The sequence below is a fragment of the Azospirillum baldaniorum genome (assembly GCF_003119195.2).
Taxonomy (GTDB): domain Bacteria; phylum Pseudomonadota; class Alphaproteobacteria; order Azospirillales; family Azospirillaceae; genus Azospirillum; species Azospirillum baldaniorum.
The window spans coordinates 115,344-173,014 of sequence record NZ_CP022256.1; the positions used below are offsets into that span (position 1 = coordinate 115,344).

Here is a 57,671-nt window from a genome sequence, read left to right on the forward strand (position 1 = left end):
GGACGCCACGCCGGGCACGGTGGCCAGCACCTTCTTCGGGGTGGCCAACAGCGCGTCCGGACGGCAATTCCTTCAGGAGGCCTCGGCCTATTCGGGACCGGTGCAGAACCTGCAATGGCAGCTGATCGGCAGCAACGACGGCGAGGCGATCGTCGGCGGCGCCGGCAACGACTTCATCAACGGCCTCGGCGGCATGGACGCGATCGATGGCGGGGCTGGGGACGACGTGCTCGATGGCGGCACGGGGTCGAACTTCCTGACCGGCGGGGCCGGGCACGACACCTTCTTCCTGGACGGGCGCAGCGGCGATCCCGTCTGGTCGACCGTGACCGACCTGGAGGCCGGGGAACTCATCACCGTCTGGGGCTGGCAGCCGGGCCAATCGACCCTGACCTGGGAGGACTGGCAGGGGGCCGGCGGGTTCGAAGGGGCGACGGCTCACATCGACCTGGATGGAAATGGCCGGATCGACGCGAGCGTGACCTTGAGCGGTCACGCCGTCTCGTCGCTGTCCACGATGCCCGGGGTCGTCGGGGACACCGCTTATCTGGGCATCCGGCTGTTCGGGTAGGGCGCCGACGCCCTGTGGCGCTCCCTTCCTTTCCTGCAATGCGGCTTTACAACACCGGAGCGGCGTGCCAACGTCCGCGCCGTGGCGCGAGCCGTGAAACGATCCAAGGTTGTTGCAGCGCCCCATCGGCGACGTACACCGCAGAATGCAGACGCTGATTCGCCAGCCTGATTCCTGTTTCTTTCACATGTGCCGCTCCATTCATTGTGCGTCCGTGAATGAAGAAGGCAAAGGCGGTCGTGAGTCGTAAAAATATTGCGATCATCGCAAGTGTTCTGATTGTGGTTGTCTTTTCGCTGGTGTCGATGTTCGTGTTTCTCGGCGGCGAGGGGCGGGGGCTTCTGCAGTTCCACGTCTTGCCGGCGGAGAGATGGGGCATTCCCGCCGACCTCGAGAAAAGGGGCTTCGAGCCGCTGCTGACGGTGCCCGGCCACAGCGGCTGGGACGGGCAGTTCCACTTCTACATCGCGAACGATCTGCTCCTTCAGAAGGACACGGCCCAGCACATTGACGCGCCGACCTACCGTTACCAGCGGATCGGCTTGCCGTTGCTGGCACGCGGCCTCGCCTTCCTGACCCTCGGCGACTGGGTGAGCCCGCTCGTCTATTGGGGCACGAGCGTCCTCCTCGTGGCGGCCGGCACCGCCGCCTTCGCTTGGCTGCTGGCGTCCGTGGGTCTTTCGCCCTGGCTGTCGCTCGTCTGGGCGCTGTCTGGCGGCGTCCAGGTCACGATGCTCAGCGGGCTGCCGGACGCCGCGGCCGACGCGCTGTTCCTGATCGCCCTGGCCTGCCTCTGCGCACGCCGCCTGTGGGCCTACGCCCTGGCGGGCACGCTGGCCGTGCTGACCCGCGAGACCTTCGTCGTGGCGGCGGCGGGGCTGTTCCTGTTCCAGGCCGCGACCGCCTGGCGGGCCGGGCGGCTGTTCAGCCGGAGCGGGATCCTGGGGCTGGTGCCGATGGCGCTTCCCGGGGTGGTGGCGATCCTCTGGCAGGTTTCCATCCTCCTCCGCTTCGGGGAGCTTCCCTCCCAGGCACCCGGCGTCGCCGGAGGGCTGTTCAATTTTCCGCTCCAGGGGTGGTTCGAAACGCTCGTCGGCACCTACCGCGGGACGCATCCCTTCGCGGGGGCCTCGGTGCCCAGCAGCGAGTTCTGGCTCCAGCCCATGCATGGCGTCCTGATCATCACGGCCGTGACCGCCTGCGTCGCGTTGCTGCGGACGAAGCGCCACCAGCCGGCCATGGGGATCGTTGCGGCGGCGGCCCTCCCCTTCGCGCTCCTCGCGACGATGCTCGGCATCGGCGTGACGGCCTTCTGGACCGGCTATCTGAAGGCCACCTCCTTCCTGTTCGTGCCGGTCCTCCTGTCCTTCGCCCTGCTTCCGCGATGGGGGGCGGCGGTGTTGGGAAGCGTGATCACCCTGATGCTGGCGCTGCATCAGGTTGCCTTCTGGAATCGCAACCTGAGCGACGCGACCATCGGCGCCAACCAATACACCAACATCGAATTCCTGCTCAACCGACCGCCCTCCAGCTTTCCCGAGCGGCTGGACTGCCTTGGCGAGTACCGCTCCAACCTCCGGCTCGTGGGCATCGAGCCGTTCGAACGGCGCGCCTTCTTCCGGGCGGCCTTGGGCCGTTCGGCGCGTTACAAACTGCGGATCAACGTGACGAACGTGACCTCCCGGCCCTGGCGCTACGCGCAGGGCGACGGCTCCGTCTATCTCACCGGTCGGTGGGTGGACCCCGTCACGAGGGAACTGGTGAGCTTCCCCCGCCCGTCGCAGATCGGCGAAGAGCTGAAGCCCGGCGAGAGCCGCGAGTTGCCGCTGATCGTCGACGTGCCCGCTAACGCCCCGCGGGCCGACCTGATCATCACGATGATCCAGGTCGGATGCGCCTGGTTCTCCGAAGCGGGCGACCCCGGCGCCATCCGGATAACCCTGCGGTGACAACCCGCCACCGTTTCCTTGCGGTGCTCGGCAAATCCCTTGCCCGGTGCCGCGGCGGCCGGTAAACCTGTCGCCGCCATGGGGCGGCGGTCGTGACACCGGTGGTTGAAGCCGGGAGCTGGCATGGCCCGGCACGAAAAGACGACCAGCACGGGAAACGGATCGGATGGAACGTCCGCAAGACACCGAAGACTTTCATCGCGCCGCGCGATCGCTTCTGGAAGCGTCCGCGCGGGTCGGGTCCAATCCCCTCTACGTCCAGGGAGCCGGCGGCAACACGTCGCTGAAGATGGGTGACGTGCTGCGGGTGAAGGCCTCCGGAACCCGGCTGGCCGACGCGCTGGTCTCGGACGTGTTCGTGGACGTCAGCCTGTCGCGGGTCCGCCAGGGTGTGCGCGACGGCGCCGCCGATCCGGTGGCCGGGGCCGCCCTCGGCGCCGGCGGGCTGCGCCCGTCCATCGAGACGACGCTCCACGCGCTGATGCCGCATCCGGTGGTCTTCCACGTCCATTGCGTGAACACGCTCGCCTGGGCCGTCCAGCCCGCCGCGGCAGCGGCGCTCGTCGCGCGGCTGGACGGGCTGGCCTGGGCGATGGTCCCCTACTGCAAGCCTGGCCTGGACCTGACGCGGGCGGTCGCGGCCGCGGTCGCGGAACGGCCCGCCGATGCGCCGGCGGATGTGGTGATCCTGGCCAACCATGGCCTGATCGTCGGCGGCGCCGACTGCGCGGCGGTGGAAGCCCTGCTCGACGAGGTGGCCGGCCGGCTGCGGGTCGCCCCCCGTCCCGCCGGGAACCCCGACCGGGCACGACTGGAGGAAATCGCCGCAGGCAGCGGTTACCGCCCGACCCGCCGGGACGAGGCGCACGGGCTGGCCCTGTCGCCGGCCGCGGTGCGGATCGCGGCGTCCGGCTCGCTCTATCCCGACCATGTCGTCTTTCTCGGCCCAGGGGTGGCGGTCGCCGAGGACCGCGCCGCGCTGGACCGCGTGGTGTCGGCCAGCGGCGCCCTTCCCTTCCGTCCCGTGGTGCTGGTCCCCGGCGCCGGCGTCCTGGTGCCCGAAGGGCTCGGCGAGGCCGGCGAGGAAATGGTCGCCGCCCTCGCCATGGTCGTTGCCCGGATTCCCGACGGCGCCGGCGTGTCCTGCCTTTCCGCCGCCGACGAGCAGGCCCTCCTGAACTGGGACGCGGAAAAGTACCGCCAGTCGCTCCAGACCTCGCAAACCCTCCAGCCACGCTGAACCGCCATGCAGATCGTCATTCCCATGTCCGGCTTCGGCGAGCGTTTCCGCCGCGCCGGCTACACGGTTCCGAAGCCGCTGATCGAGGTCGACGGCAAGCCGATCATCGAGCATGTCGTCGGGCTGTTCCCCGGCGCCACGTCCGTCTTCTTCATCGTCAACCGGGATCACCTGGACGAGCCGGCCTACCGCCTGCGCGAGACGCTGGAGCGGATCGCCCCGTCGGGCCGGATCCTGCCGATCGATCCGCACAAGCTGGGGCCGATCAACGCCGTCCTCCAGGTGGCCGACGCCATCGACATGGACGCGCCGACCATCGTCAATTATTGCGACTTCACCTGCCTGTGGGACTTCGACGCCTTCCAGGCGCACGCGCGGGAGACCGGCTGCGACGGCAGCGTCATCGGTTACACCGGCTTCCACCCGCACATGCTGGGGTCGACCAACTACGCCTACGTCCGCAGCGAGGGCATCTGGGCGCGCGACATCCAGGAGAAGAAGCCTTTCACCGACCGGCCGATGGACGAGTTCGCGTCCAGCGGCACCTATTATTTCCGCACCGGCGCGGTGATGCGCGAGTGCTTCGAAGAGACCATGCGCCGCGGGCTGATGGTCAACGGCGAATATTATGTCAGCATGGCCTACAAGCCGCTGCTGGACGCCGGACGCCCGGTCACCGTGTTCCCGGTCGAGCATTTCATGCAGTGGGGCACGCCCCAGGATCTGCAGGAATACCGGTGGTTCTCCGACGCCTTCCGCCGCCAGGGCACGCCGGAGGCCGCGATCGCCCCCCGCCACGCCGGCACGGTCATGGTGCCGATGGCCGGGGCCGGTTCCCGCTTCGCGGCCCGCGGCTACACGCTGCCGAAGCCGCTGGTGCCGGTGTCCGGACGGCCGATGGTCGAACAGGCCGTGCGCGACCTGCCGGACGCCGACCGGCGGCTGTTCGTCCTGCGCCGCGACATGCCCGGCGCCGAGGCCTGCGCCGACGCCCTGCGGTCGGCCTTCGGCAACGCGGAGATCACCATGATCGACGCGCTGACCGACGGGCAGGCGCGCACCTGCCTGCTGGGGCTGGACGGCGTCGACCTCGACCGGCCGCTGACCATCGGCGCCTGCGACAACGGCGTTCTCTATGACGCGGCGGCCTTCTCCGCCCTGATGGACGATCCGGAGACCGACGTGATCGTGTGGGGAGCCTGCGGCTATCCAGGCGCCTTGCGGGCGCCACAAATGTACGGCTGGATCGACGCCGGGGACGGCCGGGTCCGCAATGTCTCGGTCAAGGTGCCGCTGGACGACCCGTCCCGCGACCCGGTGATCGTCGGCACCTTCACCTTCAAGCGGGCCGGCGACTTCAAGCGGGCGGCGGAGCGCATGATCGCCGCCGACCGCCGGGTCAACGGCGAGTTCTACGTGGACAGCTGCATCAACGATGCGGTCGAGATGGGCCTGTCCGTGCGCCTGCTGGAGGTCCACTCCTACCTGTGCTGGGGCACGCCCGACGACCTGGAAACCTACGCCTACTGGCAGTCCGCCTTCCACAAGTGGGCCAACCATCCCTACCGGCTGGAAGCGGACCCGGACGTCGCCGATGCCGGAGTCTCCGGCCAGCCGGCCTCCGCGTAACCGGGAAAGGGGTGGCGTTCATGTCGTTGCAGCGTCAGGCCAGCCGCTTCCTGGTGGTCGGATCGACCACCGTGGCGATCGACATGGCGGTCTACACCCTGCTGCTGTGGCTGGGGGCGGCGGTGATGCCGGCCAAGGCGACCGGCTTCGTCGCCGGCACGGTCTTCGCCTATTTCGCCAACCGCATGTGGACGTTCGGCGGCGCCAGGGGCGGGGTCCAGACGGTGCTCCGCTTCCTCGGGGTGTATCTGCTGGCTCTCGTCATCAACGTCGCGCTCAACAACGGCGTGATCCTGCTGGCGGGCACCGGCCCCTGGTCCATGGCGGCGGCCTTCCTGGTCGCCACCGGCGCGTCGGCCTGCTTCAACTTCGTCGGCATGCGCCACTTCGCATTTTCGGGGGAACGTCCGTGAGCACCTATTCCCTGGTCATTCCCTGCTACAACGAGGCGCGGAACCTCCCCCTGCTGCTGGCCCGTGCCGGCGAGGCCTTCACCCGCCCGGACATCGAACTGGTGCTGGTGGACAACGGCTCCACCGACGATTCCCCGGCGGTTCTGCAGGAGCTTCTGTCCCGCTACCCCTTCGCCCGCAGCGTGCGGGTGGAGGTCAACCAGGGCTACGGTTTCGGCATCCTGTCGGGCCTGCGCGCCGCGCGCGGTCGCGTGCTCGGCTGGACGCACGCCGACATGCAGACCGACCCCACCGATGCCCTGACCGGCTTCGCCCTGTTCGACGCGGCCCGCGATCCCGACCAGCTGTTCGTCAAGGGCCGGCGCCAGCACCGTCCCCTGGGCGACGCCGTCTTCACCGCCGGCATGGGGGTGTTCGAGACGGCGCTGCTGCGCCAGCCGCTGTGGGACATCAACGCCCAGCCGACCCTGTTCGGCCGCGGCTTCTTCGAGACCTGGGACAATCCGCCGCACGACTTCTCGCTCGATCTCTACGCCTTCTACACGGCGCGGGCCGCCGGGCTGGAGGTGAAGCGGTTCCCCGTGCTGTTCGGCAAGCGCGCCCACGGCACCTCGCACTGGAACATCAACTGGCGGGCGAAGGTGAAGTTCATCCGCCGCACCCTCGACTACAGCCTCCGCCTGCGCGCCGCCCTGAGCGAGCCCCGGAGCAAGCCCGAGAGCAAGCCCGAGAGCACGTCATGAAGATCATCCGCCACCGCCGCAACACGTTTGCCGAGCTTCAGGCCACCCCCACCGACCTGGGGATCGAGGTCGACATCCGCAGCCAAGGCACGGAGCTGGTGATCCACCACGATCCCTTCGTGCCCGGCGAGCCGTTCGAGGCTTGGATCGCCGCCTACCGCCACGGCACGCTCATCCTCAACGTCAAGGAGGAGGGGCTGGAGACGCGCCTGCTGGCGCTGATGGAGCGGCACGGCATCACCGACTTCTTCTTCCTGGACCAGTCCTTCCCCTTCCTGGTCAAGACCGCGAACCAGGGCGAGCGCCGCTGCGCGGTGCGGGTGTCGGAGTTCGAATCCGTCGACACCGCGCTGACGCTGGCCGGGCGCATCGAGTGGGTGTGGGTGGACTGCTTCACCCGCTTCCCGCTCGACGCCGCCCAGGCGGCCCGCCTGCAGGACGCCGGGCTGAAGCTGTGCCTGGTCTCGCCCGAGCTGCAAGGCCGCGGAACCGCGGGGATCGCCGACATGCGCCGGCTGCTGGAGCGTGAAGGCATCGTCGCCGAGGCTGTCTGCACGAAGGAACCCGAGGCATGGCGCTGATCCCGTCCGGTCTGGCCACATCCGGTCTGGCGCGCGATCCCTGGTTCCTGACGGGTCTGGCGGTGCGGGGCCTTCTGCTGGCCTTCCTCGCGCCGCACATCCAGGAAACGTGGTTCGTTCCCTTCCTCACCGGGGCCATCCAGTCGCCGGCTCTCGACCCATGGTCGGCCTTCCTGGCCGCCGGGGGCGATTCCCTGAGCTTCCCCTACGGCCCGGTCATGATGGCGGCCTTCCTGCCGCTGGTCCTGGCCGGCTGGCTGGTGGGGCTGCCGTTCGGCGCCGAGGTGGTTCTGGCCGGGCTGGGGCTCCGCCTGACGCTTCTGGCCTTCGACGCTGCCGGCTATCTGGTCCTCCGGCGGATGTTCCCGGAGCGAGGCGCGCTGCTGACCCTGGGCTACTGGCTGTCGCCCCTGGTGCTGTACATCACCTACTGGCACGGCCAGATCGACATCGTGCCGGTCGTGATCATGGTCGCCGCGTTCATGATGATCGGCGAGCACCGGTTCCGCGAGGCCGGGCTGTTGCTGGCCCTGGCCTGCGCCGCCAAGCTCAGCATGCTGCTGGCGCTGCCGTTCCTCGGCATCTACCTGTGGCAGAACAAGCGGCTGCGCAGCGGCTTCGTGCCTTTCGCCGGGGTCTTCGCCGGCATCCTGGCGGTGCTGGGGCTGCTTCCCCTGCTGTCCTCCGGCTACCGCGACATGGTGATGGAGACGCCGGAGGCCGCCAAGCTGTACTGGCTGTCGCTGCCGCAGACGGACGGCCTGGTCATCTATCTGGCGCCGCTGGCCTTCGCGCTGATGGTCTACGCGATGTGGCGGCTGCGGCGGACCAACTTCTCGCTGCTCCTGTCGATGACCGGGGTGTCGTTCCTGATCGTGGTGCTGATGACGCCGGCGTCGCCCGGCTGGTATCTGTGGGCTCTGCCCTTCCTGATCGTCTACCAGATCGGCGCGGACCGGGTGGGCTGGTGGCTGGTCGCCCTCTTCTCCGCCATGGTCGTGCCGCTGCTGGCGCTGACCGCCTCCGGCCCCCGCCTGCCGCTGCTGGGAGCCGATCTCAGCCTGCCGCACCTGCTGTCGTCCCACGCCCATTCGGTGTGGCTGACCGCGGTGGTCGCGGTCGGCTGCGTGCTGGCCATCCGCCTGTTCCGCAACGGCATCCAGCGCAACGACTATTTCCGCCTCAGCCGCGGTCCTCTGGCCATCGGCATCGCCGGCGATTCCGGCGCCGGGAAGGACACGCTGGCGGCGGCGCTCGAAGGGCTGTTCGGGCGCCATTCGGTCCAGCACATCCTGGGCGACGGCTATCACAAATGGGCGCGGGGCGCTCCGATGTGGCGGGCGGTCACGCACCTGAACCCGCGGGCCAACGATCTGCCCCGGCTGAGCGAGCATGTGCACGCCACCCTCGACGGGCGCGACGCGGTCGGCCAGATCTACGACCATCACACCGGCCGCTTCAGCCCGCCGGTCAGGCTGGCCAGCAACGACGTGCTGCTGATCTCCGGCCTGCACACGCTGCTGCCGCCGGCCTTGGTGGAGCGGCTGCACGTCCGCATCTTCCTGGAGACGGACGAGGAGCTTCGCTTCTTCTGGAAGATGCGGCGCGACGTCGCCAAGCGCGGGCACGATCCGGCCGCGGTGCGCGCGCAGATGGCCCGCCGCAAGCCCGACAGCGACGCCTACATCAAGCCCCAGATGGCCAACGCCGACCTCGTGTTCCAGGTGGCCGCGGTCAATCCCGAGCATCTGTCCCGTCCGAAGGGCGACCCTATTCCGTTGAAGCTCCGCGTGATCGTCCGCGACAGCCTGTACACGGAGCGCCTGACCAAGGCCCTGATCGCCATCTGCGGCGTGCATCTGGATCTGGACTTCCCGGACGAGGGCCAGACGGTGGACATGACCATCGAGGGCGACGTCTGGGCCGAGGACATCGGCCTGGCCGCGGCGAATCTCGTCCCCCATCTGGACGAGCTTCTGGACGTGCAGCCGCACTGGCATTCCAACATGCTGGGCGTGATGCAGCTGATCGTCCTCATGCAGATCGACGAAAACCTTCGCAGACGGGTCGCGAAATGACACTCTCCTTCACCCGCCCAGAGGCGTTCGCCACTCCTCCCGAAGCCATCGTCTTCGACACGGACAACAACCTCTACGCCTACGACCCGGCCCATGCGGAGGCGACGGAGGCTGCCGAGCGCAAGGCCTGCAAGTTGTTCGGCCTGTCGCGCAAGGAGTTCCACGACGCCTTCACCGTCGCCCGCCGGGAAGTAAAGGACCGGCTGGGCAAGACCGCCGGGTCCCACAGCCGCCTTCTCTATTTCCAGCGCACGATCGAGCTGCTGGGCATGAAGACGCAGCTCCTGGCGACGCTCGACATCGAACAGACCTACTGGCGGACCTTCCTGCACGCCAGCACCCTGTTCCCGGACGTCAAGGAGTTCCTGCTCGATCTCCGCTCGCTCGGCATCAAGACGGCGATCGTGACCGATCTCACCGCCCAGATCCAGTTCCGCAAGATCATCTATTTCGGCCTCGACGACTATTTCGACTACGTCGTCACCTCGGAGGAGGCCGGCCACGACAAGCCGCACGCGGCTCCCTTCCAGCTCGCCGTGGACAAGCTGGGCGTGCCGCCGCAGCGGTGCTGGATGATCGGGGACAATCCCGTGGCCGACGTCCAGGGCGGCCGCGCCTTCGGCATGATCACCCTGCAGAAGCGCCACGCGGGCGTGAAGATCGCCGAGGGGGATCAGGCGGCGGACGCGGTGTTCGACGAGTTCGGCGAGCTGCGCCGCCTGTTCGTGCAGCGCGGCTGGATGAAGCCGGTGCCGGACGGTACCCCGCATGGGCTTCCGGAAACCCCCATCATGCAGACGGGCGGGCGCAGCCAGCTCGCCGATGCGGAACGGTTGCCGCACTCCTGAAGCGGGCGGGCGAACGGCGGGGCTCCCGGCTGTTCGCCCGGCGGGGGCTTTCGTCGATGACGGGCGCTACAGCGCCATGGTGGTGAGGCTGGGAAGGCCCGTCTTCTCGTTGTAGGCCTCCAGAACCTCGTCGACCGGGCCGAAGCGCACGATGGTCCCATGGTCGAGCCACAGGATTTTGTTGCACAGCCGCCGCAGCACGTTCTCCATGTGCGAGGCGACGACCATGATGCTGGCCCGGTTGACGAATCCTTCGGCCCGGCGCTGCGCCTTTTCCAGGAACTTCACGTCGCTGACGGCGATCCATTCGTCCATCAGCAGGATTTCCGGGTCCACCGCGGTCGCCGCGGCGAAGGCCAGACGCAGCGTCATGCCGGAGGAATAGGTGCGCACCGGCAGGTTCAGATAGTCGCCGAGTTCGGTGAAGGCGGCGATGTCGTCCATCTTGCGCTCGATCTCGGCGGGGGAGATGCCGAAATAGGCGGCGCGCATGCGGATGTTGTCGTAGCCCGACGCATCCATGTCCATGCCGAGCCCCAGATCGAACAGCGGGGTCACCCGCCCTTCGACCCGGATGCGCCCGCCGGTCGGTTCGTAGACGCCGGCGAGCACCCGCAGGAAGGTCGTCTTGCCGGCGCCGTTGCCGCCGATCAGCCCCAGCCGGTCGCCGTGCTCCAGCGTCAGGGACAGGTCGTTCAAGGCGTTCACGGTGATCCGGTCGTGCGCATCGTAGCGCAGGGCTCCGCTCGTGGAGGAGCGCAGCAAGGTCTTTTTCAAGGACCGCGCGCCGCCCTGGTAGAGCACGAAGTTGACCGAGACGTTGTCGAGGCGAATGTTAGCCATGGGACTCACAGCCAGTAGGCGATGCGCTTGCGGAAGCGCGCGTAGCACAGGAAGGTGAAGGTCCAGCCGGCGAGCGCCAGCAGGATCACTACGACCCAGCTCGTCCAACTCGGTGCCGAGCCGAGCAGCGGCGCGCGGATGAGTTCGATGATGTGATAAAGCGGGTTCAGGACGACAAGGCCGCGGCGCTCGCCCATCAGCTCCGGCTTCCACATCACCGGCGTAACGAAGAACAGAAGCTGGATGACGCTGGCGATGATCAGGGGCACGTCACGGAACCGGGTGCAGATCATGCCGAACAGCAGCATGATCCACAGCGCGTTCACCGCCAGAAGACCGATCCCGAAGAAGGCCAGAAGCCCCACCGCGCCCGGCCAGATACCGAAGATGGCCGCGACCACGGCGAAGATGACGATGTTGTGCGCGTAGATGATCAGGTTGCGCCACAGGATGCGCAGCACATGCACCGACATCGGAATGCGGACGTTCTTGATGAGCGCCTCCAGCTCGACGAAGCTCATGCAGCCTTCGTTGAGGATGGCCGCGATCAGCGTCCAGGTGGCCAGGCTGATGGACAGGAACGGCAGGTAGTTCTGCAGGTCCAGTTGGAACAGCGTGCCGTAGACCAGCCCCAGGCTTCCCACCAGAACGGCCATGCTGAGCGTCAGCCAGAAGGGGCCGAGGACCGAACGGCGATAACGCTTGCGGATGTCGTGCCAGCCCAGCGTGCTCCACAGCGTCCAGCGCTTCAATCCCTCGGCGAGATCGTCGCGCGCGCGCGCGACCTCGCTGCGGTCGCCGGAATCAAAGACAACACTCATTCCACAGGCCTATTGGCGTTTATCGGCGGCGTTTGCCGGAGGCGCTCCTCGGGGCGAACGCCGGGAGGACATACGGCGGGCGGGGCCATGACGATCGCCATATCCCCACCCGCCGTCCAGCGCGACATTGCCAGCCGTACTCCCGGTCTTCAATCGAAACCTTCACGCCGCCATCCCCGCCCCCCAAGAGGCTGGGGTGATTCATCGTGACATCCCGTGGCCTGTACAACAGCGCATGATTATCAATGTTGACTTCAAGGTATTGACCAAGCGTTCAGCGGCTCTGTGTGAATTTCGCGTCTCCTGAAGTCCCTTGCTTTACAAGGTCTATGAACGAGGGTATGAGGGTAGCCGCGTTTCACAGGCAAGGCTGCGGGGACCGCAGCGGATGGTTTGACGCGCGTTCCTTCGTGACGCACGACCTTGGTCCGCGGCGCCTGAATGGCATGAAGGAACGCAGCCGGCGGGAAACACGGCCTTCAGCCCCCGGCCAACGATGCAAGGCGACAAAAACGTAGGTAGTTTGCAATGAAGCGCGCATTCGTTACGGGTGTTACCGGCCAGGACGGGGCTTATCTGTCCCAGCTCCTGCTGCAGAAGGGTTATGAGGTTTACGGCCTCCTGCGCCGCAGCGCCTCGGCCGACGTGATCGATGCCCGCCTGAAGTGGCTCGGCATCGAGAAGGACGTCCGCCTGATGGATGGCAACCTCACCGACCTGTCGAGCCTGATCCGGCTGGTGGATGAGATCAAGCCGGACGAGGTCTACAACCTCGGTGCGCAGTCCTTCGTGAAGTCCTCCTGGCAGCAGCCGCTGCTGACCGGCACGATCACCGGCATGGGCGCCGCCAACGTGCTGGAAGCCGTGCGCATCGTCCATCCGAAGGCGCGTTTCTACCAGGCGTCCTCGTCCGAGATGTACGGCCTGATCCAGGAGCCCGTGCAGAGCGAGACGACCCCCTTCTACCCGCGCTCCCCTTATGCGGTCGCCAAGCTGTACGCTCACTGGATGACGGTGAACTACCGCGAGAGCTTCGGCATGCACGCCAGCAGCGGCATCCTGTTCAACCATGAATCGCCGCTGCGCGGCATCGAGTTCGTCACCCGCAAGGTGACGGACAGCGTCGCCCGCATCAAGCTCGGCCTCCAGAAGGAGCTGCCGCTCGGCAACATCGACGCCAAGCGCGACTGGGGCCACGCCCGCGATTACGTCCGCGCCATGTGGCTGATGCTGCAGCAGGACGAGGCGGACGACTATGTCGTCGCGACCAACCGCACCACCACCGTCCGCGACATGTGCCGCATTGCCTTCGAGCATGTCGGCCTGAACGCCGACGACCACATCGTCATCAAGGAAGAGCTGTTCCGGCCGGCCGAGGTGGACGTTCTGCTGGGCGATCCGGCCAAGGCCAAGGCCAAGCTGGGTTGGGAAGCCACCACCTCCCTTGAAGAGATGATCAAGGAAATGGTGGAGGCCGACCTGGTCCGCGTCCGCGCCCAGATGAAGTAAGGCGTTGCCGGGGGATTTCCCCCGGCGGCCACATCCGCCATGGATCGCATCCCATCGCTCGGCCTTCTGCTGAGTGCCGAGTCCCTGTGCGGGCGGAGAACCGGTGTCGGCAATTACACGCTGCACCTCTGGCGCAACCTCTCGTCCTTGCCAGACATCGGTTCGATCCAGCTTTTCGCCGGTCTGCACCGCCTGACCCCGCCGGACTCCGGCGGGCCGGTCCGGAGGAACGCGCCGGTGTGTGGCGCGCCCAAGGCCGCCACGCCCGACGACGGTGCGGGCGCGCCGTTCTGGCGCGTCCTGGCGCGGCAATCGCGGCTGGCCGACGCTGCTTACAGGGCGGCGTACCGCGTCCGCTTCCGGCTGGCCTTCGAGAGGGCCGGCGTGCCGCGCGACCGCGCCTGCTATCATGAACCGAACATGATCCCCCGCCCCTTCGGCGGAGTGACCGTTTCCACCTTCCAGGATCTGGCTTGGCACCGCCATCCGGAGGTTCATCCGGTGGAGCGGCTGCGCTGGATCGAGCGCCATCTTCCACGCGCGCTGGAGCAGACGCGGCGGATCATTACCACCTCGGCCTTCACCCGGCATGAGATCGTTTCGGTGCTGGGTGTCGACCCGGCGCGCATCGACGTGGTCCCCCTGGGGGTCGATGGCCGCTTCCATCCGCGTGGTCCGGATGAGACCGCGCCGGTTCTCGCCCAACGGTCCCTGTCGCCGGGCGGCTACCTGCTGTCGGTCGGCACCGTGGAGCCGCGCAAGAATCTGGGCCGCCTGCTGCGCGCCTACGCCAACCTGCCGTCGGCCCTCGCCGAGCGGTTCCCGCTGGTCGTCGTCGGCGCGTCGGGATGGCTGAACAGTCCGGAACTCGCCAGCATGGAGGCGCTGGAGCGGGCCGGACGCCTTCGCTATCTCGGCTACGTGGACGAGGCGGAACTGCCGGTCCTTTACGCCGGCGCCCGCGCCTTCGCCTACCCGAGCCTGTACGAAGGCTTTGGATTGCCTCCCCTCGAGGCCATGGCCAGCGGCACGCCGGTGCTGTGCTCCGCCGGCACCGCCATGGCGGAAGTGGTCGAGGGCTGCGGTCTCCAGGTCGACCCTCTGGACGAGGGCGCCATCGCCGAAGCCCTGCGGGTGCTTCTGGAGGATGACGGCACGGCGGAACGCCTGAGCGCGCTCGGGATGGCCCGTGCGGCCGGCTTCACCTGGGAGCGCTGCGCCCGCGACACCCTGACCACCTACCGGAAGGCCCTCGGCTTGACGGACGGGAACGCCTGAGCGGCTTGGCTCCGGCGGGACGCTCTTCGGTCACGGCCGCATCAGGAAAAGCAGCTTTTCCACCACGTCGAGGCGTTGCAGGGCATCGTCGGCGTCGGCCACGGCGACCGTCTTGGCGAGCAGGCCCAGACGGCGGGTTTCCGGCGACGGCGGCGCGCCAAGACGGTCCAGGGCGATCGCGATGCGCACCGCCGGGGGGCCCCCCATGGCCACCGGTGCACAGTCCAGGCTGAGCATCGTCTCGTCGTCCTCCAGAACGGTGGTGGCGGACGCCCCGCAGGCGCTCGTCACCGTCACCGCGGCGTCGCGCGCCCATGCTGGCCGGAAGACATGCAGGTGAACGCGCAGCCGGGCCGGTGCCGGGCGTCCGGCGGTGTCCAGCCCGAAGGACAGAAGGGCGTTCGGCCCGTCCATCCAGGCGCCCGCCCCGTCGGACGGGTGCCAGCCTTGCGCGCAGATCAGCCGGAGGAAGGGCGGGCGCCGCACCATGTCGTCGAAGCCGTTCAGGCGGTCGAGGCGGCGCAGGCGCACCACCGCCCCCGGCTTCAGGCTCACCGGCGGCGGGCGTTCGCCGCCATCCCGGCAACCGGCCAGATAGGCCTGGATTTCCGAGAAGACACCATTGACCACCTCGCTCCATCGGCGCGGCACGAAGCGGGTCCGGATCGCCTCCTCCATCCGGGCGCGCCGGGCGTCGTCGAACAGGAAGGCTTCGATGGTCCGCAACCCATCGGCTTGGTCCCGGGGGTCGAGGTAGGCCGCGAACTCCCCTCCGGCCTCGGGCATGGCGGAGCTGCGCGAGGTGATGCACAGTTTGCCATGCATCAGGCTTTCGCCCACCGGCAGCCCCCATCCCTCGTAAAGGCTGGGAAAGACGGTGAACAGGCAGCCGCGATAGAGAGCCTCCAGATCGGCGTCGTCGGCGTCGTCGATCAGCAGGACATGCCGGTCGAGGCTGCGCGTCGTTTCCAAGGCGTCGTAGAAGCCCTCGACGCGCCACCCCCGCCGTCCGGCCAGGACCAGCTTCGGCACCGCCTCCGGCCCATGCCTCCGCAGCAGCTCCTGCCAGATCGCCAGAAGATAGCCGTGGTTCTTGCGGATCTCGATGGTGCCGACGCACAGCACGAAGGGGCCGCCGATCAGCCGCAGAAGAGGCGACGGCCCCGCGGCGGCGCCCGGCGCGGCGGCCGATCCATTGGCCAGTTCGTGCGCCAGCGGGACCGGGCGGATCGTCTTCGGCGGCTGCCCGATCCGCCGGTAGAAGCGCTCGACGTCGGCCGCCGTGTGGTGTGAAATGGTCAGGATCAGGTCGGCAACCTGCGAGACGGTGGAGAAGGCCGACAGGAAACCGCCCACCATGCCGGGATCGCAGTATTCCGGGTGGTAGAGGGGGATCAGGTCGTAGACGCAGACGCCGATGTGCACCCCCCGCCCGCGCAGGACGGCCAGCAGGGCGGGCGTGTGCGGAAAGACCCAGAAGGCGCCGAGCACGAACAGCATCTGGCCGGGCGCGATCGCCGCCTTTGCCCGGCGGGCCGGGTCGGCGATCATCCCGACATAGGCGCTCCAGTCGGCCAGTGGCACCGGCGCGTTGCCCGTCAGCCGGTCGACCAGGCGCCCCACGACCGCGGTCGGAACCTCGACATATTCGCCGCCCTCCGGCGGCGTCATGCAGAAGCGCACGCGGGATGACGTCGCCCCCGCCACGATCCTGACGATCTCGCATTGGACTCGCTGTATCCCGGACAGCGTCTTGTGAGTGCGCAGGTAGAAGAGGAATTCCGAGAGATCGAGCCAGACCGCCGCCGTCCCGACGGCCGGGTCCGCCGCCGCGGCGGTGGACAGATCGTCGATGGCGCAACGCAGAGGAGCGCTCATCGGCAGGTCCCCGGCGCCCGCGATCGCGACCCGCAGGCCGTCCAACCGGCCATCTGGCAGCCGGCCGTCGGGCAGCCGGATCTCGAATCCGTGCCGCCCCTGCCCCTTGCCGGCGGCTTCCAGATCATCGCGATAGCGGTCGGCCAGGACCGAGGCGACCCGTTCCCCGTGGAGGTGGAGATGGACCGTGACCGGCTCCAGCGATCCGGCGCGCCGCGCCCAGCCGATCAGAGCGCCGTCCCGGATGCGGTCGGCGAATCCTTCGAAGAGCGCGGGACCTTCGGCGTCGCTTGGGGAAGGCAGGTCGTTCATGGTCGGGAGGCCTTGGATGGGGGGCCTTTGGAAGGAGGGGCCGGGCATGACCGCGCCGATCCACGAAACACGGCGGAGGCTACCGCCCCTTCGACGACCCCGTCAACCGGCACGACCCCGGCCGCCTGGACAGGATCGCCTGGACAGGATCGCCCGGACGGGATCGCCCAGGCACGATCGTCCTAGAAACCGGAACGCCACTCGGCGATGATGCCGGTCGGCATCCCGCGGGCTGCGGACGCCCGGCAAAAGTCGGACGCTCATGAGGTTTGGCTTGCCCAATCCCGAACATCGTGGCAGGGGCACGGTCACGGGATGCTGGGCGGCCCAGCCTCGCCGTCACGATCGGACGGCCCCGCGGCCGGGATCGTCGAGGGTGTAAGGAAACGGAGGACAACAAGCGATGACGACGGACACCCTTTTTCCCCTGGACGGCAAGCGCGTCTGGATTGCCGGGCATCGCGGGACCGTCGGTTCCGCCATCGTTCGTCGGCTTGAGCGTGAGCGGTGCGAGATCGTGACGGCCGGCCGGGAGACGCTCGATCTTGGCCGCCAGGCCGATGTGGAGGACTGGATGGCCGAGGTGCGGCCGGACGTGGTCTTCCTGGCGGCCGCCCTGGTCGGGGGCATCCATGCCAACAACAGCCTGCCCGCCGACTTCATCTACCAGAACCTGGTGATCGAGACGAACGTCATCCACACCGCCTGGAAGGTCGGGGTGAAGAAGCTCGTGTCCCTCGGCTCGTCCTGCATCTACCCGCGCATGGCCCCGCAGCCGATCCAGGAGGACGCCCTTCTCACCGGCCCGCTGGAACCGACCAACGAATGGTACGCGGTCGCCAAGATCGCCGGCATCAAGCTGTGCCAGGCCTACCGGCGGCAGCACGGTTGCGACTTCATCTCGGTGATGCCGACCAACCTCTACGGCTACGGCGACAACTTCGACATCGAACACGGTCACGTCGCCGCCGCCCTGATGGTCAAGATCCACCGGGCCAAGACGGAAGGCGCCCCCAGCGTGGAGCTGTGGGGGACCGGCGAACCTCTGCGCGAATTCCTCTTCGTCGAGGATGTGGCCGACGGGCTGGTCTTCCTCGCCAAGCATTATTCGGAGGAGGCGCATATCAACCTCGGCTCCGGCCAGGAGATCTCGATCCGCGGCCTCGCCGAATTGCTGGCCGACATCATCGGCTATGAAGGCGAATTCCGCTTCGATCCGTCCAAGCCGAACGGCACGCCGCGCAAGATCATGGATTCAAGCCGGATCGCCGGCATGGGCTGGGTCGCGCCGACGACGCTGCGCGAAGGGTTCGAGCGGACATACCGCTGGTATGTGGAAAATCTGGCCGCCGGGACCTTGCGCGGCCTGTCGCCGCAACAACCGGCGCGCGTGAAACTGACGGTCGGATCGCATTGACGCGGCCCGCCGGGGCGTCGGGTCGCGGGACGGCCCGGCGGTCCGGTCCGCCTGTGGATCACCGCAGGTCCGGCGGTTTTGGATGCTCCGCCGAAGGTCGCGGAGAGTCTCTGCGGAGACGGCAAGCGCGGCGGCAGCCGATCCGTATGCGTTACGCCCGTATTTCACCCCCTAATAGTCACTTCCTCTTCGGATGCGCTCTGGGCCACATTGAACTCTCCCAAATTGAGCTCTCCAAGTGCGATGCTTGTATCCGATGAAGGGTATGCAGTACAGTCGCGCCGCCGGGTGAACCTCCGGAAGAGCGACCGGACACAGGGGCCAGATGCACACCAAGACCGCCACCGATCCACAGGGCTCCTCCTCCGAGGCAGCACGGACCACCAGCCTCCATGCGCTTGCCGTCGTTGCGCGACACCATGGGCTGCATCTTTCGATCGAACAGATCCGGCGTGACCACGGCATCGAGTCCGGAGAGCCGTCCACCGCGCTGCTGCTCAAGATCGCCGAGGAGAACGGCCTGACCGGCCGCCGCGCCAAGTTGAGCTGGAAGCATCTCGCGCGGCTGGACAAGGCCCTGCCGGTGATGCTGCGCCTGCGCGACGGCAGCGTGATGGTGCTGGTGTCCTTCCGCAAGGATGGAGCGGTCCCGGCAGCGATGCTCCAGGACCCGCTGAGCAACGACCATGCCTGCGTCGCCGTGGACGAACTGCGCCTCGCCTCTGTCTGGGACGGCGAGACGATCTTCCTGAAGCGGCGCTACAAGGCCAGCGACGAGGAGCGGCCGTTCGGCTTCGCCTGGCTGCTGGGGCAGATCGTGCGCGAGAAGCGGATATTCCGCGACGTCGCCGTCTCCGCCCTGGTCCTCAGCCTGTTCGCTCTGGTTCCGCCGTTGCTCTTCATGGTCATCCTGGACCGCGTGCTCGTCCAGCAGCGCCTGTCGACCCTCTATGTCCTGGTGGGGGCGATCGCCTTCGTGCTGGTGTTCGATACCATGTTCGGTTACCTGCGCCGCTATCTGGTCGCGATCGGCACGGCCAAGGTGGATGCACGGATCAGCACCTACATCTTCGACCGCATGATCGGCCTGCCGATCGACTTCTTCGAGCGCACGCCGACCGGCGTCATTTCCTACAAGCTCAACGAAGTCTGGCGCATCCGCAACTTCCTGACCGGGCAGTTGTTCGGGACCATGCTCGACAGCATGACGCTTCTCGTGCTCATCCCGGCCATGTTCGTCATGAGCACGCCGCTCACCTTCCTGGTTCTGGGCGTGGCGGCCCTCATGTTCCTGGTGGTCGCCCTCTACATCGGCCCGCTGGCCCGCGCCTATCAGAAGGTCATCCAGGCCGAGCAGCGCAAGGGGTCCTTCCTCATCGAGGTGCTGCACGGCATCCGCACCGTCAAGTCGCTGGCGCTGGAAGGCCGTAAGCGGCACGACTGGGACATCCGCGTGGCCGAGGCGGTGCGCGCCAACACGGCGATGCAGCTTCTGTCCAACCAGCCGCAGACCATCCTGCAGCCTCTGGAAAAGGGCATCTACGCCAGCACCATGGCCGTCGGAGCCTATCTCGCCATCGGCGAAGGGGCGTCCGTCTACGGCGGCACGCTGGTCGCCTTCAGCATGATCGCCAGCCGCGCGACGCAGCCCTTCGTGCAGATCGCCAGCCTGATGCAGCAGTTCCAGGAAGCCCGCGGCGCCGTCATGCAGGTCGCCTCGGTGGTCAACCAGGCGCCGGAATACGGGCTCGGCCGCAACGGCGTCCGCCCGGTGATCCATGGCGACATCTCCTTCTCGGAGGTTCGCTTCCGCTATCCCGGCGCGCAGAACCCGGCGCTCGACGACATTTCCTTCTCCATCAAGGCTGGCAACGTCATCGGCATCATGGGCCGGTCCGGTTCGGGCAAGACCACGGTGACGCGCGTCCTGCAGGGCCTGCACCAGAACTACGACGGCCTGATCAAGATCGACGGCGTCGACCTGCGCGAGATCGACCTGAACCACCTGCGCTCCAACCTGGGCGTGGTGCTGCAGGACAACTTCCTGTTCAACGGCTCGATCCGCGAGAACATCATGGCCGCCAACCGCAGCGCCTCCCTGGAGGAGGTGATGCGGGCGGCCCGGCTGGCCGGCGCGGAGGAGTTCATCGAGCGCCTGCCCCGCGGCTATGAGACGGTGATCGAGGAAGGCTCGAGCAATCTCTCGGGTGGCCAGCGTCAGCGCATCGCCATCGCCCGCGCCCTGCTCGTCGATCCGTCCGTCCTCATCCTGGACGAGGCGACCAGCGCCCTCGATCCGGACAGCGAGGCGATCATCAACAACAACCTGACGCGCATCGCGCAGGGCCGCACGATGATCGTCATCTCGCACCGTCTCGCCTCCCTGGTGAACTGCGACCAGATCATCGTGATGGAGCGCGGCAAGCTCTACGACATGGGCAAGCACGACGAGTTGCTCCAGCGCTGCGACGTCTACCGTCACCTCTGGTTCCAGCAGAACCGCCACCTTTCCCCGGGAAACACCCATGACCGCGCTCCTCTTACGCCGGCCGCAAACACTTGATCGGGCGGCCGAGCAGGCCATCAACGATTTCCAGGGTGAAACCGCGGAGATCACCGGTCAGCCCGAGCCCTCGACCGCGAGGTCGGTGGTCTGGACGCTCGCCGTCATGGTGGTCCTGTTCATCATTCTGGCTTCGGTGACCACGCTCGACCGCGTGGTCACCGCCTCCGGACGGATCATCTCCCAGGAGCCGACGATCGTCGTGCAGCCGCTGGAGATCTCGCTCATCCGGTCCCTCAACGTCCGCGCCGGCCAGACCGTGCGGCAAGGCGACGTTCTGGCGACGCTCGACGCGACCTTCTCGGCGGCCGACGTCGCCCAGTTGGAGCGGCAGGTCGCCAAGCTGTCGGCTGAGATCGAGCGGATGAACGCCGAGGCGGCCAACACGCCCTACACGGTCGCCGGCAAGGACCCGGACAAGCTCCTGCAGGAATCCATCTGGCGCTACCGCCAGGCGGAGTACGCCGCCAAGCTGGCGAACTTCGACCAGCGCATGGCCACCCTGCAGGCGACGATCAAGAACAACCAGACGGACGCCGAGCATTACCGCTCCCGCCTGAAGATCGTCGGCGAGATCGAGACGATGCGGCGGACCCTGGAGAAGAACCAGACCGGCAGCCGCCTGAACTCGCTGATCGCCAGCGACACCCGCGTCGAGACGGAGCGGAACCTCAGCAACAGCGAGAGCACCATCCGCACCGCGTCCCACGAGCTGGAAGCGCTGCGCGCCGAGCGCGAGGTCTACATCCAACAGTGGCGCAGCACGCTGCTGACCGACCTCTCGACCCGGCAGGTCGACCTGGAGCGCGCCCGCGAGGAGCTTTCCAAGGCCCAGAAGCGCCGCGATCTGGTGGAACTGCGCGCGGTGGAGGACGCGGTCGTCCTGGAGGTTGGGAAGTACTCCGTCGGTTCGGTGGTCGAGCAGGCTCAGCCGATCTACACTCTGGTGCCGTTGCGCTCGAAGCTGGAGGTCGAGGTGGAGATCGCCGGCATGGACCAGGGCTTCGTGAAGCCCGGCGACGAGGTGCAGGTGAAGTTCGAAGCCTACCGCTACGTCAAGCACGGCATGGCCAAGGGCGTGGTGCGGACGATCAGCGAGGACTCCTTCACCAAGCGTGAGGACCAGTCCCAGGTGGCGCGCCCCTTCTACCGCGCGCGCATCGAGCTGACCGATGTGAAGCTGCGTGACGTGCCCGCCGATTTCCGGCTGGTGCCCGGCATGCCGCTGACGGCCGACATCGTGGTCGGTGAACGGACCATCATATCCTACCTTGTCGAAGGGGCCTTGAAGAACAGCTTGGAAGGCATGCGTGAACCGTAAGGGCACGAACCGCAGCCGGACCGGCCCGTCGACGGGGCCGGTTCCAAGGAAAGGGTGTTGAGGCCGATGCGCAAGCTTATCAAGGCCGCCGGGCGGCTGTTCGGGTCCGCATCGCCGGACGACGAACACGCCCGTGGCCTGAAAGCCAACGATCGCGGGGATTACAAGACCGCTCTGGAAGCCTGGCTGGCCGCCGCCCGCGAAGGTCATGCCGATGCCCAGTACTCCCTTGGCCGCCTGTACGATCAGGGCAAGGGCGTGGTGCGCAACATCGTCGACGCGGTCGGCTGGTATCGCCGGGCCGCCGACCAGGGGCACGGCGAGGCGCAGGCCCGGCTCGCCGAGATCTATTATTACGGCTGCGAGCAGCCGAAGGGCGTTGTCCCGACCGACGAGGCCCTGTCGGTTCTCTTCCCCAACGGCCTGAAGATCGAGCAGGATTACCCGACGGCGCTGCGCTGGGCGCGCGCCGCCGCCGAACAGGGCGTCGCCGGCGCCCAGGCCCTTCTCGGCTACATGCACGCCTCCGGCTTCGGCATCGAGCCCGACTACGCGGAGGCGGAGCGCTGGTACCGCATCGCCGCCGCGAAGGGCAACGCGGCCGCTCAGCTCGGGCTCGGCACGCTGCTGGCCGGCGGCTATGGCGGCACGCCCAACCCCGAGGCGGCGCACGAGTGGTTCCGCAAGGCCGCCGAGCAGAACAACGTCATGGCTTGGTACTATCTCGGCACCCAGTACGCCTCGGGGCTTGGCGTCGGGCAGGACCATGCCGAGGCGGTCACCTGGTTCCGCAAGGCCGCCGACGCCGGCGCCGCCGCGGCGCAGCGCGCGCTCGGCCTGCTGTACACGCGCGGCCTCGGCGTGCCGAACGACCCGCACAAGGCGGAGACGTGGCTGCGCAAGGCGGCGGTCCAGGGCGACGCCGAGGCGATGGTGCAGCTCGGCCACCTGAACAGCCGGGGCGCGGGGTTCCAGCCGAATCTGTTCGACGCGGCGATCTGGTATCGCGCCGCCGCCGAACTCGGCCATCGCGAGGCGCAGAAGATCCTCGCCCAGATGTATTTCGCCGGGTCCGGCGTGCCGCGCGACGAGGTCGAGGCGGTCCGCTGGCTGGAACGCGCCGCCGGCCAGGGCGACCCGCAGGCCCAGCTCCGCATCGGCGCCCTCTACGCCGAAGGGCGCGGTGTGGCGCGCGACTACGACCGGGCGCTCGACTGGTTCCGCCGCGCCGCGGATCAGGGCAACAGCGACGCCGTCTACAACATCGGCATGCTGCACAGCCTGGGCCTCGGTGTTCCGCGCGATCCGGCCGGTGCGCTCTCCTGGTACCAGCGTGCCGCCGAGCAGGGGAGCGTGCTCGCCCAGTTCCGCCTCGGCGCCATGCTCGCTTCCGGCGACGGCGTGCCCCAGGACTATCCCGGCGCCGCCCTCTGGTCGCGCAAGGCCGCCGAGCAGGGGCACGTCGGCGCCATGGTCAACATCGGCCGCTTCTCCATGCAGGGGTTGGGCGTGGAGCGTGACACCGCGGAGGCGCTTCGCTGGTTGAGCGCCGCGGCCGACCAGAAGGAAGCCGCGGCGATGACCGCGCTTGGCGAGCTGTACGGTCATTGGAGCGACGAGAAGGACGTGGTGCGCGCCCGCTCCTGGCTGGAGCGCGCCGCGGCCCTCGGCGAACCGCGGGCGAAGTCGCTTCTGGAACGCCTCCCGCCGCCCCCTCCCGCTTCCGGGCAGGACGGCGGCCAGCACCGCGCGGCGGCCGGAGAAGGCTAACGGGGGAGCCGGTTCCCGGTTTCGCTCAAACCACCAGAACGCACCCGACGAACGGCCATCGCGCTGCCGGCACCATCGCTGGCAGCGCGATGGCCATGTGGCGGTGCGGTTCGCCCGTCACGGGCAGCCGGACCGTCCCGAGGTCGGCATAGCCCAGGGTCCGATAGAGACGCCGGGCACGGTCGTTGTGGGGCAGCACCGCCAGCTCCACGCGCACGCACCATCCGGCGGCCCAGCGGTGCGCCGCCTGCATGAGGTGGCGGCCAAGCCCGAAGCCCTGGACGTCCGGATGCAGCTCGATCCCCAGAGCGAGCGCCCCCTCCCCCGGCTCCGCCGGCCAGTCCGGTCCGACCCGGCAGTGACCGACGATCGCCCCGTCCCGCTCAGCGGTCAGCCAGCAGCGGTCGGGCGCGGCCAGCCACGCCTCGACCGCAGCCATGTCGGGAGCCGCGGCCTTGCCGGCCCCGTGCAGCCCTGCAAGGCCGGCCAGGAAGGCGTGCAGGCGGATCGCCTCCCCGGGCGGGACACGGCGCAGGATCACCAAGCCGAGCGAGGGGATCGCCGTGCGTGGGGCTCCCCGCAGCCGCAGATCGGGGAAATCCGGAAGCCGCACATCCACCTTATGCTCGCGCCCGGCGAAGGCGTCGGGGACCACCACGGCGAAACCGCAGCGGCCATCGCCCTTGCCGGCGGCCTTCAGGTCGTCCCGGTGCCGGTCGGCGGCCGTCGTGACCGGATGACCGTCGAACAGAACGGTGACGCGCAGCCGTCGGCCGGGATGAGCCGGCAGCCACGCCCACCCGGTCACCATCTCCCCGACGCCCTCCAGGTACCCTTCCGCGCCTCCTTGAAGGAGCCCCTCGGGCTCGCCGGGCCGGGCGTGCATCGGGCGGCTAATCGGTCAGGAGGTTGAGCAGGTAGTTGCCGTAGCCGCTCTTGGCCAGGGGGCGGGCGATGCGGGCAAGCTGCTCGCCGTCGATGAAGCCCTTGCGCCAAGCGACCTCCTCCGGGGAACAGACCTTCAGCCCCTGCCGGGCCTCGATCGTCTGGACGAATTCCGCCGCCTGGAGAAGCGACTCATGCGTCCCGGTGTCGAACCAAGCGTAACCGCGGCCCAGACGCTCCACGGCAAGCCGGCGGCGTTCCAGATAGACGTTGTTGACGTCGGTGATCTCCAACTCGCCGCGGGCCGACGGGCGGATCGTCGCGGCGATGTCGAGCACGGCGTTGTCGTAGAAATAAAGACCGGTCACCGCGTAGTTGGACTTCGGCACCGTCGGCTTTTCCTCGATGGCGACCGGCACTCCCTCAGCGTCGAAGCTGATCACGCCGTAGCGTTCCGGATCGCGGACATGGTAGCCGAACACCGTCGCCCCCTCCGCCCGGCCGGCGGCGCGCAGCAGGGCCGGCTCCAGGTCGTGGCCGAAGAAGATGTTGTCGCCCAGGATCAGGCAGACATCGTCGCGGCCGACGAACTCGCGCCCGATGAGGAAGGCCTGCGCCAGCCCCTCGGGCTTCGGCTGCTCGGCGTAGCTCAGCGCGATGCCCCACTGGCTGCCGTCGCCCAGCAGGCGGCGGAACTGCGGCTGGTCGTCCGGCGTGGTGATGATCAGGATGTCCCGGATGCCGGCCAGCATCAGCGTGGACAGCGGGTAGTAGATCATCGGCTTGTCGAACACGGGCAGAAGCTGCTTGCTCGTCACCTGCGTCAGCGGGTAGAGCCGCGTGCCGGAACCGCCGGCCAGGATGATGCCTTTCATGCGCCCGCCCTCACGGTCTGGGAATGGTCGAGGATCTCGTCCAGCATCCGGTCCAGCGCCGCCTCCCAGTCCGCCGGCGCGATGCCGTAGGTCCGGGTGATGAGCGCGGTGTCCAGGACGGAATTGGCGGGCCGCTTGGCCGGAGTGGGGAAATCTGCGGTCGCGATGGCCCGCACGGGCGGGCGGCGGCCGATGCGCTCGGCGGCGCGGTCGACGATGCGCTCCGCGAAGCCGTGCCAGCTCGTGGCCGGCGCACCGGCGTAATGGAAGGTGCCGGGCGTCCAGCGGTGGGCCTCCGCGGGGGCCGGGGCGAGGCGCAGACGCGCGATGGCGGCGATCGCGTCGGCGATTCCGGCTGCCGGCGTCGGGCAGCCGCGCTGGTCGGCGACCACGCGCAACTCGTCGCGCTCGCGGGCCAGCCGCAGCATGGTCTTCACGAAATTGTGCCCATGCGCCCCGAACACCCAGGCGGTGCGCAGGATCACGTGGTCGGCGGGCAGAAGGTCGCGCACCGCCTCCTCGCCGGCCAGCTTGCTAGCGGCGTAGACGCCCTGCGGGGCGACGGGGTCGTCCTCGCGCCAGGGGGTGGCCTTGCTGGCCCCGTCGAAGACATAGTCGGTGGAGATGTGAATCAGCGGCACCCCGGCGTCGGCGCAGGCCCGCGCCAGATTGGCCGGTCCGTGCCGGTTGACCGCGAAGGCCGGCTCCGGCTCGCTCTCCGCCTTGTCCACCGCGGTGTAGGCCGAAGCGTTGACGACCAGGGCCGGGCGGTGGGCGGCTATGGCCGCAGCCACCGCCGCCGGGTCGGTCACGTCGCCGGCCGCGCGGGTCAACCCGACCGGCCGCAGCCCCGGCGTCCAGGCGGCGCGCAGCAGCTCGAAGCCGACCTGCCCGCCGGCCCCGAAGACGAGGACGGTGCGGATGGGGAGCGCCGCCTCAGCCATGGGCGGGCTCGGCCGCGGGAGCGGCGGCCACGCCGAGACGCTGGCCGCTGTAGCCGTTCGCCGACAGCCGCTCCCACCAGGCGCGGTTCTCGAGATACCAAGCGACGGTGCGGCGGATGCCGGTCTCGAAGGTCTCCGACGGCCGCCAGCCCAACTCGGTCTGCAGCTTGGTGGCGTCGATGGCGTAGCGGTGGTCGTGGCCGGGCCGGTCGGTGACATGGGTGACGAGGGTCCGCCGCGGGCCGCCGGGAAGCGGACCGGCCATCTCGTCCACGAGGTCGCAGATGGCGTTGACCACGTCGATGTTGCGCCGTTCGCTGTCGCCGCCGACGTTGTAGCTCTCGCCCAGCCGTCCCTTGGTCAGAATGGTCCAGAGGGCCGAAGCGTGGTCGTCCACATAAAGCCAGTCGCGCACGTTCAGTCCGCTGCCGTAGACCGGAAGCCGCTGCCCCTGCAGCGCCTTCAGCGTCATCAGCGGGATCAGCTTCTCGGGAAACTGCCAGGGGCCGTAGTTGTTCGAGCAGTTGCTGGCGACCGTCGGCAGCCCATAGGTCTCGTGCCAGGCGCGCACGAAATGGTCGGACGCCGCCTTGCTGGCCGAATAGGGGGAATTCGGCGCGTAGGGCGTGGTTTCGGAGAAACGCCCTTCGTCGTCCAGCGTGCCGAACACCTCGTCGGTGGAAACGTGGTGGAAACGGAAGCCGTCCTTCTCCGCGCCCTCCAGCCCGCGCCAGTGATCGAGCGCCACGCGCAGCAGCGTCACGGTGCCGACCACGTTGGTCTGCACGAAGGCCATCGGCCCGTCGATGGAGCGGTCCACATGGGTTTCCGCCGCCAGATGCACGACCGCCGCCGGACGGTGGGCGGCGAAGACCCGGCGCAGTTCCGCCTCGTCGCAGATGTCCACCCGCTCGAAGGCATAGCGCGGGTCCTCGGCGAAGCGGGCGAGGCTTTCCAGATCCGCGGCGTAGGTGAGCTTGTCGAGGTTGACGACCGACGCCCGCGTGTTCGCCAGGACCCAGCGGATGAAGGCCGAGCCGATGAAGCCGGCCCCTCCCGTCACCAGTATGCGCATCCCATTTCCCCTTTGCAGCGCCGCGCGGCGCGCCCTTCAGAACAGATCGCCTTCAAAGCAGGTCGCCTTCAAAGCAGGTCGATGGCCGCGGCCAGGGGCGACGCCACCATGTCCTTGTCCGAGACCACGGACCCGGCCACGGACGGCCAGGCGATGCCAAGCGCGGGATCGTTCCACAGGATCGCCCGCTCGCACTCGTGAGAATAAAAGGCGTCGACCTTGTAGGCGACGATCGTGTCGGGTTCCAGCGTGCAGAAACCGTGGGCGAACCCCACCGGAACCAGCAGCTGCTCCAGCCCGTCGGCGCTCAGCTCCACCGCCACATGCCGCCCGAAGGTCGGGGAGCCGCGGCGGATGTCCAGCGCGACGTCGAGGATGCGGCCGCGCAGGACGCGGACCAGCTTGGTCTGGGCCTGCGGCTCCAACTGGTAATGCAGGCCGCGCACCGTGCCCGGCATGGCCGACAGGGACTGGTTGTCCTGAACCCAGTCCCGCTCCAATCCGTGACCGGCAAAGGTCCGGGCGCTCCAAGTCTCGACGAAGTAGCCCCGGGCATCGCCGAACCGTTTCGGAACGATCAGTCGAACATCGGGCAGAGCTGTAGGGGTGACCTGCATGGCGAAGCCGGAGTTTTTTGAAGGAGTCAGCCTGTTATGACGGGCCGGAAGGGCTTTTCAAGCGCTTTGTGAGGTTGGAACGGTCTTCCCGTCCCGCCGGACCGTTCATGTCTGCCGTGTCCCCAGCGGCTCGACCGGACGCACGATGTCGTACTTCATCAGATGGACGAGGCTGCGCACCAGCAGGATTTGACGCTCCGTCGGAACCAGACCCGCCAGTTCCCCCACCCTGCGCCCCGGCGGGTCCAGCGCATCGATCGCCAGGGCGATGTCGGCGGTCGGGGAGAGCAGCAGGTTGCGCGCCGGCGAGTTCATCGGGTCGCCATGGAGCATCGCCAGGGCCTCCATCGCCGCGGCCCGCGTGACGCCCGGGGCGCGGACCAGCCGCATCCCCGGCTCCAGCGTGCGCGAGGGATAGGCCTGGAACATGCGCAGCGGGTCGGGGCGCAGCGGGTTGCCGTCACCGTCGCGGCGCGGCGCGCGTTCCTGGGCATGGCGGCGGATGTCGGCGAGCTGACGCCAGACGTCCAGATACTGCGGGATGATGGCTTTCCAGTCGAAGACGGCGGCGGCGCGGGCGCGTCCCGCCTCTCCCATGCGGCGGCGCAGGCCGGGGTCGACGGCCAGCAGCGCGTAGGCTTCGGCCGCGGCCTCCACATCCACCGCGGTGATCTGCGAGGCGCGGGCGATGAAATGGTCGTAGCTGTCCAGGCCGGCGTCGTAGCGGTCGGCAAGGTCGGGCGCGAAGCCCGGTGGCGGCAGAACGGTCGGCACACGGAAGCCGTCCACACCATGGCGCACCGTCTCGCGGTAGCCGTTCCAGTCGGTGACGACGCAGGGCAACCCGGCGGCCATCGCCTCCACCGGGGTGATTCCGAAGGTCTCCTGGATGTTGTCCACCAGCGACGTGAACAGATCGGCGACCGCCCAGATCCGGGTCCGCACATCCGGCTTGCGACCGTCCAGGAAGATGGCGTTGACGCTGGGGCAATAGCGCCGGGCTCCCTCAATGAAGGCGGCGGCGATGGAGTCGTTGCCGAACCAGCCGGCCTGGATCAGGTGCAGCCGCTTGCCGGTCCGCTGGGCGGCCCGCTCCAGAGCCTGATACATCGGTATGGGGTGCGCCTTGGCGTGGAAGCTGAGACGCCCCACGAACAGGACCGCCACATCCTCCTCGCCGATGCCGAGCGCCGCGCGCTCCGCCGCGCGGACGGACGGATCGAAGCGGAAGGCGTCCGTGTCGACGCCGAGCGGGATCACCGGCAGGTTCGGAAGCGGCACCTCGGCGGCCCCCAGCCGGTCGCGCAGATACTCCGCATAAGGCTGAAGGACCGCCTCGACCGAGGAGCGGGCCGCCCAGGAGGTGCAGATCACCGCGTCCCACGGCTGAATCGGCGCGGTGGCCAGGGCGCCCAAGGCTTGCGGGGACTCCGACGTGGTGTGGGTGATGCCGCACAGGCTGTAAGCCCGCTGGTCGCGGGACCGTCGGCGCCAGGCGAACTGGTCGATGCCCGGTCCCGGCAGGAACAGGCATCCCACGTTGGCGAGGCGCGACGGTTCCCCGGTCAAATACAGCTCCACCTTGCGGCCCGGCGCGTGTCTGTCCGCAAGATCCATGAACAGCCGCGCCAGTGGCGGACCATCGACGTGGCAGGCGAAACGGTCCAGCCCGGAATGCCGGAAGAAACCGATCAGGAAGGATTCCCCCGCGACATGGCGCCCCTTCAGATCGGTCCGCGCGGTCTCGTAACCTTCGGGATGGAAGTAGATGGCGGCGTTGGACACGGGCGGCGGGCTTTCCGGAAAATGGCAAAAGGGATGGTCGATGAACCGGGAGAGTAGCGGGGCCTCGCCAACCGGGCAACGCACAGCTTAGCCGCCTCCCCCACCCGGAGCGGGGAAGCGGGCGTACAGGCCGGACAGCGCTCCCGTGCCGAGGGCGCCTTCCCATTTGCGGCGGAACAGGGTGTCCTCCTCCAGCCCGCCGCTTGGCGTGTTCGCGGGAACCCCCAGCGCTGCGGGTCCGGCGTGGCGAAGGACGGCGAAGGGCGTGCAGACGTTGCGGTAGCCGTGGATCAGGGCCGACAGGCAAAGGTCGGATACGGCGCGGCCCGGCGAGAACCGGGGATCGAAGCCTCCCAGCTCCTTCAGCACCGTCCGGCGCACCGCCAGGACGGCGCCGGGCACCGCCGCGCAGTTGCGCACGCAGTCCGTTTCCCCGCCCAGCGGGGCCATGGCGCCGTCCGCAGCGATGCCGAGACCGGCCCGGACGATCCTTCCGTCGGGGGCGCGCAGCGCCGCTCCCGCCACGCCGATGTCGGGCGACCGGGCCAGATCGACCAGCGCGCTCAGCCAGTCCGGGGCCGCGGGCTCCACCGCCTCATCCAGAAGGACCAGCAGATCCGTGCGGGATTGCGCGATGGCCGCGTTCCACGCCGCCACCGCTCCATTGCCGTCCGAACCGCTCCCGTCGATCGGCAGGACATGAAGATCCGGATGGCTCGTCCGGTTCAGGACCGCGGCGGTGCGCCCGCGCAGGATCAGCGTGGCCGGCGGCTGACCCAGGCGCCCGCGGCGGACGCGGAACAGGCCGGGCCGGCCGCCGGACAGCAGCTCGGCATCGGCGCCGTAGCGGGCGGCCGCATGGTCGGCCAGGGCCTTGCGGACGCCGTCCTCGGCGCCTGCGGGGGCCGGAAGCCCATCCGGCGACTCACCCCCCTGACGGTGCAGGGCGACCGGAATGTGATGGACCCGGTCGGTGACCCGCGCGATCCGCAAAGCGAGGTCGTGCTCTGTGGCCGTGCTGAAGCCCTGGCGAAAGCCGCCAAGCCCGACGAACAGGCTTTTGCGGACCGGCATCAGACGGCCGACATAGGGACAGGATTCCAGATGCTCCGGCGACCAGCCGGGCTTGGCGACGGGCTCCCCGCCGGGGCCGGTCCCGTCCGTGTAGAAGGCGTCGGCGTCGGGATGGCGGCCGATCGCCCGTGCGACCTCCATCAGCGCCTCCGGCTCCAGCGCGTCGGCGGGGCCGAGGAGAGCCACCCAACCGCCGGACGACATCTCCACCGCCGTGTTGGCCGCCCCGGCGAGGCCGGGCACCTGGGCCTGCGGGCGGATGCGGATGCGCGCGTCCGTCCCGCGGAATCCGTTGGCGACGGCCCATGCTTCCGCCGCCGCCGTGCCGTCGCCGCACAGGCACAGCTCCCAGAAGGGATAGCTCTGACCGGACACGGACTGCACGCAGCGCCGCAGAGCCTCGGGCGAGACCGGGCCGACCGGAACGACGAGGCTGATGGTCGGATGGCTGTCCAGGGCGACGACCCGGCCCCGCGCCGCCGCGTCGGGGAGCGTGCCGAGCGGGTGCCTCCAGGCCACCCGCCGGGAGGCCGCGACCCGCGCCGTGACCGGTGGAACAGGCTGGTCCAGCCCCAGTTCCGCCATGCGTTCGCGCATCCGGCGCCCGATGGCCTTGGGCGACAGGGTGCGGCGGATGTCGGCGGCGGCCCGTCTTCCCTTGGCCTCGGCCTCGCGGCGGTCGCGGCGGACGCGCGCCATCAGATCGGCCATATGGTCGATGTCGGGATCGGCCCACAGCGCGCCGGCGGCATAGGGGCCGGTGTCCTGCCCGACGGGCACGAGCCGGCAGGCCACGGGATAGCCGTTCGTCTCGTTGAGGAAGTCGGTGCTCGCCGCGTAGTCGGTCGCGATCACTGGCTTGCCCAGATGCATGGCTTCCGCGATGTTGAGGCCGAAGCCCTCCGAGCGGTGCGGCGAAACGAAGCAGTCGGTCACCCTCTTCAGCGACAGCGTCTCCGCCTCGTCGAGCAGGCCCGGCAACAGGCGGATGTTCGGCGCCCGCGCCTCGTCGCGCAGGCGGCGCAGCCGCTCCGGATCGTGGGCGCCGGAATGATGCTTCAGCAGCAGCAGGACGCCGGGGTCCTCGCCGAAAGCCTGTTTGAAGGCCCGGATCAGGGCGAAGGGGTTCTTGCGCTCCATGTAGCTGGACACGTCGAAGACGTAGAGGAAGGTGAACACCTCGTCCGGAATGCCGAAGTGCGCCCGTCCGTGCACCGCGCGCCGGATGTCCGGCGCCACCGCATAGGGCATGACGGTCACCGGAACCGGCGACAGCGCCGCGAAGGCGTCGCGGCAGAAGGTGCTGGGTGCCCACACCTCGTCCACCGCGCCGAAGCCGCCCATCCACTCGCTGCGGAAATTGGCCAGTTCCCACACCCACAGGCCGACCGTGTAGGCGTCGTCGAGCAGCGCCCGGTCGTGCCCGCGGAAGAAATAGGGCAGCATGTCCGCATTCTGCGCCAGCAGCGTCAGCCGGTAGGGCGAGCGCGACCAGCGCCGGTTCCCGCGCAGCATCCGGGCATAGTCGTCCTGGGCCGCCCGCCCATAGACCGAGATGTCCACGTCCTGCGTCCAGACCGGCAGGCCGGAGGCCCGCGCCGCCGCGGCATAGGCGCGCGCCGCCGTCCCCAGCCCGGTTTGGGCGGACAGCGGCCCGAAGAGGGAGATCGCGCAGGGCTTGGCGGCGAAGGCCGCGGGCGCGCAACGACGCCCGGCGTAGGGGGTGAGGCCCGGAGCCGCCCGCCCCTCCCGCCAGCCATAGGCCGCGTAGTGATGAAAGCCGGATGGAAGCTGTCCGGTCTCCACGGCGGCCCGCACGTCCGGGTTCAGGGCGAGGTAGCCGTGTTCGTCGAACCCTTCGGCCTGGATGGGCGAAAGCCCGTCCTCCGGATCATCCTGGCTGGCGAGACGCAGCAGCCGATCAATGGCGGGAAACCGGTCCGGACAATCCACGGTGCGGCGCCTTTTTCCGGTTCGGCGTTGCCGGCCTCGTCCGTTCAGGTCAACGGCGGAACGCCGGGATGACCACCCTCCAGTTCGACCTGGATCAGACGGGTAACCAGTTCCGGCATCGCGATCCGGGTGCTCCAGCCCAGCCGCTCGCGGGCCTTGGCCGGGTTGCCGCGGCTGCACGCCACGTCGGTCGGACGGCAATGGGCCTCGGTCTGCACCACGTGGTCGCGCCAATCCAGGTCGAAATGCGCGAAGGCCAGCCGGACGAACTCCTCAAGAGTCGTCGTGATTCCGGTCGCCAGGATGTAGTCGTCCGCCGCGTCCTGCTGCAGCATGCGCCACATCGCGTCGACATATTCCGGCGCCCAGCCCCAGTCGCGGGCCACCGACAGGTTGCCCAGCTCCAGCCGCTCCGCCTCGCCGCGGGCCACCGCGACGGCGCCCCGGATGATCTTGCGCGTCACGAAGCGCTCGGGCCGCAGGGGCGATTCATGGCTGTACAGGATGCCCGACCCCGCGTGCAGCCCATAGGCCTGCCGGTAGGTGGCGATCAGCCCGTGGGCCGCCGCCTTGGCCACCGCGTAGGGGCTGCTCGGGCGCGGCGGCGCGTCCTCCGTCGCCGGGACCGCGCTGGTGTCGCCGAACATCTCCGAGGAGGAGGCGTGGAACAGCCGCGCCGAGGGCGCCTGTTGGCGGATCGCCTCCAGGATGTTCAGCGTCGAGGTCAGGATGCTGCCGAACGCCGCCGCCGGCTGCGCGAAGGACAGCCCCACCGACGACTGCGCTGCCAGATGATAGATTTCCCTGGGCGAGACCGCCCCGATCACCCGCTCCACCGCCGCCGCGTCCTGCGGCGCCACGGCATGGATCGTCACCCGCTCCCGGATTCCAAGGGCGTCCAGCGTTGAATAGGAGGCACCGGCGAGGTCCCGCGTCGTGCCGTGCACGGCGTAGCCCCGCTCCAGAAGAAAGCGCGCAAGATAGCTGCCGTCCTGCCCGCACACCCCGAAAATCAGCGCCGTCCGCGTCATCGCGCGATCCCCGGCGCCCTGACGGTCACAACACGGACGGTCATAACAACCCTGCTCAATGCTCTCTCCCGTCCCCGCCGCCAGCCCTCATCAGCCGACCGGCAGGACCAAACCGGCAGACATCGCGCCGTCAGCTCTACGCCTTGGGGCTTCAAAGGTGGTGAAACCTACAGCCTCGTCCGCGAATCCGTCAACAGATACGGGTCGTCACGGCCGCCCCGGCGGCGGCGACGCCTTCCTTGCCCGGAGCGTGCAGATGTGGCATGTCGGGACACGTCCGGCTCGAAGCCTTCGGAGAGAGCAACCGCATGTCCCTGGCCCACACCTTCCATCCGACATTGCTGCGCGAGTACGACATCCGCGGCATCGTCGGCACGACGCTCACGACCGCGGACGCGCGCGCGGTGGGCCGCGCCTTCGGGACGATGATCGTGCGCAAGGGCGGCACGACCGCCTGCATCGGCTATGACGGGCGGCACAGCTCGCCGGAACTGGAGGAGGCGCTGGTCGACGGGCTGGTCTCCACCGGCCTGCGGGTGACGCGCATCGGGCTCGGCCCCACCCCCATGCTCTACTTCGCCACCCGCGACCGCGAGGCCGACGGCGGCATCATGATCACCGGCTCGCACAACCCGCCGGAGTACAACGGCATCAAGATGATGCTCGGCAAGGGGCCGGTCTACGGCGCGATGATCCAGGAGCTCGGCGCCATCGCCGCCGCCGGCGACTACGCCACCGGCGCCGGCAGCGCCGAGCGCGTCGACGTCCAGGACGCCTACGTCGCCCGCCTGCTCAAGGACTACGACGGCGTGCGCGACCTCAAGATCGCCTGGGACGCCGGCAACGGCGCCACCGGCGAGATCCTGCGCCGCCTGACCGCCACGCTGCCCGGCGAGCACATCCTGCTGTTCGACGCCATCGACGGCGACTTCCCCAACCACCACCCCGACCCCACCGTCGAGAAGAACCTCGTCGACCTGAAGAAGGCGGTCGCCGAGCACGGCTGCGACATCGGCATCGGCTTCGACGGCGACGGCGACCGCATCGGCGCCATCGACCATCTCGGCCGCGTCGTCTGGGGCGACCAGCTGGTGGCGATCTACGCCGCCGACGTGCTGAAGAGCCACCCCGGCGCCACCATCATCGCCGACGTCAAGGCCAGCCAGACGCTGTTCGACGAGATCGCCCGGCTCGGCGGCCAGCCGCTGATGTGGAAGACCGGCCACTCCCTGCTCAAGGCCAAGATGGCCGAGACCGGCTCGCCGCTGGCCGGCGAGATGTCCGGCCACATCTTCTTCGCCGACAAATGGTACGGCTTCGACGACGCGCTCTACTGCGCGGTGCGCCTGATCGGCCAGGTCAGCCGCTCCGGCGGCCCGCTGGCGGCGCTGCGCGACCGCCTGCCCGAGGTGATCAACACCCCGGAGACCCGCTTCCAGGCCGACGAGGAGCGCAAGTTCCAGGTCGTCCGCGAGGTCAAGGAGCGCCTCAAGGCCGAGGGCGCCCAGGTCAACGACATCGACGGCGTGCGCGTCCAGACCCCCGACGGCTGGTGGCTGCTGCGCGCCTCCAACACCCAGGACGTCCTGGTCGCCCGCGCGGAGTCCTCCACCCAGGACGGCCTGGAGCGCCTCAAGAGCATGGTCGTCGCCCAGCTCGAAGCCTCCGGCCTCGAAGCCCCCTCCTTCGAAAACGGCGGTAACGCTGCCCACTGAGGCGGATGGACCATGGTGGCCCCGGCCATCATGGTCCATCCGCAAGGCGGGCCCTGAGTCCGGATGGCACCCATGACGGCCGACGGCATCGCCGGTTTGCTTGAAGACCTGATGCGGGCACTTGCGGAACGCGACGGCGCCGCCCGCCGCTTGGCGGTGGTGGATGACCGAATCCGGGAGCTGTCGGCCCGCCTCCTCGGGCGCGAGGCCCCTCTACCCCTTCCCCTGCCCGAGACCGGCGGCCTGCCTGCCCCCGGCGCGCGCAGGACTGACGATCCGCCACCGCCGCCAACCGGTCCCGGTGGTGAGGACGATCCCCACGCCCAGCGGCGCGAGCGGGCGGACACCATCCAGGAACTGGAAGCGCGGAACGAGGAGTTGGCCCAGGCCCTTGGCCGGCATCTGGTCACGTTGGCCCAGGCCGAGGACAACGTCGACCGCCTGTTCCAGAGGATCGACGCGTTGGAGCGGGACGCGGCCGAGACGTCCCGCCGGCTGGCCGAACTGGGCGCCGGGGTAGAGAATCGCGACCGGCAGATCGCCCGGCTGGTTCTGGACGCGGTGGCCCGGGGCGTGGCCCTGCGCCCGGACGGCTTCGACGAGGAGGCCTATCTGGCGCACAACCCCGACATCCGCGCCGCGCTCCAGGGCGCTCCGGCGGGCCGCGCCCTGGAGCATTGGCTCCGCTGGGGCGTCCAGGAAGGCCGGCGGACGCAGTTCCGCCGGCTTCCCATCAACGGCCAGTGACCATCCCTCGCCCTTACTTGACCCAGTACCAGGTGTTCTTGACCAGGATGTCGATCAGGGAGTCGGCGCTTTCCTTCCAAGTCAGGCGCGTCATGCCGGCGCTGCCCGGCACGGTCCCCGCGGCGAAGCGGTCCCGCCAAACCGCGATCTCCCGCGCCAAGCGATCGGGATCGGCGATCTCCACATAGGTCGCGTGGTCGCCCGCGATCTCGTGGAAGACCGGCAGATCGGAGCAGATGATCGGCGTGCCGTAATGCGCCGCCTCGACCAGCGGCAACCCGAAGCCCTCCCCCTTGCTGAGGAACAGCAGGGCGGCCGCGTTGCGGTAGAGGTGGGCGATCTCCGTGTCGTCGGCGCCTTCGAACAGGAACAGCTTCCGGTTCAACATCTTGTGCCGGCGCATGCGATCCATCAGGTCGTCGACCATCCAGCCCGCCCGGCCGGCGATGACAAGCGACAGGTCCGCCCCCTGCGCCCAAAGCCGCTCGAAGGCGTCCAGGGCGAGCGCATGCGACTTGCGCGGTTCGATCGTCCCGACCATCAGCGCATAGGGCGTCATCGCCCCGTTTCGCGCCGCGCTGTTCGCCGGGGCATCGGCTTGGGCCGGGAAGGTCGAGCCCAAATGCCAGTAGCCGACCTTCAACCCCTCGCGCCCCAGACCATGCTTGGCCATGTAGGCGATCAGGTCGTCGGCGACGGCCTTGGAGATGCAAACGAGCCCATCGCTCTGCTTGATGGCGGAGCGGACCCACCCCTCGAACCACTCCTTGCCGCCGTCGACGATGTTGCCGGGCGGCAGGGTGATCGGCAGCAGGTCGTACACGGCGGTGACGACGGGCACCCGCGCCTGCCGCGCCCGCTCGAAGATCGGCTCGAACGCCTCGTACTGCGCCCAGGAGGAGTCGAGCATCAACAGCTGGTCGCCCGGCCGGAACACCACCGGCTCGGCGGTGGCCGCTTCCGCTTCGTGCCGGAGCAGCAGGCCCTGCGGGGCCAGCCAACGGTTCGCCGGAACAAGCTGGTCCCCAACACGCTCCACCGCAACCGCCTCGAAATCCGCCCGCTCGGTGCAGTAGGCGGCGCGGACGATTTCCCGCACGACACGCGGAATCCCGGTCCCGTGGTCGTCTTTCACGATGTGGCTGACGTCGATGAACAGGCGCGGCTTGGCGAAGACCGGCACCTGACGGCGGTCCAGGAACTCCGCGGCGCGGGCGGCAGCCCCCGCCCGATCCGGGCAGGCCGCCAGATGCGGCGCCAGCAGCCGGGCGTAATGCGACGACCGCGCGGCGGCGTCGCGCTCGATGAACTCATGGATGGCAGCGGCGTACTGCGCGGCGCTCAGATTAGGATCGTGCTGCGCACGCACATAGGCGTGGCCACGCCGCGCATAGCCGGCGCGCCGTCCGGGGTCCCGCACCAGCTCCAGAAGCGTCGCCGCAATCTCCGCCGGCGTCGGCTCCGCCGACAGCTTCACCATCACGTCCGGCGGGTAGTCCTTGAAGCTCGACTCGTCATTGACGACCAGCGGCAGGCCGTAGGCCAGACCGTCCAGAACTCCCTTCGATGTGCTGCCCCGGCAGTTCGTGCGCAGTTGCACCGCGATGTCGGCGGCCCGCAGGTGGCGCTCGTAGTCGGCCTCCGACACAAAGCCGGTGACCCGCACCCGCCGTCCCAGCCCCGACTTGGCAATCCGCTCCCGCAACGCCGCCCCGAAGTCGTCCCGCAGGATCTCGCCGACGAAAACCAGGTGGCAGCGCCCCTCGTCCCGCAGTGCCGACGACACGAAGGCCTCCAGAAGACGGTCCCCGCACTTCGTCCAGGTCACATGGCCGAAGGTCGCGACGATCACGTCGTCCGGCCCGTATCCCAGCGCCGCGCGCGCCGCCTCCCGGTCCACCGCCGTCCCCGAACGCGGCAGCGCGACCATCTGCGGAACAATCCGGTAGGGTGCCGCCCAGCCCTCCGGGTGAAAGCGCCGCACCGTGTCCAGGCTGAACGGCGAGTGGGCGATCACCCCGATCGCCCGGTCCAGCACCCGCTTGCTGCCGGGCAAGGCCACCGCCGCCGCCCCGACCCCGTTCGCCTCCCCCTGCGCCGGGGCCAGGAACCGCCGCGCCTGTCCCGCATGGCCGTACAGCATCTCCAGGGCGTAGCGGTCCTTGTCCTGGAGCGTGAACTCCAGATGCCCCATCAGCCCGCTGAGGAAGACGTCGTGCAGCCCCACCACCCCGGGAAAGCGCTCCAGAAGCGGCACCATGTGCGCGTGGAAATCCGAGTTCCCGAACTCGTAGTGGATGACGTCGTAGGCCGCCGCGTTGGCCGGCAGGTCGCGGGCGTCGTAGATCCGGAAGGCCGTGGCGATCGCCGGGTCGGTCACCGTGTAGCCGTCGACATACAGGTCGATGTCGAAGTAGCGGGCGAGGTAGGGCAGAAAATAGGCGTTGTAGTCCGCGATCCCCGACCGGCAGGGCGGCAGCGGCGTCAGCATCGCCATCCGTCGGCGCGGCAGCCAGCCCTGCCGGGCCGCGGTGACGCCGCTCTCCCGCTTGCGCTCCAGCGCCTCGTCGAAGGCCTCCAGCGCCAGGCGCGCGGTGTTGCGCCAGGAATAGTCCTTGGCACGCGCCACCCCATGCCGGCGCAGATCGTCGGCAAAGCCGGGATCCTTGAGCACCCGAAGCAGGCTGCCGGTGATCGCGTCGGGGGCGGTGGCGTCGAACAGCGCGTCCTCGCGCACGATCAATTCGCGGATGCTCGAATTGGCACCGCCGACCACCGGCGCGCCGCAGGCCATCGCCTCCAGGACCGGCAGGCCCAGCCCCTCGTACAGCGAGGGGAAGAAAAACACCGTGCAGGTCGAATAGAGCGCAACCAGATCCTCTTCCGGAACGAAGCCCAGGAACAGAATGTCGCCGCCCCGCAGCCCCGCCTTGCGGGCCACCTCGGCGAGCGCCGCCTTGCGCTCCGCCTCGATCGCGCAGACGATCACCAGTTGCAGCGTCTCGCGCACCTCCGGCGGCAGCCCCGCGAAGGCGAGGATGGCTCCCGTCAGGTTCTTCCGGTGGTCGTCGCCGCCCGTGTAAAGAACAAAGCCCGCGCGGTCGATCCCATGGCGGGCCCGCAGGGTACGGCGGGCCAGCTCCGGCTCCGCCACGGGCATGAAATGCTCGGAGATGCCGCCGTGGATGGCCACGACCCGCGACGGGTCGATGCCCAGCAGGTCGATGGCGTCGCGCCGGCTGGCCTCCGAAATGGCCAGCAGAAGGTCGGCTTGGTGCAGCCAGGCTGCGCGGTGGCGGTACCAGCGCTCCAGCCCCAGACCCTGGAAGTAATGCTCCGGAAAACGCACCGGAATGAGGTCGTAGAGCGTCGCCGAGAGCACCTGCCCCGCCGGACGCCCGGCGGGCGGCGGCAGAGGCACCCGGTCGCCGCAGCCCTCGAAGACATGCGACACATGCACGACGTCCGGGCGCACCGCGTTCACCGCCGACCGGTACAAGAGACCGTCCAGCGCGTCGCGCTCGCCGCCGTCGTAATCCCGTCCTACCCCCCACTCGGGCAGAGGGGGAGCCTGCACAAGGCGGGATTGCCCAACCGCCTCCGTCTCCAGACGGTGGGGATGGTGCTCCGACACGAAGCCGAACAGGTCGCGCGCACCGCGCAGTTCCGCCATCGCCTCGAACAGCGCCTTCGAATAGCGCCCGACCCCCCGACGCGCCGACCCCACCGTCTGGCAGGCCTGCAGATCCACCAGAAGCCGCGTCGTGCGCCGGTCAACCTTACCCATCAATCCGTCTCCCCATATCCCAAACCAGCATCGAGCGCGTCAGCGCGCCCCTACCGGGCGCAATCAAACCTGACGGCGCATCGGCCCCGGCCGCCGCGTTACAGGCTCCGATACCACCCGTTCTTAATCAGGATGTCGGCCAGAACGCTTACGCTTTCCTTCCAGGAGAGACGCGTCATATCGGCGCTTTCCGGCACGGTCCCCGCGGCGAAGCGGTCCCGCCAGGCCGCGATCTCCCGCGCCAGGCGATCGGGATCGGTGATCTCCACATAGGTCGCGTGGTCGCCCGCGATCTCATGGAAGACCGGCAGGTCGGAGCAGACGATCGGCGTGCCGTAATGCGCCGCCTCGACCAGCGGCAACCCGAAGCCCTCCCCCTTGCTGAGGAACAGCAGGGCGGCCGCGTTGCGGTAGAGATGGGCGATCTCCGTGTCGTCGGCGCCTTCAAACAGGAACAGCTTCCGGTTCAGCATCCTGTGCGTGCGGAGTCGCTCCATCAGGCCGTCGACATTCCAGCCCGGCCGGCCGGCGATGACCAGCGACAGGTCCGATCCCTGCGCCCACAGCCGCTCGAAGGCGTCCAGGGCGAGCGCGTGCGACTTGCGCGGTTCGATCGTCCCGACCATCAGCGCGTAGGGCGTCATCGCCCCGTTTCGCGCCGCGCTGTTCGCCGGGGCGTCGGCCTGGGCCGGGAAGGTTGAGCCCAGATGCCAGTAGCCGACCTTCAGCCCCTCGCGCCCCAGGCCATGCTTGGCCATGTAGGCGATCAGGTCGTCGGCGACGGCCTTGGAGATGCAAACGAGCCCGTCGCTCGCCGCAATCGCGGCGCGCAGCCAGACTTCGAAGTTTTGCGGAGCACGTTCAGGGAAGTTCTGATGGGGCAGCAGAACCGGCAGCAGGTCGTACACGGCGGTGACGACGGGCACCCGCGCCTGCCGTGCCCGCTCGAAGATCGGCTCGAACGCCTCGTATAGCTCCCAGGAGGAGTCGAGCATCAAGAGCTGGTCGCCCGGCCGGAACACCACCGGCTCGGCGGTGGCCGCTTCCGCTTCGTGCCGGAGCAGCAGGCCCTGCGGGGCCAGCCAACGGTTCGCCGGAACAAGCTGGTCCCCAACACGCTCCACCGCAACCGCCTCGAAATCCGCCCGCTCGGTGCAGTAGGCGGCGCGGACGATTTCCCGCACGACACGCTGAATGCCAGTCTTGTGGTCGAATTGGATAATATAGCTGACGTCGATGAACAGGCGCGGCTTGGCGAAGGCCGGAACCTGACGGCGGTCCAGGAACTCCGCGGCGCGGGCGGCAGCCCCCGCCCGATCCGGGCAGGCCGCCAGATGCGGCGCCAGCAGCCGGGCGTAATGCGACGACCGCGCGGCGGCGTCGCGCTCGATGAACTCATGGATGGCAGCGGCGTACTGCGCGGCGCTCAGATTAGGATCGTGCTGCGCACGCACATAGGCGTGGCCACGCCGCGCATAGCCGGCGCGCCGTCCGGGGTCCCGCACCAGCTCCAGAAGCGTCGCCGCAATCTCCGCCGGCGTCGGCTCCGCCGACAGCTTCACCATCACGTCCGGCGGGTAGTCCTTGAAGCTCGACTCGTCATTGACGACCAGCGGCAGGCCGTAGGCCAGACCGTCCAGAACTCCCTTCGATGTGCTGCCCCGGCAGTTCGTGCGCAGTTGCACCGCGATGTCGGCGGCCCGCAGGTGGCGCTCGTAGTCGGCCTCCGACACAAAGCCGGTGACCCGCACCCGCCGTCCCAGCCCCGACTTGGCAATCCGCTCCCGCAACGCCGCCCCGAAGTCGTCCCGCAGGATCTCGCCGACGAAAACCAGGTGGCAGCGCCCCTCGTCCCGCAGTGCCGACGACACGAAGGCCTCCAGAAGACGGTCCCCGCACTTCGTCCAGGTCACATGGCCGAAGGTCGCGACGATCACGTCGTCCGGCCCGTATCCCAGCGCCGCGCGCGCCGCCTCCCGGTCCACCGCCGTCCCCGAACGCGGCAGCGCGACCATCTGCGGAACAATCCGGTAGGGTGCCGCCCAGCCCTCCGGGTGAAAGCGCCGCACCGTGTCCAGGCTGAACGGCGAGTGGGCGATCACCCCGATCGCCCGGTCCAGCACCCGCTTGCTGCCGGGCAAGGCCACCGCCGCCGCCCCGACCCCGTTCGCCTCCCCCTGCGCCGGGGCCAGGAACCGCCGCGCCTGTCCCGCATGGCCGTACAGCATCTCCAGGGCGTAGCGGTCCTTGTCCTGGAGCGTGAACTCCAGATGCCCCATCAGCCCGCTGAGGAAGACGTCGTGCAGCCCCACCACCCCGGGAAAGCGCTCCAGAAGCGGCACCATGTGCGCGTGGAAATCCGAGTTCCCGAACTCGTAGTGGATGACGTCGTAGGCCGCCGCGTTGGCCGGCAGGTCGCGGGCGTCGTAGATCCGGAAGGCCGTGGCGATCGCCGGGTCGGTCACCGTGTAGCCGTCGACATACAGGTCGATGTCGAAGTAGCGGGCGAGGTAGGGCAGAAAATAGGCGTTGTAGTCCGCGATCCCCGACCGGCAGGGCGGCAGCGGCGTCAGCATCGCCATCCGTCGGCGCGGCAGCCAGCCCTGCCGGGCCGCGGTGACGCCGCTCTCCCGCTTGCGCTCCAGCGCCTCGTCGAAGGCCTCCAGCGCCAGGCGCGCGGTGTTGCGCCAGGAATAGTCCTTGGCACGCGCCACCCCATGCCGGCGCAGATCGTCGGCAAAGCCGGGATCCTTGAGCACCCGAAGCAGGCTGCCGGTGATCGCGTCGGGGGCGGTGGCGTCGAACAGCGCGTCCTCGCGCACGATCAATTCGCGGATGCTCGAATTGGCACCGCCGACCACCGGCGCGCCGCAGGCCATCGCCTCCAGGACCGGCAGGCCCAGCCCCTCGTACAGCGAGGGGAAGAAAAACACCGTGCAGGTCGAATAGAGCGCAACCAGATCCTCTTCCGGAACGAAGCCCAGGAACAGAATGTCGCCGCCCCGCAGCCCCGCCTTGCGGGCCACCTCGGCGAGCGCCGCCTTGCGCTCCGCCTCGATCGCGCAGACGATCACCAGTTGCAGCGTCTCGCGCACCTCCGGCGGCAGCCCCGCGAAGGCGAGGATGGCTCCCGTCAGGTTCTTCCGGTGGTCGTCGCCGCCCGTGTAAAGAACAAAGCCCGCGCGGTCGATCCCATGGCGGGCCCGCAGGGTACGGCGGGCCAGCTCCGGCTCCGCCACGGGCATGAAATGCTCGGAGATGCCGCCGTGGATGGCCACGACCCGCGACGGGTCGATGCCCAGCAGGTCGATGGCGTCGCGCCGGCTGGCCTCCGAAATGGCCAGCAGAAGGTCGGCTTGGTGCAGCCAGGCTGCGCGGTGGCGGTACCAGCGCTCCAGCCCCAGACCCTGGAAGTAATGCTCCGGAAAACGCACCGGAATGAGGTCGTAGAGCGTCGCCGAGAGCACCTGCCCCGCCGGACGCCCGGCGGGCGGCGGCAGAGGCACCCGGTCGCCGCAGCCCTCGAAGACATGCGACACATGCACGACGTCCGGGCGCACCGCGTTCACCGCCGACCGGTACAAGAGACCGTCCAGCGCGTCGCGCTCGCCGCCGTCGTAATCCCGTCCTACCCCCCACTCGGGCAGAGGGGGAGCCTGCACAAGGCGGGATTGCCCAACCGCCTCCGTCTCCAGACGGTGGGGATGGTGCTCCGACACGAAGCCGAACAGGTCGCGCGCACCGCGCAGTTCCGCCATCGCCTCGAACAGCGCCTTCGAATAGCGCCCGACCCCCCGACGCGCCGACCCCACCGTCTGGCAGGCCTGCAGATCCACCAGAAGCCGCGTCGTGCGCCGGTCAACCTTACCCATCAATCCGTCTCCCCAAATCCCAAACCAGCATCGAGCGCGTCAGCAACGCCGATGTGTCCCGGCTGTCGATGGTCATGTCCACCGGTTCGGAATGGGCAGGAAAGCCAGCTGGCCTGCTGGTGGCGGCAGGGGATACGGCAACCGCGTTGACCGCTGGCGCGACGGAAACCGGCCGGTTCATCCGCTCGTAAATGCGGCGGATCAGGGAGTTTCCGACCAGGACACGGAACAGGCCCGGCATCCACCACCGCACGGCTTTGGCGCTCCGGCGCGCCAGAGCACCCAAAACCCGCCTTAGCAATGTCCGGCTCCGCCTGTACCCCAGAGGCACAGCGCTGCGCCAGAAGCGCAGCGGCGCCGTCAAACGCCAGGAAAAGCTGCCACGAAGCGATTGCAGAGTACGGGTCAGCTCGTCAGCAAGGGCCCACCAGTGCTGGTTTTCCTGGCTCAGCTCGGCCAACCTTGCTTGGAGGCGTTCGATCTCCCCCCGAACCCCGGCCAATTCACCCTCCAGCGCGGCGATGCGCTCCCGGGCTTTCCCGGTCTGGGCGCCCCGCTCTTCCGCGAGCTTGCGAACACGATCCAACTCCGCCTCGACCCGGACGCTGTGTTCACCTCGCTCGTCAACAAGCTTGCGGACGCGATCCAGTTCGGCCTCGACCCGGCTCCCGTACTTGCCTCGCTCTTCCGCGAGATTGCGGACGCGGTCCAGCTCCGCCTCGACCCGGGCGAGTTCCGCCTCGGCCGCAGCGCCGTGGTTACGCGCGATCACCAGTTCATGGGGGACGAAACGGTCGAAGACGTTCGGCGGCTTGCGGAACGCTTCGCCCAGTTCGGCGTGTTCGCGCGCCACGTAAAACTGGTTCAGCCCGTCGAAATAGACCTGATCATACCCCCGGTCGGTCAGCAGAGAGGACCACAGATGGTGGTTCTCCTCTTCCGACATGGGAGCAGTCGCCTCGACCAGGATGATCCAGGGACGGTAGGCTTCAAGCGCGATGCTGGCCAGGACCTGCCGCTCCGCCCCCTCGACGTCCACCTTTAGGAAATGGACGTCGCCGACCTTGTAGTCCCGGCAGATCGACTCCAAGGTCAGGGCCGGCACGAAGAGCTCCCGCGTCTCGAAGCCGCTCTCGCGGTGACGGTCGGCAACGTCGCCGCTGGCGGTCGATAGGCCTGATCCCAGAACATCGAAGAGCTTCAAGATGCCCGGCTGGTCGGTCACCGCGACCTTCAGGTTGATGTCCTCGGGCCGTTCTTCGGTCAAGCGTTCGTACCAAGCGTCGATGGGCTCGATGTTGATCCCGCGCCAACCCCGCTCGTAAAACGCCTTGGTCACCGAATACTGGACCGGGTCGTTCGCACCGACGTCGATGTAGAACCCCTTCTCGACGCCCTTGAGGGCGCGATGAAGCATCACGTCCTCATAGTTTTGCGCGTAAGAAATGAATGTCATATCCGGTTCACCCCAATCTCGGGTTCCATCCAATTGCATCCTGCAAAATGTCGGCGGGTCATGTTTGCTACATTAAAGATTAGAGCAAGATCCCGCCACTCATAATTATTCACTAGATGTGTGTCAGTGCTGACCAGAGCTGTCGATACCGAGTAACTTCCCACCCCGAAATTGAGAGGAAATGCAAATGAATACTCCACACATTCACCAGGAAGCATGTCGAGCAAAGGCATATCCTGCAAATGGGTGTTGGTTCCGAATATGACTTGACCCAGCCGATCCTTGATCATGTAGCCCAGAACCAGACGCGGGATCGGTGCATGGATGCGGACACGCACCCGCAGGGTCACATTGGTTCCGACATCCACGAGTTCGACCGGTCTTCCATCGGGACCAAGAAGGGCGATGTCTTCCACGGTCGCTTCTCCGGTCCCCGATACGGTCTGCACCCGGCCATCGTCCAGGGTCTGCTGGGTGACGGTGCCGGCTTCCCGTTCCGCAATCAGGGCGTTGTAGAGATCAGCGATTTCCTCGGGCGTCCCGTCGCGCAGCAGCCGGCCCTTCTCCAGAAGGATAGCCCGGTCACAGATCGACTGAATGGCCCCCTTGTCGTGAGAGACCAGAAGCAAGCTTGTGCCCTGCTTCTGGAAAGCCCGGATCCGGTCGAAGCTCTTGTGCTGGAAATAGGCGTCGCCCACCGACAAGGCTTCGTCGACAATCAGAAGGTCAGGCCGGACGGCCGTCGCCACCGCGAAGGCGACGCGCATTTGCATGCCGCTGGAATAGGTGCGGGTCGGCTGGTCGAAATAGTCGCCGATTTCTGCGAAGTCCTCGATTCCGCCGATCATTCGGTCGATGTCGGCATGGCTGAAACCGACCAGACCGGCGGCATGGTAGACGTTTTGTCGGCCGGTCAGGTCGGGACTGAACCCCATGCCCAGTTCCAGGATCGCTGCAACCCGGCCCTGCGAATGGACACTGCCTTCGGTGGGCCGGGTCGTTCCGGTGATCAGCTTCAACAGGGTGCTTTTGCCGGCCCCGTTCTGACCGATGATCCCGACCGCCTCGCCCCGCCCTACCGAAAAGGACACGCCGCGCAGAGCCCAATATTCGGCGCGCGGCCTGACCGGCACCGAAAACCACGACAGGATGCGGCGCAGTTCGCTGCCGTACTGCCGATACGCCTTGCCGAGGTTGTGAACATGGAGTTCCCCGCTCATAGGACGTCCACCATCTCGGCACTGGCCTTCCGGAACATGAAAAGCGACAACGCCAGCAAAAACAGCGCCAGCACGCCGATGATACCAAGCTGCTGCCAGTCGGGACTGCGGTTGTACAGCAGGACATCATGATAGCCGGTGATGATATGGAACAAGGGATTAGAGGGCAACCAAGCCCTGTATTCGGGTGGGATAATGTTTTCCATATAAACAATTGGCGTAAACCAGAAAAGGAGCTGCAAAATCACCGGAACGACTTGGCCTATGTCGCGCAGGAACACGTTCAAAACCCCGCAGATCAACCCGATGCCGAGCGCCAGTGCTATGTTCACGACGACCAGCAGGGGCATCCAGAGCAGTGCCGTCCCGGGAAGATTGCCCAGAACGCCGAAGATCATAATGATGGCCAGGAACAGCAGGAAATTGTTGAACAACGCGCTGCCGGCCACGATCAGGGGCAGCGTGATTTTCGGGAATACCAGCTTCTTGAGGAGATTCCCGTTATCGATGAACAGCGTCAGACAGCGGGTCACGACTTCCGTGAAAAGCGACCATGCCAGTATGCCGGACATCAGATAGATCGGGTAAGCGTACTGGCTGTCGATTCCGGGGATTTTGGAAGCAAGGACGGCGGAAAGAATAAAGGCAAAGATCGCAACCTGAACCAACGGGTTCAATATCATCCAGGCGCCACCAAGACGGCTGCGAATAAACTTGGTGGAAAAGTCGGTTTTTATTGAGGAGAAAATAAAATAACGATATTGCCACGCACCCAACAACATGGCGTTCATATGGTATTCCTCTTGAGGCCTTTAAATTCCGGGGCGGCACATTGCCTGAAAATCCAGCCGCCAGGGAAACGACGTTTCGGCGAAGGCATACCAGGGAAGGCCGTGGATAGTCAAGTTGGCGGGGCGCGGCGCCCCTCGCCGGCCATGCCGGCCAAGCTCCCAGCCGCCCGGCCTGGAAGGGCGCGAAGCAGGGCGTGGCGCAATACGGACAGTCAAACGGCCGCACTTCTGCTATGAACAGCCCTGCGACGATCCGGTTCTTGCCCTGGCACGCTTCGCACCATTGCCTCATGGTCATCCTCGATTTGGATTCGCGCCCTCCATGACCGACATCATCCCCCGGCCTTTCGATGGACAGCCCCTCGGCGACACCCTGTCGGGAGACCTGGGGGCGGGCTCACCGGCGCACGCGTGGCACTTCCATGGACGGCTGGACGCGATCGCGGGGACGCTTCTGTCCGGCTGGGTCCTGTCGACGGCCTCCCCGCACGCCCCGGTGGCGTTGCGCGTCGCCGCCGGCCGGGCCGAGGCGACGATCCTTCCGGACCGCGAGGCGCCGGCCTTGAGCCGCCTGCTGGGACAGCCGGTGCGCTGCCGCTTCGCCGTGGATCTGGCCGCGCTGTTCCCCGGGGTGGATCTGACCGGCCTGCCGGTCTCCGTGCGGGTGGCCGAAAGCGGGCAGCTGCTGGAAAACGCGCCGCAGACGGTCGCCGGGCCCCGCGCGGTGGTCGCCCATGTGGACCGGATGGAGGGACAGCGCATCCTGGGCTGGGCGGTCAACACGCAGGACGAGGGCGAGGCGGTCGAGGTCGAGGTCCTGGTGGACGGCCACCCGATCGCCCGCATCGTCGCCAACCAGCAGCGCCGGGACCTGCTGGCGCGCTTCACCACCTGCGACCACGGCTTCGAGTCCGCCGTGCCGGGTCTGTCGGGAACGGAGCTGAGCCTGCGCGACCGGCGCAGCGGCGCCGTCGTCTTCGGTCCCATCCCGATCGTCCTGGACGAGGTGCGGGCCAGCCGCAGCGGCGCCTTGGCCGACCGGCTGGACGGGCTGGCCGCGCTGCTGGAGGAGATCCGGACCGACCTGCCCCGCCAACGGCGCCTGGCCGCCTATCCGATCGCCGATTACGCCGCCTATCACCGCGAGCACGGGGCGGAAACCGCCGGCCGGCGGGCCCGGCTCGCCCCGCGGGCGGCGGCCTTGGGCCAGGACGGCCCTCTGTTCTCGGTGGTGATGCCGGTCTGCGACCCGCCGCTGTGGATGCTCGCCGAGGCCATCGAGTCCGTGCGCCGCCAGCTCTATGGCCGGTGGGAGCTGTGCATCGCCGACGACGCCTCGCGCAGCGACGCCGTGCGCGCCCTGCTGCGCGACGAGTCGGCCCGCGATTCCCGCATCCGGGTGTCCTTCGCGGCCGCGCGGCAAGGCGTGTGCGCCGCCACCAACCGGGCGATCGGTCTGGCCGGCGGCGATTACGTCGCCTTCCTCGACCACGATGACCGTCTGTCCTTCGACGCTCTGCTGCGCATGGCGGAGGCCATCGGGGAAAGCCGCGCCCCCGTGCTGTACAGCGACGAGGACCGCATCGCCCCGGATGGCCGCCATGTCGATCCGGCGCTGAAGCCGGACCTCGATCCGGAGCTTCTCCAGTCGGTCAACCACGTTTGCCACCTTCTGGTGGTGAAGCGGGCGCTGCTGGGCGAACTCGGCGGCCTGCGGCCGGGATTCGAAGGCGTGCAGGACCACGACCTCGTCCTGCGGCTGCTGGAGCGGGTGGGAGCCGCCGGCATCCGCCACGTGCCGCGGGTGCTCTATCACTGGCGCATCAACCCGTCGTCGCTGTCCGGCCAAGGCGGCAACGACGCGGCCATCCTGGACGGCATCGGGCGCTGCGTGCGCGAGCATCTGGCCCGGCTCGGCCGGCGGGCCACGGTCACCGCCGATCTTGAGACGTTCCGGGCATCGGGCGGGCTGTTCCACGCCCGCGTGCGCCCTGCCCTGCCCTGCCCGGCGCCGATGGTGTCCATCGTCGTGCCGACCAAGGACGCGGTGGATCTTGTGCGCGACTGCGTCGGCAGCCTGCTGTCCCGGACCGTGTATCCGAATTTCGAGGTCGTTCTGGTCGACCACGACAGCGCCGAGCCGCAGTCCCGTCCCTTTTTCAACACGCTCGCCCGCGACCCGCGGGTCCGCGTGGCGGATTTCCATGGCCCCTTCAACTGGGCGGCGATCAACAACGCGGCGGCGGCGGGGTGCCGCGGCGATGTCCTGTGCTTCCTCAACAACGACATCGTGGTGACCGAACCCGACTGGTTGTCCGAGATGGTGGGGCGCCTGGCCCAGCCGGGAGTGGGAGCGGTCGGCGCGAAGCTGCTCTACCCCAACGGCACGGTGCAGCACGCCGGCGTGGTCCTGGGGGCGGGCGGAACCGCCGACCATGCCTTCGCCGGGCTGCCCGGCGACGCGCCCGGGCATCTCGGCCAGGCGATTCTGCCACGCACGGTGTCGGCGGTGACCGGCGCCTGCCTTGTCACGTCGCGCACCGCCTTCCAGGCCGTCGGCGGCTTCGACATGGTGCACCTGCCGGTGGCCTACGCCGACGTGGATTACTGCCTGAAGATCCAGCAGGCGGGGTTGCGCGTGCTGTGGACGCCTTACGCCCGGCTGCTCCACCTGGAAACCCAGACCCGCGGCGCTGACGACACGGCGGAGAAGGCGGCCCGGCTGGCGGTCGAGGCCGGACGGCTGCGCGCCCGCTGGGGCGGCCTGAGCGCCGATCCCTTCTACAACCCCCATTTCGAACCGCTGGGCCCCACCTACGGGCTGCTGCGCCCGCAGCCGGACTGAGCTGACGCCGCGGCCCGAAGCGGGCTCAACCGCGCCGTGCCGCCTGGAGAAGATCCACGAGGCGCGGCGCCATGCGGTCGAGGGAGTAGAGCGCCTCCACCCGCGCCCGCCCGGCGGTGCCCATGCGGCGGCGCAGGTCCGGATCGGCGGCAAGCCGGCCCAGCGCCATCGTCCAGTCCTCCGGCGTCGTCGCCAGGAAGCCGTTGACGCCGTGTTCCACGATGTCGCGGTTCATGCCCACGGGGGAGGCCACCACCGGCTTGCCGCAGGCCATGTACTGGATGAGCTTGTAGCCGCACTTGCCGCGCTCCCACGGCGTGTCCGACAGCGGCATGACGCCGACGTCGAATCCGGCGATGCGCCGGCTTTCCGTTTCCTCCTCCCAGAGATAACGGTCGGGACGCAAAGCCCCCAGCGCCGCGGGCGAAGCCCCCACCAGGCTGATCCGCACGCCTTCGGTCTCCATCACATCGCGCAAGGGGCCGGCGATGAGATCCAGGTAATGCTCCGTGATGGGGGAGCCGATCCAGCCGACCACCATGGGCCGACTGGGCTCGGTGGGCGACGGAACCGGGTAATGGTCGAGGTCGACCACGGTCGGCAGGATCTCCACATGGCGGGCGCCCGCCGACTCCGCGCGCCCGGCCAGATAGCCGTTGCCAACGGTGACCAGCGCCGCCCGCCGCATGAGCCGGTCGAGCTTGTCGCCGAGCAGGCGGCGCACCGGCCACCAGCGGCTGAGGTCGTAGCGATGGAACCAAGCGTCGTCGAAATCCAACACATAGGGCGGAGCCGCGTTGAGCAGGGCGCTCTCACCGCCATAGGGCAACCAGGGCAGAACCTCCTTCTCGATCCACAGCAGATCGAAGGAGCGCGTGTCGCAGAAGCGGCGGACGCGGTCCAAGTACCCCTGAGCGACGCTGCGAAAAGGCCTCGGCCGGCCGGCGTAGAGCGCTTCCAGGTACGAGTCGGACAGCAGCGGCATCGTCTCGACGGACATGCCGGCACGCTCCAGCGCCGGCATGAACTGATAATGCCGCAGGCGGCTGCTGGGTCCCCGAAGACCGTACCGGGACAGCAGGAGGATGCGCATGGCCGGGAGCGGTGTCTTTTCTGGCAATGACAAGGCGGTTGCCGTGTTGCGAAGCGGGGCGACGGGCCGGGACCGGATCCTTCGCCGGATGGCTTCGACCGGCCCCGCAAGGCGGAACGTCTCCCTTGATAACACCCCGAGCACGGCTTGGAATGAAATTCCAAGGCATCTTCCTTAAAGTCGCCCGGCAAATCCACTGACATTTCTGCAGGATGAAGGAATTGCCGTGCAGCACCGCTTCCGTTGGAAAAATGGTTTGCAGGTTGCAGAATTCCCAATCCATAGCCGAACTAAGAAACCTGGAATCTGATTAGCCGGAGGAGATCCACAGTAAATCAAAAGTATCACTCCATAACATTTTATGAGTTCTATGCCAAACCCAACGGCAGGCCCCATGCGTCAATTTCATATATTTTCCATTGACGTTGCCAAACGGAAAGCTGAAGCAACCTGTTTTGGTGATAAATTTTCTTGGCACTCCATCTGTCGATGGCATTGTTCCCGAGTCATATGGATACAAGGCGAGCATTGAACTGGAGAATAGACATCAAGCAGTCTTGGAGAGAAGCTTCCCCAAACGCGGGGGGAATGACGACCTCCATGAATACTTACACCTGGAATACCGAACATTGCTGCCAAGTGTTTGGGACCGCTATCTATTCCCACAAAGGAGCTGGCACCAGCAATGCAGACCATTAGCTCAATGTCTGTCAAGGCTCCAGCTAGATTTACAACCGGAATGCCGCGTTGAGCAACACTATCAGCGATTTCCGAGCAGCGTGCCGCTTCACCTGGAACGCCGATCAACACAATGCGCAAGCCCGAAATTTGATGAATTTCGGAAATAGCCTCTTGCATAAACCTAACAGTTGGCGAGCGAACGTCATTATCCGGCCCAACCTGGACAACGCAATATTTCTCTCCAAGAATTTTTTTAAGCAGAGGGGACAACACATCTTTCCATCTTTCGATAAATTCTATTGGGTTTCGCAGATTATTTGAAAATGTACTGTTTGATATAGACATTCTTTCAATTAGCCCCATAATTTGCTCAGAAATATGGATTCTCTGCTCCTGACCAGGAACCCCCGGCTCCGGGTAATCTCTAGATATTTCAAGATCAAACATCATGCCTTTCGTACGGAATCCGATTTTTACGAAAGCCTTGCATTCTGAAAGAATGTTCCTGTTCTGATCGTCGATTCGGAGTTCTGTCGCGAGATCCCAACTCCGGTCACCGCGTAGAATAATGTTTCTATCTGTCAAGATTTCATCTGCAATCCCTAGAGCATGAGCAATCATGCCGGTGTAAGGTGTCGCCAACAGTGTTATATGGGCATTTGGTATAATTTTTCTCAGGTGCTCAATAGGCTTAATTGCCGTAATAACATCTCCCATTGCATCTATCTTGATCACAAGAGCAGATTTTATCAACGCGGGATCAAATGTAATTCCATTTGAATTAATATAGACAAGCTGATTCCTTTGATGCGCTTCTAGAGATATATTCTCTCTGCTAATTACTTCTTGAGATGCTAGTTGATCGGATAATATACCTTTTTGGAACCCACCAATCGCAATACCATCAATATCCTCAAAAATATCCTCGAAAGCATCTTGAGGGGACATTGAGCAAGAGAATCGTCCAATTGCCTCAAGCAATCTTGGGATATCCGAAGAATTTCTAACCAGATTAATGCAGTAAACTCCGTTACCGGATTCGTCATCAGGCGGCACCTGTTCTGTCGCACCAAATACACTGGAAAACGACATAGTACTTCTATCAATCGGAAGCGGTCGGTATCGGTAAACAGATTTGTTCTGCCCCATCAAACCCCGAGCAGCGAACTGCAGCTCTTGAAGCTCCATCTGCATCTGCCTCCAATCCGCTAGAAAGACGGACAGAATCTTTGGAAAATCATTAGAAGCAGCTCCACGATCAACAAATGCCTTCAGGTCTGAAAAGGAGCGAATCCTTAAATGTTCAGCTTCCTTCGCAAAACCAAAATTTAGGTGATCGCGAATTTCCTTTGTTGTATAGAGAGATACATCGCTGAAGTAATTAGACATCCAACGCAACTTTGCAAGGAGAGTTGATATTTCCTTAGGACTTTTATTGTCAATCAATTTCTCATTAAGTATATAATAAACAGCATTGGATGCTGATCTTTTCCTTAAATTCAAGAAAAAGCTCTTAAGGGAGATGCTCTCATTAGCCAATGAGCGCTTCAGTATCTCAGGAAATTTCTCTGTACTATTTCCAGAAAAATGAAAAACTAGAGAACGCTGCTCGCCAGATTTTGCTGTAATCTCCAGTTCAAACTTTATCAGTTCTGCGTCATTATCCTTTGGTATCATATAGAAATCAAACTCGAATCCACAATTAATATTGTAATCTAGTCCACCAGATTGTATTGCCGTTTCATGATGACAGGGAAGCCCATAAGTTGCTTCTCCCAGAACCACACCCCTGTAAATGACTTTAATAGATTCGATGCCACTGCGAGACAAAGCCCATCCGACTACCTTGCTTGAGAACGGCATATAGGACATAGGATGCTCTGTGTACTGAAAAGGATGAAGAACTACTGCTTTTATTTCATCATCTCTCATCATGACTCTTCCTTCACCTGATTCTTTTTTTGACAGAAGACAGTCCGATTAGCTATCTAAAATAGCGAACAGCACAAGACTCCCCTTACATCTCGCATTCTCTTTCTGCCAACATCCACCTCTTCGAAAAAAGTCCAATCGATTTCAATTTTCAGTAATATTTTTAATAATTATAATGAGGGAGATGGCATTTCAGTGCAATTTTTGGGGAATTATCACTCCCTTTTATGAAGAATTCCAGCTCAGAAACACCCTAGATGTACTGATCAAAACCTTTCTTGGACCGATAAAAATCAGCGGTTTGAGTCCACCGAGGCGAGGCTTTGATCCGCACTTTTAGTAGTTAGTATTCCGTCTTTTGGGCAACACGCTCTTCCACCCTGTCGCACAACAGATGGTAGAGGCAGATGTGGGCTTCCTGAATGTGCGGCGTCACGCGCGAGGGGACGTCGAGCAGAACGTCACACAATTCTGCCATGGCGCCGCCGCCCTGGCCGGTCAGGCCGACCGTGGCCATGCCCATCTCGCGCGCCACATGCAGAGCCGCGATGACGTTCTTCGAGTTGCCGCTCGTCGAGATGCCGATGAAGACGCCGCCCTGGCGGCCATGCGCCTCGACCTGGCGGGAGAAGACGGTCTCATAGTCGTAATCGTTGGCCCAGGCGGTCAGCACCGCGGGGTTGGCCGAGAGGGCGACCACGTTGAGGCCGCGCCGCTCGCGCCGGAAACGGCCGACCAGCTCGCCGGCGATGTGCATGGCATCGCTGGCCGAACCGCCGTTGCCGCACACCAGCACCGGCAGTCCCTCGGTCAGCGCCGCGGCGGTGAGATCGACCGCGCGGTCAAGCGCGCCGTCCAACCCATGCTCCTGGGTGGCGCGCAGGAGGGCGATGGTTTCGTCAAGATAGGCGGAAAGGGTCACGGGATCGGCCTTATCGCAAGCGGTGAGGTCAGGAAACGAGGCGGATGCGTTCGACGGTGCGGGTGGTGCTGAAGCCGTCCTTGAGGTCGGCCAGCAGCACCGTGCCGCCGTAGGATTGGACCAGATCGGCGCCGACCACCTGGTCTACGCGATAATCGGCCCCCTTCACCAGCACATCCGGGCGGATGGCGTCGATCAGTTCCATCGGCGTGTCCTCTCCGAACAGAACGACCAGATCCACCATTCCCAGCGAGGCCAGCACCGCGGCCCGCGCCAGCTCGGACTGAATCGGCCGGGTCGGCCCCTTCAGCCGCTGCACGGACTCGTCCGTGTTGATGCCGACGACGAGCCGGTCGCAGCCGCCCCGCGCCTGCCGCAGCAGGGAGAGGTGGCCGGGGTGCAGCAGGTCGAAGCAGCCGTTGGTGAAACCAACCTTCAGCCCCTGGCGGCGCCAGCGTCCGGCCACCGCGGCGGCCTCGTGGCGCAGGACGATCTTGCGGTCGCTCTCGTCCATCTCCTGCCGGCGGGTGATGGCGGCCAGCTCGTCCCGGGTCACCTGGGAGGTCCCCAGCTTGCCCACCACAATGCCGGCCGCGGCGTTCGCCAGACGGGCGGCGTCCGGCAGGGCGACGCCCCGCGCCAGGGCGCAGGCGAGCGTGGCCACCACCGTGTCGCCGGCGCCGGAGACGTCGAACACCTCGCGCGCGATGGTCGGCAGGTGCACATGGTCGTCCGCGGTGATCACGGTCATGCCCTGCTCGCTGCGGGTCGCCACCACCGCCTTCAGCCGGTGGCGGGCGATCAGGGTCCGCCCGGCGACGACCACCGCCTGGTCTCCGTCGCACGGCATGCCGGTGGCCTCGCGCAGTTCGCGCAGGTTCGGCGTCACCACGTCGGCCCCCTCATAACGCGCGTAGTCGCGCCCCTTGGGATCGACGATCACGGTCCGGCCGGCCGCGCGCGCCAGGGCGATCAGCCGCGTCGGCATGTCGCCCGCCAGCACGCCCTTGGCGTAGTCGGACAGCAGGAGCACATCGGCCTCGCCAAGCGCGGCTGTGGCAGCCTCCAGCAGGCCTTCCCGCTCACGCGCCGACGGCGGGCCGACCCGCTCCTCGTCCAGGCGGACAACCTGCTGCTGGCGGGCGGTGATGCGGGTCTTGAGAATGGTCGGGCGATCCCCGGACTCGACCAGACGGTCCATTCCGCCCAGGCCGGACACGAGCCGTCGCACGCAGGCCCCGGCACCATCCGCGCCGATCAGCCCGACGAGCAGGGCCGAACCGCCGAGCGAGGCGACGTTCGCCGCGACGTTGCCGGCTCCGCCCAGCATCTCCTCGGTGCGGTCGAGCTTGACCACGGGAACCGGGGCTTCGGGGGAGATCCGCTCGATGTCGCCGTAAACGAAGCGGTCCAACATCACGTCCCCGACCACGGCGACACGCGCCGTCCCCAGGCCGTCGACGATGTCCGTAAGGTATGCCGTCATGATTCCCCCAATCTCGGGTCCGCGCCGCACTGTCCGTTCGTCACCGGTACGGATCGGGCTGGGATAGGAAGCTCTGCACGTAGTCCGTCACGCCCTCTTCCAACGGGGTCATGGGCTGGTCGTAGCCGATGGCCCGCAGGCAGCCGAGATCGGCCTGCGTGTAGTATTGATAGCGGTCGCGCAGAACCTCGGGCATGTCGACGTATTCGATCGACGGTTCGCGGCCGGCCGCGCGGTAGAGCGCCTCGATCAGGTCGCGGAAGGAACGCGCCTCGCCGCTGCCGACGTTGAAGATGCCGCTGGCTTCGGGATGATCCAGGAACCAGCGCACGACCGACACGCAGTCCCGCACATAGACGAAGTCGCGCAGCTGCCCGCCATGCGCATAGTCCGGACGGTGCGACTTGAACAGGCGAACGGTGTCCCCCACCGCCGCCGCCGCGTGGTTCTTGGCCACCACGCTCATCATGTCGCCCTTGTGGTATTCGTTCGGGCCATAGACGTTGAAGAACTTCAGCCCGACCCACTGCGGCGGCCGCGGCCGGCCGCGGCGCACCAGATCGACGATCCGGCGGTCGAAGGCGTGCTTGGACCAGCCATAGGCGTTGAGCGGACGAAGCTCGGCCAGGGCCGCCGGGTCGTTGTCATCCACGAACCCCCGCGCACCGTCGCCGTAGGTGGCGGCCGAGGAGGCGTAGATCAGCGGCACGCCGCCGGCGGCGCACCATTCCCAAAGATGGGCCGAGAATTTTATGTTCGTGTCGACGATCAGATCGACGTCGGTGGCGGTCGTCGCGGAAATGGCCCCCATATGGACCACCGCGCGCACGGTGCCCGCCGTACGGTCAAGGAAAGCCGGAAGCTCCGCCGGCGCCACGAAATCCGCCACCAGATGCTTGGCGAGATTCCGCCACTTCTGGCCGCTGCGCAGCCGGTCGCAGACCACGATCTCACAGTCGTTCCAGCCGTGCAGGGCGGCGGCGATGTTCGAGCCGATGAAGCCGGCTCCCCCGGTGACGATGATGATGTCAGTCATGAACGGACCATAGATACCGGGGGTGTTGCCCAAGGTGACCGGCCGATGCCCCCGCTTGAGGTGCCAAGGCAGCCTTTATGAGGAG

General features: G+C 67.3%; 39 protein-coding genes (1 of these 39 only partly in view). 18 read left to right on the forward strand and 21 right to left on the reverse strand.

Going from position 1 to position 57,671, the window contains the following annotated elements; genetic code table 11:
* From Sp245p_RS36345 to Sp245p_RS26575, 9 genes are all read left to right on the forward strand, one after another.
* Positions 1 to 571, forward strand: partial view of a M10 family metallopeptidase gene (locus Sp245p_RS36345; RefSeq protein ID WP_014200286.1) — the 3' end only. The gene continues 1,121 nt to the left of window position 1, outside the view; 571 of the gene's 1,692 nt are visible here — the last part of the coding sequence; its start codon lies beyond the left edge, outside the window; its stop codon occupies positions 569 to 571.
* A gap of 218 nt (positions 572 to 789) precedes the next feature.
* Positions 790 to 2,520, forward strand: coding sequence for an AZOBR_p60025 family cell surface glycopolymer formation protein (locus tag Sp245p_RS26540; RefSeq protein WP_420867262.1), 1,731 nt, complete (start codon positions 790 to 792; stop codon positions 2,518 to 2,520).
* Between the two features lie 166 nt (positions 2,521 to 2,686).
* Positions 2,687 to 3,760 (forward strand): class II aldolase/adducin family protein, encoded by a 1,074-nt coding sequence (locus Sp245p_RS26545; protein ID WP_014200284.1) that lies wholly within the window; start codon positions 2,687 to 2,689, stop codon positions 3,758 to 3,760.
* 6 nt (positions 3,761 to 3,766) lie between these two features.
* A complete protein-coding gene (locus Sp245p_RS26550) occupies positions 3,767 to 5,389 on the forward strand; it encodes an NTP transferase domain-containing protein (RefSeq protein ID WP_014200283.1) in 1,623 nt (540 codons plus the stop codon).
* Between the two features lie 20 nt (positions 5,390 to 5,409).
* Positions 5,410 to 5,802 (forward strand): GtrA family protein, encoded by a 393-nt coding sequence (locus tag Sp245p_RS26555; protein WP_014200282.1) that lies wholly within the window; start codon positions 5,410 to 5,412, stop codon positions 5,800 to 5,802.
* On the forward strand, positions 5,799 to 6,545 hold the full coding sequence (locus Sp245p_RS26560; RefSeq protein WP_014200281.1) for a glycosyltransferase family 2 protein: 747 nt from the start codon (positions 5,799 to 5,801) through the stop codon (positions 6,543 to 6,545). The genes Sp245p_RS26555 and Sp245p_RS26560 overlap by 4 nt, the downstream gene beginning before the upstream one ends.
* Entirely contained in the window at positions 6,542 to 7,126 is a 585-nt protein-coding gene (locus tag Sp245p_RS26565) for a phosphatidylinositol-specific phospholipase C/glycerophosphodiester phosphodiesterase family protein (RefSeq protein WP_014200280.1), read from the forward strand. Before Sp245p_RS26560 ends, Sp245p_RS26565 begins: the two co-directional genes overlap by 4 nt.
* A complete protein-coding gene (locus Sp245p_RS26570; protein ID WP_014200279.1) occupies positions 7,117 to 9,204 on the forward strand; it encodes a putative Phosphoribulokinase/uridine kinase in 2,088 nt (695 codons plus the stop codon). The genes Sp245p_RS26565 and Sp245p_RS26570 overlap by 10 nt, the downstream gene beginning before the upstream one ends.
* Complete coding sequence (locus Sp245p_RS26575) at positions 9,201 to 10,052, forward strand: HAD family hydrolase (protein WP_014200278.1); 852 nt, start codon at positions 9,201 to 9,203, stop codon at positions 10,050 to 10,052. Before Sp245p_RS26570 ends, Sp245p_RS26575 begins: the two co-directional genes overlap by 4 nt.
* Positions 10,053 to 10,118: 66 nt before the next feature.
* On the opposite strand, the gene Sp245p_RS26580 is transcribed toward Sp245p_RS26575, so the two are convergent.
* The gene (locus tag Sp245p_RS26580) at positions 10,119 to 10,895 is read right to left on the reverse strand and encodes an ABC transporter ATP-binding protein (RefSeq protein WP_014200277.1); all 777 of its coding nucleotides are present in this window, start codon (positions 10,893 to 10,895) and stop codon (positions 10,119 to 10,121) included.
* Between the two features lie 5 nt (positions 10,896 to 10,900).
* The gene (locus tag Sp245p_RS26585) at positions 10,901 to 11,716 is read right to left on the reverse strand and encodes an ABC transporter permease (protein WP_014200276.1); all 816 of its coding nucleotides are present in this window, start codon (positions 11,714 to 11,716) and stop codon (positions 10,901 to 10,903) included.
* 528 nt (positions 11,717 to 12,244) lie between these two features.
* On the opposite strand from Sp245p_RS26585, the gene gmd reads away from it, so the two are divergent.
* On the forward strand, positions 12,245 to 13,225 hold the full coding sequence (gene gmd, locus Sp245p_RS26590) for a GDP-mannose 4,6-dehydratase (RefSeq protein WP_014200275.1): 981 nt from the start codon (positions 12,245 to 12,247) through the stop codon (positions 13,223 to 13,225).
* Between the two features lie 39 nt (positions 13,226 to 13,264).
* Positions 13,265 to 14,503 (forward strand): glycosyltransferase family 4 protein, encoded by a 1,239-nt coding sequence (locus tag Sp245p_RS26595; protein WP_014200274.1) that lies wholly within the window; start codon positions 13,265 to 13,267, stop codon positions 14,501 to 14,503.
* Between the two features lie 30 nt (positions 14,504 to 14,533).
* Here Sp245p_RS26595 and Sp245p_RS26600 read toward each other — a convergent pair whose 3' ends face one another.
* Positions 14,534 to 16,693, reverse strand: a complete 2,160-nt coding sequence (locus Sp245p_RS26600; protein ID WP_014200273.1) for a glycosyltransferase family 4 protein — start codon at positions 16,691 to 16,693, stop codon at positions 14,534 to 14,536.
* A 403-nt stretch (positions 16,694 to 17,096) separates the two neighbouring features.
* Between Sp245p_RS26600 and Sp245p_RS26605 the strand changes: the two genes are divergently transcribed.
* The 4 genes from Sp245p_RS26605 to Sp245p_RS26620 all read left to right on the forward strand — a co-directional run bounded on the left by Sp245p_RS26605 (position 17,097) and on the right by Sp245p_RS26620 (position 23,764).
* Positions 17,097 to 18,110 carry a GDP-L-fucose synthase family protein gene (locus tag Sp245p_RS26605; RefSeq protein WP_014200272.1) on the forward strand — a complete coding sequence of 338 codons (1,014 nt, stop codon included), beginning with the start codon at positions 17,097 to 17,099 and terminating at the stop codon, positions 18,108 to 18,110.
* 325 nt (positions 18,111 to 18,435) lie between these two features.
* On the forward strand, positions 18,436 to 20,673 hold the full coding sequence (locus Sp245p_RS26610) for a peptidase domain-containing ABC transporter (protein WP_014200271.1): 2,238 nt from the start codon (positions 18,436 to 18,438) through the stop codon (positions 20,671 to 20,673).
* A complete protein-coding gene (locus tag Sp245p_RS26615; RefSeq protein WP_014200270.1) occupies positions 20,636 to 21,994 on the forward strand; it encodes an HlyD family type I secretion periplasmic adaptor subunit in 1,359 nt (452 codons plus the stop codon). The genes Sp245p_RS26610 and Sp245p_RS26615 overlap by 38 nt, the downstream gene beginning before the upstream one ends.
* A gap of 66 nt (positions 21,995 to 22,060) precedes the next feature.
* Complete coding sequence (locus Sp245p_RS26620) at positions 22,061 to 23,764, forward strand: tetratricopeptide repeat protein (RefSeq protein WP_014200269.1); 1,704 nt, start codon at positions 22,061 to 22,063, stop codon at positions 23,762 to 23,764.
* A gap of 25 nt (positions 23,765 to 23,789) precedes the next feature.
* Here the strand turns inward: Sp245p_RS26620 and Sp245p_RS26625 are convergent, their stop codons facing one another.
* The 8 genes from Sp245p_RS26625 to Sp245p_RS26660 all read right to left on the reverse strand — a co-directional run bounded on the left by Sp245p_RS26625 (position 23,790) and on the right by Sp245p_RS26660 (position 34,003).
* A complete protein-coding gene (locus tag Sp245p_RS26625) occupies positions 23,790 to 24,575 on the reverse strand; it encodes a GNAT family N-acetyltransferase (protein ID WP_052584599.1) in 786 nt (261 codons plus the stop codon).
* A gap of 82 nt (positions 24,576 to 24,657) precedes the next feature.
* Positions 24,658 to 25,524 carry a glucose-1-phosphate thymidylyltransferase RfbA gene (rfbA, locus tag Sp245p_RS26630; RefSeq protein ID WP_014200267.1) on the reverse strand — a complete coding sequence of 289 codons (867 nt, stop codon included), beginning with the start codon at positions 25,522 to 25,524 and terminating at the stop codon, positions 24,658 to 24,660.
* Positions 25,521 to 26,468 (reverse strand): dTDP-4-dehydrorhamnose reductase, encoded by a 948-nt coding sequence (gene rfbD / locus Sp245p_RS26635; protein WP_014200266.1) that lies wholly within the window; start codon positions 26,466 to 26,468, stop codon positions 25,521 to 25,523. The genes rfbA and rfbD overlap by 4 nt, the downstream gene beginning before the upstream one ends.
* Entirely contained in the window at positions 26,461 to 27,543 is a 1,083-nt protein-coding gene (rfbB, locus tag Sp245p_RS26640) for a dTDP-glucose 4,6-dehydratase (RefSeq protein ID WP_014200265.1), read from the reverse strand. Before rfbB ends, rfbD begins: the two co-directional genes overlap by 8 nt.
* Before the next feature lie 68 nt (positions 27,544 to 27,611).
* Positions 27,612 to 28,160 carry a dTDP-4-dehydrorhamnose 3,5-epimerase gene (rfbC, locus tag Sp245p_RS26645; protein ID WP_041814837.1) on the reverse strand — a complete coding sequence of 183 codons (549 nt, stop codon included), beginning with the start codon at positions 28,158 to 28,160 and terminating at the stop codon, positions 27,612 to 27,614.
* Positions 28,161 to 28,265: 105 nt separating this feature from the next.
* A complete protein-coding gene (locus Sp245p_RS26650; RefSeq protein ID WP_014200263.1) occupies positions 28,266 to 29,945 on the reverse strand; it encodes a glycosyltransferase family 4 protein in 1,680 nt (559 codons plus the stop codon).
* An 87-nt stretch (positions 29,946 to 30,032) separates the two neighbouring features.
* Complete coding sequence (locus Sp245p_RS26655) at positions 30,033 to 32,972, reverse strand: glycosyltransferase (protein ID WP_014200262.1); 2,940 nt, start codon at positions 32,970 to 32,972, stop codon at positions 30,033 to 30,035.
* A 44-nt stretch (positions 32,973 to 33,016) separates the two neighbouring features.
* Positions 33,017 to 34,003 carry a GDP-mannose 4,6-dehydratase gene (locus Sp245p_RS26660; protein WP_014200261.1) on the reverse strand — a complete coding sequence of 329 codons (987 nt, stop codon included), beginning with the start codon at positions 34,001 to 34,003 and terminating at the stop codon, positions 33,017 to 33,019.
* Positions 34,004 to 34,311: 308 nt separating this feature from the next.
* Here Sp245p_RS26660 and pgmG point away from each other — a divergent pair, with 308 nt between their 5' ends.
* Both pgmG and Sp245p_RS26670 read left to right on the forward strand, forming a co-directional pair.
* Positions 34,312 to 35,718 carry a phosphoglucomutase/phosphomannomutase PgmG gene (gene pgmG, locus Sp245p_RS26665; protein WP_109139063.1) on the forward strand — a complete coding sequence of 469 codons (1,407 nt, stop codon included), beginning with the start codon at positions 34,312 to 34,314 and terminating at the stop codon, positions 35,716 to 35,718.
* 72 nt (positions 35,719 to 35,790) lie between these two features.
* Positions 35,791 to 36,465 carry a hypothetical protein gene (locus Sp245p_RS26670; RefSeq protein ID WP_109139057.1) on the forward strand — a complete coding sequence of 225 codons (675 nt, stop codon included), beginning with the start codon at positions 35,791 to 35,793 and terminating at the stop codon, positions 36,463 to 36,465.
* A 13-nt stretch (positions 36,466 to 36,478) separates the two neighbouring features.
* Here Sp245p_RS26670 and Sp245p_RS26675 read toward each other — a convergent pair whose 3' ends face one another.
* The 5 genes from Sp245p_RS26675 to Sp245p_RS26695 form a co-directional block, all read right to left on the reverse strand.
* Positions 36,479 to 40,252, reverse strand: a complete 3,774-nt coding sequence (locus Sp245p_RS26675) for a glycosyltransferase (protein ID WP_109139058.1) — start codon at positions 40,250 to 40,252, stop codon at positions 36,479 to 36,481.
* A 98-nt stretch (positions 40,253 to 40,350) separates the two neighbouring features.
* Positions 40,351 to 44,124, reverse strand: coding sequence for a glycosyltransferase (locus Sp245p_RS26680; RefSeq protein ID WP_014200385.1), 3,774 nt, complete (start codon positions 44,122 to 44,124; stop codon positions 40,351 to 40,353).
* The gene (locus tag Sp245p_RS26685) at positions 44,117 to 45,580 is read right to left on the reverse strand and encodes an FkbM family methyltransferase (protein ID WP_014200384.1); all 1,464 of its coding nucleotides are present in this window, start codon (positions 45,578 to 45,580) and stop codon (positions 44,117 to 44,119) included. Before Sp245p_RS26685 ends, Sp245p_RS26680 begins: the two co-directional genes overlap by 8 nt.
* Positions 45,577 to 46,800 (reverse strand): ABC transporter ATP-binding protein, encoded by a 1,224-nt coding sequence (locus tag Sp245p_RS26690; RefSeq protein WP_014200383.1) that lies wholly within the window; start codon positions 46,798 to 46,800, stop codon positions 45,577 to 45,579. Before Sp245p_RS26690 ends, Sp245p_RS26685 begins: the two co-directional genes overlap by 4 nt.
* Positions 46,797 to 47,591, reverse strand: coding sequence for an ABC transporter permease (locus Sp245p_RS26695; RefSeq protein WP_041814862.1), 795 nt, complete (start codon positions 47,589 to 47,591; stop codon positions 46,797 to 46,799). Before Sp245p_RS26695 ends, Sp245p_RS26690 begins: the two co-directional genes overlap by 4 nt.
* Positions 47,592 to 47,913: 322 nt before the next feature.
* Between Sp245p_RS26695 and Sp245p_RS26700 the strand changes: the two genes are divergently transcribed.
* Complete coding sequence (locus Sp245p_RS26700) at positions 47,914 to 50,436, forward strand: glycosyltransferase family 2 protein (RefSeq protein WP_014200380.1); 2,523 nt, start codon at positions 47,914 to 47,916, stop codon at positions 50,434 to 50,436.
* 25 nt (positions 50,437 to 50,461) lie between these two features.
* Here the strand turns inward: Sp245p_RS26700 and Sp245p_RS26705 are convergent, their stop codons facing one another.
* The 5 genes from Sp245p_RS26705 to rfaD form a co-directional block, all read right to left on the reverse strand.
* A complete protein-coding gene (locus Sp245p_RS26705) occupies positions 50,462 to 51,529 on the reverse strand; it encodes a glycosyltransferase family 4 protein (RefSeq protein ID WP_014200379.1) in 1,068 nt (355 codons plus the stop codon).
* 405 nt (positions 51,530 to 51,934) lie between these two features.
* Complete coding sequence (locus Sp245p_RS26710) at positions 51,935 to 54,145, reverse strand: glycosyltransferase family 9 protein (RefSeq protein ID WP_109139064.1); 2,211 nt, start codon at positions 54,143 to 54,145, stop codon at positions 51,935 to 51,937.
* Positions 54,146 to 54,485: 340 nt separating this feature from the next.
* On the reverse strand, positions 54,486 to 55,064 hold the full coding sequence (locus Sp245p_RS26715) for a D-sedoheptulose-7-phosphate isomerase (protein WP_014200372.1): 579 nt from the start codon (positions 55,062 to 55,064) through the stop codon (positions 54,486 to 54,488).
* Between the two features lie 28 nt (positions 55,065 to 55,092).
* Positions 55,093 to 56,550, reverse strand: coding sequence for a bifunctional D-glycero-beta-D-manno-heptose-7-phosphate kinase/D-glycero-beta-D-manno-heptose 1-phosphate adenylyltransferase HldE (gene hldE, locus Sp245p_RS26720; protein WP_014200371.1), 1,458 nt, complete (start codon positions 56,548 to 56,550; stop codon positions 55,093 to 55,095).
* A 40-nt stretch (positions 56,551 to 56,590) separates the two neighbouring features.
* Positions 56,591 to 57,577: an ADP-glyceromanno-heptose 6-epimerase gene (rfaD, locus tag Sp245p_RS26725; RefSeq protein ID WP_041814922.1), complete on the reverse strand. Its 987-nt coding sequence runs from the start codon at positions 57,575 to 57,577 to the stop codon at positions 56,591 to 56,593.
* Between the last annotated feature and the right edge of the window lie 94 nt (positions 57,578 to 57,671).

Excerpts from the sequence above, each read along its gene's own strand:
- Sp245p_RS26540 (WP_420867262.1), top strand. The coding sequence starts at position 790 with ATGAAGAAGGCAAAGGCGGTCGTGAGTCGTAAAAATATTGCGATCATC.
- Sp245p_RS26545 (WP_014200284.1), top strand. The coding sequence starts at position 2,687 with ATGGAACGTCCGCAAGACACCGAAGACTTTCATCGCGCCGCGCGATCG.
- Sp245p_RS26550 (WP_014200283.1), top strand. The coding sequence starts at position 3,767 with ATGCAGATCGTCATTCCCATGTCCGGCTTCGGCGAGCGTTTCCGCCGC.
- Sp245p_RS26555 (WP_014200282.1), top strand. The coding sequence starts at position 5,410 with ATGTCGTTGCAGCGTCAGGCCAGCCGCTTCCTGGTGGTCGGATCGACC.
- Sp245p_RS26565 (WP_014200280.1), top strand. The coding sequence starts at position 6,542 with ATGAAGATCATCCGCCACCGCCGCAACACGTTTGCCGAGCTTCAGGCC.
- Sp245p_RS26570 (WP_014200279.1), top strand. The coding sequence starts at position 7,117 with ATGGCGCTGATCCCGTCCGGTCTGGCCACATCCGGTCTGGCGCGCGAT.
- Sp245p_RS26575 (WP_014200278.1), top strand. The coding sequence starts at position 9,201 with ATGACACTCTCCTTCACCCGCCCAGAGGCGTTCGCCACTCCTCCCGAA.
- Sp245p_RS26580 (WP_014200277.1), bottom strand. The coding sequence starts at position 10,895 with ATGGCTAACATTCGCCTCGACAACGTCTCGGTCAACTTCGTGCTCTAC.
- Sp245p_RS26585 (WP_014200276.1), bottom strand. The coding sequence starts at position 11,716 with ATGAGTGTTGTCTTTGATTCCGGCGACCGCAGCGAGGTCGCGCGCGCG.
- gmd (WP_014200275.1), top strand. The coding sequence starts at position 12,245 with ATGAAGCGCGCATTCGTTACGGGTGTTACCGGCCAGGACGGGGCTTAT.
- Sp245p_RS26595 (WP_014200274.1), top strand. The coding sequence starts at position 13,265 with ATGGATCGCATCCCATCGCTCGGCCTTCTGCTGAGTGCCGAGTCCCTG.
- Sp245p_RS26600 (WP_014200273.1), bottom strand. The coding sequence starts at position 16,693 with ATGAACGACCTGCCTTCCCCAAGCGACGCCGAAGGTCCCGCGCTCTTC.
- Sp245p_RS26605 (WP_014200272.1), top strand. The coding sequence starts at position 17,097 with ATGACGACGGACACCCTTTTTCCCCTGGACGGCAAGCGCGTCTGGATT.
- Sp245p_RS26610 (WP_014200271.1), top strand. The coding sequence starts at position 18,436 with ATGCACACCAAGACCGCCACCGATCCACAGGGCTCCTCCTCCGAGGCA.
- Sp245p_RS26615 (WP_014200270.1), top strand. The coding sequence starts at position 20,636 with ATGACCGCGCTCCTCTTACGCCGGCCGCAAACACTTGATCGGGCGGCC.
- Sp245p_RS26620 (WP_014200269.1), top strand. The coding sequence starts at position 22,061 with ATGCGCAAGCTTATCAAGGCCGCCGGGCGGCTGTTCGGGTCCGCATCG.
- Sp245p_RS26625 (WP_052584599.1), bottom strand. The coding sequence starts at position 24,575 with ATGGTGACCGGGTGGGCGTGGCTGCCGGCTCATCCCGGCCGACGGCTG.
- rfbA (WP_014200267.1), bottom strand. The coding sequence starts at position 25,524 with ATGAAAGGCATCATCCTGGCCGGCGGTTCCGGCACGCGGCTCTACCCG.
- rfbD (WP_014200266.1), bottom strand. The coding sequence starts at position 26,468 with ATGGCTGAGGCGGCGCTCCCCATCCGCACCGTCCTCGTCTTCGGGGCC.
- rfbB (WP_014200265.1), bottom strand. The coding sequence starts at position 27,543 with ATGCGCATACTGGTGACGGGAGGGGCCGGCTTCATCGGCTCGGCCTTC.
- rfbC (WP_041814837.1), bottom strand. The coding sequence starts at position 28,160 with ATGCAGGTCACCCCTACAGCTCTGCCCGATGTTCGACTGATCGTTCCG.
- Sp245p_RS26660 (WP_014200261.1), bottom strand. The coding sequence starts at position 34,003 with ATGACGCGGACGGCGCTGATTTTCGGGGTGTGCGGGCAGGACGGCAGC.
- pgmG (WP_109139063.1), top strand. The coding sequence starts at position 34,312 with ATGTCCCTGGCCCACACCTTCCATCCGACATTGCTGCGCGAGTACGAC.
- Sp245p_RS26670 (WP_109139057.1), top strand. The coding sequence starts at position 35,791 with ATGACGGCCGACGGCATCGCCGGTTTGCTTGAAGACCTGATGCGGGCA.
- Sp245p_RS26675 (WP_109139058.1), bottom strand. The coding sequence starts at position 40,252 with ATGGGTAAGGTTGACCGGCGCACGACGCGGCTTCTGGTGGATCTGCAG.
- Sp245p_RS26680 (WP_014200385.1), bottom strand. The coding sequence starts at position 44,124 with ATGGGTAAGGTTGACCGGCGCACGACGCGGCTTCTGGTGGATCTGCAG.
- Sp245p_RS26685 (WP_014200384.1), bottom strand. The coding sequence starts at position 45,580 with ATGACATTCATTTCTTACGCGCAAAACTATGAGGACGTGATGCTTCAT.
- Sp245p_RS26690 (WP_014200383.1), bottom strand. The coding sequence starts at position 46,800 with ATGAGCGGGGAACTCCATGTTCACAACCTCGGCAAGGCGTATCGGCAG.
- Sp245p_RS26695 (WP_041814862.1), bottom strand. The coding sequence starts at position 47,591 with ATGAACGCCATGTTGTTGGGTGCGTGGCAATATCGTTATTTTATTTTC.
- Sp245p_RS26700 (WP_014200380.1), top strand. The coding sequence starts at position 47,914 with ATGACCGACATCATCCCCCGGCCTTTCGATGGACAGCCCCTCGGCGAC.
- Sp245p_RS26705 (WP_014200379.1), bottom strand. The coding sequence starts at position 51,529 with ATGCGCATCCTCCTGCTGTCCCGGTACGGTCTTCGGGGACCCAGCAGC.
- Sp245p_RS26710 (WP_109139064.1), bottom strand. The coding sequence starts at position 54,145 with ATGATGAGAGATGATGAAATAAAAGCAGTAGTTCTTCATCCTTTTCAG.
- hldE (WP_014200371.1), bottom strand. The coding sequence starts at position 56,550 with ATGACGGCATACCTTACGGACATCGTCGACGGCCTGGGGACGGCGCGT.